This window comes from Microbacterium sp. Root53 (assembly GCF_001426925.1).
GTDB lineage: Bacteria > Actinomycetota > Actinomycetes > Actinomycetales > Microbacteriaceae > Microbacterium.
Genome location: NZ_LMFR01000002.1, coordinates 1 through 57,671, shown reverse-complemented (window position 1 = coordinate 57,671; position 57,671 = coordinate 1). Strand labels below are relative to the sequence as shown.

The window sequence follows — 57,671 nt, the reverse complement described above, 5'->3', positions numbered from 1 at the left end:
CGCCCACAGCGCGTCGTCGACCTTGCGTCCGGCGCGGCCGGCGGCCTTCCACTCGTCCAGCAGCGCCCGGTAGGCGGGGATGCCGTCCTCGCCCTTGGAGGCCAGCGCCTCGGCACGCTCGATGATGCGCGTCTTGCGGTCGCGGGCGGCCTTGTGGGTCTCGTCGAGCTCCGCGAAGAACGCGCGGCGGTGGCGCTCGACGGTCGAGCGCGCGTCCCGGAAGCGCTTCCACAGCGCCTGACCCGTCGACTTGGGCAGCCGGGGACCGGTCTGCTGGTGCTGCTGCCACTCCTCGAACGCCGCCGTGAGCTCGGCCGTGGCCTGCTTCCACTGGATCGACTTGGGGTCGCGCGCCGCGAGGGCCTCCACGCGCTCCACGATCGACGTGCGGTGCGCGATCGCCTCCTCGACAGCCGCGCGGTGCGCGGCCGCCTCCTCGGCGCTGGCCTCGGCCAGCGTGCCGGTCAGCGCGTCGAGCCGCTCGGCCAGCCCGGCGAGGTCGCCGACCGCCGCGGCGCCCACGACCTCCTCCTTGAGCTTCTTGGCCTGGCCGCGCAGGTCGGCCGCGGAGGCGCCGCCGGCGAGGCGGCGCTGCTCGAGCGTGCGCACGCGCAGCGCGAGGTCGTCGAACTTGCGGCGGTAGTAGGCCAGGGCCTCGTCGGGCGTGCCGTCGGGGTACTCGCCGACCACGCGCCAGTCGTCGCCCTCGCGCACCGACACCACGCCGGCCTCGTCCACGCGACCCCACTCGGTCGTGTCGGCGGCGGGCGCCGCGGTCGCCGCCGGCGGGCGAGGCACGGGACCCGGCGTCGCGGGCGCCGGGGCGGGCGCCTCCGCGGGCGCGTCGGCGTCGGCGGTCTCGGCTGCCTCCGCCTCGGGCTCGGCGGGCGCGGCCTCGGTCTCTGCTGCCTCGGCTTCGGGCTGAGCGGCGTCATCCGCCGGCACGGCATCGGCGTCGGCCGGGGCGTCGGCGGCAGCGGGCTCCTGGGCGTCGTCGGCGGCTGCCGGCTCCTGAGCGCCGTCGGGCGCGGTCTCGGCGACCTCCGGGGCGGCGTCGCCGGCCGGGGTCGTGTCGTCAGCGGGGGTGTGATCGGGGCTCGTCACGGGGAGGCTCCTTGCGCGGTGGCCGCGGGAGGGGACAGGACGCGCCCCAGCCTAGTACGCGCCCGGACGGCGGGCCGGGGTCAGCCCGCGGGCGTCTCGGTCGGCGCGGGGGTCTCGGCCGGAGCGGGCGTGCCGGTCGGCGCGGGAATGGCGGTGGGACCCGGCGTCGTGACCGGGGCCGTCGGCGACGGCGCGACGGCTCCCGGGCCCACGCCGTAGAACAGCGCCTGCCCGCCCACGGCGGCGCCGACGATCAGCGCGGCCGCGATCGTGGCGACCACGTTGTCGCGACGCCGCCGGCGGCGCTGCTGCTCGTGGAGCTGCACGCGCGCCTCGTAGCGCCGCGCCCGCTCGCGCGCCTCGCGCTCCGCACGCTCCTTCGCGGAGCCCCTGCCGCCTGCCGCCATGGCAACGAATCCTCTCGACGTCCGGCGCCGTCCGCGGACGGCGCCCCAAGCTGAGCGGGAACGAGCCTACGCATCCGGCGCGCCCGGGCCGAAATCGCTGCGGCGTTCCGCGGAATCCGTCCGCGTCCCGTGTCGTCGGCCGCGGATACGCTGGTCGGATGATCTCGTCAGGCGGCGCATCCACGCTCGGCGGGGCGGGTCGCGCCCAGACGCCGCTCGCCGTCCGCATGCGGCCCGTGTCGCTCGACGAGGTCGCGGGCCAGGCGCACCTGCTCCGTCCCGGCTCGCCGATCGTCGCGCTCGCGGACCCGGATGCGCAGGCTCCCGGCACGGTGTCGGTGATCCTCTGGGGCCCGCCCGGTACGGGCAAGACCACGCTCGCCCAGGCCATAGCCCGCTCGTCGGGGCGCCGCTTCGTCGAGCTCTCCGCGATCACGGCCGGCGTCAAGGACGTGCGCGAGGTGATGCAGGAGGCCCTTAACCAGCGCGACCTGTACGGCCAGTCCACCATCCTGTTCCTCGACGAGATCCACCGTTTCACGAAGGCGCAGCAGGACGCGCTCCTGCCGGGCGTCGAGAACGGCTGGGTCATCCTGATCGCCGCGACGACCGAGAACCCCTCGTTCTCGGTCATCTCGCCGCTCCTGTCGCGCTCCCTGCTCCTCACCCTGCAGCCCCTCACGGACGACGACCTCGGTCTGCTCATCGACCGCGCGGTCGAGGATCCCCGGGGGCTCGCGGGCGAGATCCTGCTCACGCCCGAGGCGCGCGCCGCCCTCATCCGGCTGGCGTCCGGCGACGCGCGGCGCGCGCTCACGGCGCTCGAGGCCAGCGCGGGCGTGGCGGTGTCGGAAGCGCCGGAGGAGAGCGACGGCGCACCGGCCGTCACGGCCGAGCACGTGGCGCAGGCGGTCGACCGCGCGCTCCTGCGCTACGACCGCCAGGGCGACGAGCACTACGACGTCATCAGCGCCTTCATCAAGTCGATCAGGGGGTCCGACGTCGACGCGGCCATGCACTACCTGGCGCGCATGGTGGAGGCGGGGGAGGATCCGCGCTTCATCGCGCGCCGACTCGTGATCTCCGCCGCCGAGGACATCGGGCTCGCCGACCCGCATGCGCTGCAGATCGCGGTCGCGGCGGCCGACGCCGTCGCCTTCATCGGGATGCCCGAGGGGCGCATCCCGCTCGCGGAGGCCACCGCCTACCTCGCCACCGCGGCGAAGTCGAACGCCGCCTACAACGCCATCAACGCGGCGGTCGCCGACGTCAAGGCGGGCCGGATGGGGCCCGTGCCCAAGCATCTGCGCGACGCGCACTATCCCGGTGCCAAGCGGCTCGGGCACGGCCGCGGCTACGTCTACCCTCATGACCACGACCTCGGCGTGGTGCCCCAGCAGTACCTGCCCGACGAGCTGCAGGGGCGGCGGTACTACGAGCCGAAGCAGCACGGGGCGGAGCGCGACATCGCCGCGCGCCTGGAGCGGCTGCGCCGCATCCTCGACGCCTGAGGCGACGGGCCCGGTCTGGTAAGCTTGATCGGCTCTGAAATCGGGGCACATCCCTCTTCGCACATCCCCCAGGCGGGTAGACGTACGCCTGTGACCGGATGAAGCGGGACTGTACGTCCGAGCGTCGCGACAGTCGCGGCCTCGTGAAAGGAAATCATGACCACCAAGTCGCAGGACCGCCGCAAGGTCCGCCTCTCCCGCGCCCTGGGCATCGCGCTGACGCCCAAGGCCGCCCGCTACCTCGAGAAGCGCCCGTACGGCCCCGGCCAGCACGGCCGCACCAAGCGCAAGGCCGACAGCGACTACGCCGTCCGTCTGCGCGAGAAGCAGCGTCTGCGCGAGCAGTACGGCATCCGCGAGAAGCAGCTCCGCATCGCGTTCAACGAGGCGCGCCGCACCGAGGGCCTGACCGGTGAGAACCTGGTCGAGCTCCTCGAGATGCGCCTCGACGCGCTCGTGCTGCGCTCGGGCTTCGCCCGCACCACCGCGCAGGCCCGTCAGTTCGTGGTGCACCGCCACATCCTCGTCGACGGCAAGATCGTGGACCGCCCGTCGTTCCGCGTGAAGCCGGGCCAGACCATCGAGGTCAAGGCCAAGAGCGAGGGCCTCGAGCCCTTCCAGGTCGCGGCCGCCGGCGGTCACGCCGAGGTCCTCCCGAACGTCCCGGGCTACCTCGAGGTCGAGCTCGACAAGCTCCAGGCGAAGCTCGTGCGTCGCCCGAAGCGCGCCGAGGTGCCCGTCACGTGTGACGTGCAGCTCGTCGTCGAGTACTACGCCGCCCGCTGATCCAGCGTGTCGTCCGAGAGGGCGTCGGGGCCTCGGCCCCGGCGCCCTCTCGCCGTCTCGGGCCCGCGATCCGTCTACGATGGAACGACGCCGCGTCCCGCGGCGACCGACCGGAGGATGGGTGACATGAAGAACGTGCTGTGGTTCCTGCTCGGCATCGTCGGCGGCTTCGTCGCGGCCCACTTCCTGAACAAGGACCCGCGCGGGGCCGAGGTGCTGGCCGACATCGACGCGCGCATCGACGAGTTCGTCGAGCGCATCGGCGAGGCGTACCGCACCGAGGAGGCGCGCCGGTCGTCGGCGGGCGACCTGCCGGCCGCCTGACCCCCGCTCCTCGCCGGCTGCCGTCCCGAGGCGGCCGCTCCCGCATGCACGGCCGCACGCCCGATCCCGGGCCCCGCGGCACCCCTCAGTCAAGGACGAAGCACCCCAGATGAAGACCGCGGAGATCGCGCAGCGCTACCTCGACTACTTCGAGAAGAACGACCACACCATCGTGCCGTCGGCCTCGCTCGTGAGCGACGACCCGTCGATCATGTTCACGATCGCCGGCATGGTGCCGTTCATCCCGTACCTCACGGGAGTGGTGCCCGCGCCGTACCCGCGCGCCGCCGACGTGCAGAAGTGCATCCGCACGAACGATATCGAGGAGGTCGGCAAGACCGCCCGCCACGGCACGTTCTTCCAGATGCTCGGCAACTGGTCGTTCGGCGACTACTTCAAGGAGGGCGCGATCGCGTACGCCTGGGAGCTGCTGACCTCCTCGGAGGCCGACGGCGGCCTGGGCTTCGCCGAGCGCGACCTCTGGGTCACGGTGTACGAGGACGACGACGAGGCCGCCGCGCTGTGGCAGAAGGTCGCGGGCCTGCCGGCCGACCGCATCCAGCGGATGGGCCGCGCGGACAACTTCTGGACGACCGGTCAGCCCGGCCCCGCCGGCCCCTGCTCGGAGATCTACTTCGACCGCGGTCCCGCCTACGGCGCCGAGGGCGGCCCGGCGGTCGACGACAGCCGCTTCCTCGAGATCTGGAACCTCGTGTTCATGCAGAACGCGATCGAGAACGTCCGTTCGAAGACCGAGTTCGACATCGTGGGCGAGCTGCCCGCGAAGAACATCGACACGGGCATGGGGCTCGAGCGCGTCGCGTTCCTGAAGCAGGGCGTCGAGAACATGTACGAGACGGACCAGGTCCGCCCGGTGCTGGACCGCGCCTCGGAGCTGTCGGGCCGCCGCTACGGCGCCGTGCACGAGGACGACGTGCGCTTCCGCATCATCGCCGACCACGTCCGCTCGTCGCTCATGCTGCTGTCGGACGGCGTGACGCCGTCGAACGAGGGCCGCGGCTACATCCTGCGCCGCCTGATGCGTCGCAGCGTGCGCGCCATGCGCCTGCTCGGCGTCGAGGAGGCGACGTTCCCCGCGCTGTTCGAGGCGTCGCGCGACGCCATGAAGGACGCCTACCCGGTCGTCGAGACCGACTGGCAGCGCATCTCGTCGTACGCGTTCGCCGAGGAGGAGACCTTCCTGCGGACGCTGTCGTCGGGGTCTACCATCCTCGACACCGCGGTCGCCAAGACCAAGGCCGAGGGCGGCGCCACGCTCGCGGGCGACCAGGCGTTCCTGCTGCACGACACGTACGGGTTCCCGATCGACCTGACCCTCGAGATCGCCGAGGAGGCCGGGCTCGGCGTCGACCGCGCGGGCTTCGACTCCCTCATGCAGGAGCAGAAGCAGCGCGCCAAGGCGGACGCCCGCTCGCGCAAGCGCGCGCTCGCGGACGTCAGCGTCTACCGCGAGTTCCGCGCGTTCGGCGAGACCGTCTTCACGGGCTACACCGACCTCGAGACCGAGACGCGCGTGCTCGGCGTGCTGGTCGACGGCGTGTCGGCCGGGCGCGCGACCGAGGGGCAGATCGCCGAGGTCATCCTCGCCGAGACCGCGCTCTACGCGGAGTCGGGCGGCCAGGTCGCGGACAAGGGCACGATCGTCGGCCCCGGCTACGAGCTCGAGGTGCTCGACGTGCAGCGCCCTGTGCCTGGCCTCGTCAGCCACACGGTCGAGGTCACGCGGGGCGAGGTGGGCGTCGACCAGCCCGCCACCACGATCGTGGACGCCGCCAACCGCCGCTCGGCGCAGCAGGCACACTCGGCCACGCACCTGGTGCACGCCGCGCTCCGCGACACGCTGGGCAAGGGCGCGACGCAGGCGGGCTCGCTCAACCGCGCCGGCTACCTGCGCTTCGACTTCACGTGGGGCCAGGCCCTGAGCCCCGAGACCCGCTCGGAGATCGAGGAGATCGCCAACAACGCGGTCCGCGACAACCTCGAGGTCACGACACGCGTGGTGTCGCTCGACGAGGCGAAGGCCGCGGGCGCCATGGCGCTGTTCGGCGAGAAGTACGGCGAGAAGGTCCGCATGGTCGACATCGGCGGCCCGTGGTCGCGCGAGCTCTGCGGTGGCACGCACGTGTCCGCGAGCGCCGAGATCGGGCTCATCAGCCTGATCGGCGAGTCGTCGGTCGGCGCCTCGAACCGCCGCGTGGAGGCCCTCGTGGGTCTCGACGCGTTCCGCGAGCTGACCGCCGAGCGCGCGCTCGTCGCGGAGCTCTCCGCGTCGCTCAAGGCGCCCAAGGACCAGCTCCCTGCCCGGATCGCGGAGCTCACCGCAAGCCTGAAGGCGGCGGAGAAGAAGATCGCGGCGTACGAGGCCCGTGCGCTCGCCGACCGCGTGCCCGCGCTCGCCCAGACCGCGCAGCGTGCGGGCGCTGTGAACCTGGTCGCGCAGTCGGTCGGCGCCGTCGGATCGGCCGACGATCTGCGCAGCCTCGCCACGTCGGTGCGCGAGCGCCTCGGCTCCGATGCCGGCGTGGTCGTCCTGACCGGCACGGCCGGCGACAAGGTGCTCGCGATCGTCGCGACCAACGAGGCCGCCCGCGCCGCCGGCGCCAAGGCCGGCGCGCTGGTCAAGGTCGCGCTCGAGAAGCTGGGCGGACGCGGCGGCGGGCGCGACGACATGGCGCAGGGCGCCGGCGCCGACGCCTCGGCCGAGCCCGCGGCGCTCGACGCGGTCCGCGCGGTCCTTCAGGCCGCATGACCGGATCCGCCCGGATCGCCGGGGCTCGCTCGTGAGCGGGTTCCGCCGCGGGGTGCGTCTCGGCGTGGACGTCGGCCGGGCCCGCATCGGCGTGGCGCGCAGCGATCCCGACGGCATGCTGGCCGTGCCGGTCGAGACCGTGCCGCGCGACGAGCGCTCGATCGCGCGCCTGGTGGAGCTGGCGTCCGAGTACGAGCCGCTCGAGATCGTCGTCGGCCTGCCGCTCAACATGCGCGGCGAGGACACCCCCTCGACCGCCGACGCCCGCGAGTTCGCCGCGCAGCTCGCGGCCGCGCAGCCGGCGCCGGTCCGGCTCGTCGACGAGCGGCTCAGCACCGTGAGCGCCCACACGGCGCTGCGTCAGTCCGGACGATCCCAGAAGGGGTCTCGTAGCATTGTCGATCAGGTCGCCGCGGTGGTGCTGCTCCAGCACGCCATCGACAGCGAGAAGCGCACCGGGGCGGCCGCCGGCAGCCCGGCCGGCCACCCGGAGGAGTAGACACCGCCCATGACCGATCCCTCGAGCGACCAGAGCACCCCGCTGACCCGCCGCCAGGCGCGGCTCGGCGGGAGCGCCCCCCAGGAGCCGGCGGCGCCGGGAGAGGGGACGCCCGCGGCGGTAGGTCCGTCGGCCGCGGATGCGGCGCCCGCCGACCCGGCGCCCGCGCCGTCGGAGCGGACGCGTCCCGCGACGCTCGCCGAGACGGCGGCGCGCGAGGAGAGCGAGCCGGCCCCGGACGCGCAGCTGCCGGCGTCTCTCGAGGACCTGTTCGTCCCCGAGAACATGGTCGACACCAAGCCGAAGAAGCGGGGGCGGGGCTGCCTCGTCGCGCTGATCGTCTTCGCGATCATCGCCGGCGGGCTCACCGCGGGCGGGTTCTGGGTGGCGAACACTTACGGCGGACGGATCGCGGCGTTCCTGGGCTGGGACGGCCCGTCCGACTACGAGCCCGGCGAGGCGACGGGCGAGGCCGTGGTCACGATCGAGGAGGGCGACGGCGGCGAGATCATCTCGCAGAAGCTGTACGACGCGGGGGTCACGCTCAAGCCGACGTCGTTCTACGACTACCTGGTCGAGAACGATCCCGCCCAGCCGTTCTACCCGGGCGCCTACCGGCTGCAGCAGAAGATGACCTCCGAGGCGGCGCTGGCCGCGATCGAGGACCCCGCAAACAAGCTCGAGAACGCCTTCGCGGTGCCGGAGGGGCTCACGGTCGACGCGACGCTGGAGGCGGCCGCCGCCGGCCTCGCGATGCCGCTCGATGAGCTGCAGGCCGCCGTCGAGGACCCCGCCGCCTACGACGTCGCCGCCGACAGCCTCGAGGGCTGGCTGTTCCCCGCGTACTACACGTTCGACCCGGGAGTCACGGCCGAGGACGTCGTGCGCACCATGGTCGAGCGCACGCGCGAGTCGCTCGCGTCGGCGGGCGTGCCCGCGGGGGAGGAGCAGCGCATCCTGACGGTCGCGTCGATCATCCAGCGCGAGGCGCGCTTCGAGGACGACTTCTACAAGGTCTCCCGCGTGATCTACAACCGCCTCGACGAGTCGATCTCGGACACCGACGGCCTGCTGCAGATGGACTCCACCGCGCAGTACGGCTACGGCGAGATGCACGACGGCACCGTGAGCAGCTCGGAGGAGGCGCTGCGGGACGACAACCCGTGGAACACCTATGTGCACCCCGGTCTGCCCGTCGGGCCGATCGCCAACCCCGGCGACCTCGCGATCGACGCCGCCATGAACCCGGTCGACGGTCCGTGGCAGTACTTCGTGACGGTCAACCTCGACACGGGCGAGACGGTGTTCAGCGAGACGCTGGGCGAGCACGAGCGGGCCATCGAGCAGTGGCACGCATGGTGCGAGGCGAACCCGGACTCGGGCTGCTGACGTGACCGGATCCACCCGCCTCGCGGTCTGGGGCGACCCGATCGCGCACAGCCGCTCGCCGCAGCTGCACGGCGCCGCCTACGCGCGGCTCGGCCTGGACTGGACGTTCGAGCGCGTCCGGGTGCCCGCCGACGCCTTCGACCACACGCTCGCCTCGCTCGACGACTCGTGGCGCGGGCTGGCCGTGACCATGCCGCTCAAGGAGCACGCGTGGGCGGCGAGCGGATGGCGCGACCGCCGCGCCGAGCTGACGGGCGCGGTCAACACGCTGCTGCTTCCGGGCGCGGACGTCGCCCGGCCGCACGGCGCGCCCTCGGATGCGCCCATCGGGTTCAACACCGACGTGGGCGGCATCGTCGCGGCCCTCGGGGACGCGTCGATCGCCGCGCTCGGCTCGGTGCGCATCGTCGGGGCCGGAGCGACGTCGGCATCGGCCCTGGTCGCCGCGGCCGAGCTCGGCGCCCGGACGGGCTCCATCGTCTCGCGCCGGCCCGAACGGGCCGCGTCGCTCGTCGCGCTGGGGGAGCGCATGGGGCTCGCGGTCACGGTCGAGCCGTTCGGCGGGCCGCATCCGGCCGTCGACCTCACGATCAGCGCGCTGCCGGGCGGCGCCGAGCTGCCCGAGGCGCACGCCGAAGCGATCGCCATGCCGGGCGGGCCGCTGTTCGACGTGGCCTACCACCCGTGGCCGTCGCACCTCGCGGCGCGGTGGACCGACGGCGCGGCGATCCCCGGGCACGGGATGCTGCTGCACCAGGCCGTGCTGCAGGTGCGGATCTTCGCGACCGGCTCTGTCGAGGCGCCCCTGCCGTCCGAGGACGAGGTGCGTGCCGAAATGCGCTCCGCGCTCATGGGAGACTAGGGGCATGCTCCGCGTGCTCACGGCCGGCGAATCGCACGGCCCCGAACTGATCGCCGTCATGGAGGGCCTCCCCGCGGGAGTGCCCCTGCTGGCCGCCGACATCCAGGCCGACCTCCAGCGCCGCAAGCTGGGCTATGGCCGCGGATCGCGCATGAAGTTCGAGCAGGACGAGCTCACCATCTCCGGCGGCGTGAGGCACGGGCTCACGCTCGGCAGCCCCATCGCGCTGCGCATCGGCAACACCGAGTGGCCGAAGTGGACCGAGGTCATGAGCGCCGAGCCGGTCGAGCTGACCGAGAAGTCGCGCGGCCGCGGCGCCGCGCTGACGCGCCCGCGCCCGGGCCACGCCGACCTCGTCGGCATGCAGAAGTATGGCTTCGACGAGGCCCGCCCCATCCTCGAGCGCGCGAGCGCCCGCGAGACCGCCGCGCGCGTCGCCCTCGGCGCTGTGGCGCGCGCGTTCCTGTCGGAGCTGGGCATCCGCCTCGTCAGCCACACGCTGTCGATCGGGCCCGTGCGCGTTCCGGACGGCGCCGCTCTGCCCACGCCCGATGACGTCGCGGCGCTCGACGCGGATCCGCTGCGCTGCTTCGACGCCGAGACGTCGGCCCGCATGGTCGAGGAGGTCGACGCCGCGCGCAAGGACGGCGACACCCTCGGCGGCATCGTCGAGGTGCTCGCGTACGGCCTGCCCCCGGGGCTCGGCTCGCACGTGCACTGGGACCGCCGCCTCGACGGCAAGCTGGCCCAGGCGCTCATGAGCATCCAGGCGATCAAGGGCGTCGAGGTCGGCGACGGCTTCGAGACCACGCGCCGCCGCGGCTCGCAGGCGCACGACGAGCTGTTCGCGACCGAGGCCGGCATCGCGCGCGGCACCGACCGCGCGGGCGGCACCGAGGGCGGCATGTCGACCGGCACCGTGCTGCGCGTGCGCGCCGGCATGAAGCCCATCGCGACGGTTCCCCACGCGCTGCGCACCGTGGACGTCGCGACCGGCGACACGGCGTCGGCCCACCACCAGCGCTCGGACGTGTGCGCCGTGCCCGCCGCGGGCGTCGTGGCGGAGGCGATGGTCGCGATCACGCTCGCCGACGTCGTGCTCGAGAAGTTCGGCGGCGACTCGGTCGCCGAGACCCGCCGCAACCTGACGTCGTACGTAGAGTCGATCGCCGAGAGCCTGCGGACGTCGTCGGAGCCCGTCGACCTCGCACATGACCTCGCCCTCTGATCCGGCTGCCGACGCGGCGGGCGGACCCGCTCCGGCCGTCGTGCTCGTCGGCCCCATGGGGGCCGGCAAATCGAGCATCGGACGACGGCTCGCGAAGGCCCTCGGCCGGCGCTTCCGCGACACCGACAGCCTGATCGCGAAGGCGCACGGTCCGATCCCCGAGATCTTCGCCGAGCACGGCGAGCCGCGCTTCCGCGAGATCGAGCACGAGACCGTGGTCGACGCCGTCCGGCGCGGCGGGGTCGTCGCGCTGGGCGGCGGGGCCGTGCTGCATCCCGGCACGCGGGAGGCGCTGCGAGCGCACCGGGTCGTGCTGCTCACGGTCGACGAGAAGGTCGTGGCCGGCCGCATCCAGAGCCAGAAGCGACCGCTCCTGGACGGCGAGGAGGACCCGGTCGCGACCTGGATCCGCATCCGCGACGCACGCGAGCCCATCTATCGCGAGGTGGCCGACGTGGCGTTCGACACGTCGCGCGGGCCGCTGCAGGACGTCGTGACGGCGATCGCGGACTGGGTCCGACAGCACGAGGAGCCGGCGCACGCGCCGCACGAGGAGGAGCACGCATGAGCGACACCGGCCGGCAGACCGCCGCGGGGGACGAGACCGTCATCCACGTCTCGGGGACGCCCGGCTACGACGTGACGGTCGGGCGCGGCGTCCTGGCGCGTCTGGGCGAGGCGCTGCCGCCCGCGGCGCGCAAGGTGCTGATCGTGCACCCGCCCACGCTCGCGGCCCAGGCCGCCGAGCTCCGCGAGAGCCTCCTCGGCTCGCGCGAGGTCCTGCTCGCCGAGATCCCCGACGCCGAGGCCGGAAAGCGCATCGAGGTCGCGGCGTTCTGCTGGCAGATCATGGGCCAGGCGGACTTCACCCGCACGGACGCGGTCGTGGGCTTCGGCGGCGGCGCGGTCACGGACCTCGCCGGCTTCGTCGCGGCGAGCTGGCTGCGCGGCGTCGACATCGTGCAGGTGCCCACCACGGTGCTCGGCATGGTCGACGCGTCGGTCGGCGGCAAGACCGGCGTCAACACGGCCGAGGGCAAGAACCTCGTGGGCGCCTTCTGGGCGCCGCGCGCGGTCCTCGCCGACCTCGACCTGCTGCGCACCCTGTCCGAGAACGAGGTGCTCGCCGGGTTCGCCGAGGTGATCAAGGCCGGCTTCATCCACTACCCCGAGATCCTGGACATCGTGGAGGCCGACCCGGCCCGCGCGGTGGACGTGACCACGCCGGAGTTCCGGCGCTGCATCGAGCTGGCGATCCGGATGAAGGCCGAGGTGGTCGGGGAGGACTTCCGCGAGGCCGGCCTGCGCGAGATCCTCAACTACGGCCACACGCTCGGGCACGCGATCGAGCACGCCGAGCGCTACCGCTGGCGCCACGGCGCGGCGATCTCGGTCGGCATGATGTTCGCCGCCGAGCTCTCGCGTCTCGCGGGGCGGCTCTCGGACGAGGTCGTCGATCGGCACCGCCGCGTGCTGGAGCTGCTGGGCCTTCCGACGACCTACCGCGCCGGCGCGTGGCAGACGCTGCTGGCGACCATGCAGCGCGACAAGAAGTCGCGCGGCGGGATGCTGCGCTTCATCGTGCTGGACGACATCGCCAAGCCGACCGTGCTGCAGGCGCCCGACGAGTCGCTCCTGTTCGCCGCGTACCAGGAGGTCGCGGCCGAGGACCAGGGGCGGATCATCAGCACGCGCCAGGGCTGACTCCTCCGGTCGGGCCGGGCGAGGCACGATAGACTCGACCTTCGGTCGCTTCCGGCCACGTACTTCCGCGTCCCCGATCCATCCGGGCGCGCGCCTCAATCGAACGAACGGAATCCCATGGCATCCACCGCAGACATCAAGAACGGCGTCGTGCTCTCGATCGACGGACAGCTCTGGAGCGTCGTGGAGTTCCAGCACGTCAAGCCCGGCAAGGGCGGCGCGTTCGTGCGCACCAAGCTCAAGAACGTCGTGACCGGCAAGGTCGTCGACAAGACGTTCAACGCGGGCGCCAAGGTCGACATCCAGAACGTCGACCGCCGCGACTTCACCTACCTGTACAACGACGGCGAGAACTTCGTGTTCATGGACGCGAAGGACTACGACCAGATCAACGTCCCCGCCGCCACGGTCGGCGACGCGGCCAAGTTCCTCCTGGAGAACCAGGAGGTCACGATCGCCACGCACGACGGCACGCCGCTGTACGTCGACCTGCCCGCGTCGGTCGTGCTCGAGATCACCTACACCGAGCCGGGCCTGCAGGGCGACCGCTCGTCGGCCGGCACCAAGCCCGCCACGGTCGAGACGGGCGCCGAGATCCAGGTGCCGCTGTTCCTCGAGACCGGCACGCGCGTCAAGGTCGACACCCGCACCGGCGAGTACCTCGGCCGCGAGAAGTGAGCGCACGGACCAAGGCACGCAAGCGCGCGCTCGACATCCTCTTCTCCGCGGACGTGCGCGGCGACGACCTGGCGGTCGCCCTCGCGGCCGAGGCCAAGCGCGCCGCGTCGGAGCCGGCGCGCCAGGCGTCGTGGCTCTACGCCCGCGAGATCGTGGATGGCGTGATCGACCACGCCGAGGAGATCGACGAGCAGATCACCACCCACAGCCGCGACTGGAAGCTCGAGCGCATGCCCACGGTGGACCGCGCCCTGCTCCGGATCGCCACGTGGGAGATCCTCTTCAACGATTCCGTCCCGACGGCGGTCGCGATCGACGAGGCCGTCGAGCTCGCCAAGGAGTTCTCGACGGACGACTCGGGCGCGTTCGTGCACGGCGTGCTGGCGCGCGTCGCCCGCTCGTCCTGACGCCCCGCGTCGAAAGGGGCCGGATCCTTCGGGATCCGGCCCCTTTCCCGTTGTGTGGCGATGAAGCCCGGCCTGTGGAGCCGCGTGCGAGCGAAGCGAGCTGTAAGATGAACTCACCTGCACCTTTAACACCGTCCCGTGAGGCGGAGAAGGGAGAGGCCGATGAGCACGCGCGCGACCGAACGCACTGTGCTGCATGACGCCGACATCGCGCGGGCCCTGACTCGGATCGCACACGAGATCCTCGAGTCCAACAAGGGCCCCGACGATCTGATCCTGCTGGGCATCCCGACCCGCGGCGTCACCCTGGCCCGCCGGCTCGCCGCGCTGATCGAGCGCTTCGCGGGCGTCGCGGTCCCGGTGGGCGCCCTGGACGTCACGATGTACCGCGACGACCTGGCGAAGCACCCGACGCGCACGCCGCACCCCACCGACATCCCTGCCCCGATCGACGGCAAGGTCGTGGTCCTGGTGGACGACGTGCTGTTCTCGGGCCGCAGCATCCGCGCGGCGCTCGACGCGCTGCAGGACATCGGACGCCCCGCCGCCGTGCGCCTCGCGATCCTCGTCGACCGCGGGCACCGCGAGCTGCCGATCCGCCCCGACTTCGTCGGCAAGAACCTGCCGTCCGCCCGCAGCGAGCGCGTCAACGTGCGCCTCTCCGAGGTCGACGGCGCCGAGGACGGCGTGTCGATCGAGACGCCCGCCGGCCGCACCGAGGAGGCCGGCGCATGAGGCACCTGCTCGACACCCGCACGCTCGCGCGGGAGGACGCGATCCGCATCCTCGACGCCGCCGAGGACATGGCCGACACGCAGTCCCGCGAGGTCAAGAAGCTGCCCACACTGCGCGGCAAGACGGTCGTCAACCTGTTCTTCGAGGACTCGACCCGCACGCGCATCTCGTTCGAGGCCGCGGCGAAGCGCCTCTCGGCCGACGTGATCAACTTCGCGGCCAAGGGCTCGAGCGTGTCCAAGGGCGAGAGCCTGCAGGACACCGCCCAGACGCTGCAGGCCATGGGCGCCGACGCCGTGGTCATCCGGCACGGCGCGTCGGGCGCCCCGCGCACGCTCGCGACGAGCGGATGGATCGACGCGGGTGTCGTGAACGCCGGCGACGGCACGCACGAGCACCCCACGCAGGCGCTGCTCGACGCGTTCACCATGCGCAAGCGCCGGTACGGGGCCGACAGCCGCGGCCGCGACCTCGAGGGCTTCCGGGTCGCGATCGTGGGGGACATCCTGCACTCCCGCGTCGCGCGCTCGAACGTCTGGCTCCTGCACACGCTCGGCGCGGAGGTGACGCTCGTCGCGCCTCCCACCCTGCTGCCGCAGGACATCTCGCTGTGGCCCGTCACCGTGCGGTACGACCTCGACGAGGCGATCGCCGCCGGCCCGGACGCCCTGATGATGCTCCGGATCCAGCTCGAGCGCATGTATGCCGCGTATTTCCCCTCTGAGCGGGAGTATTCGCGCCGCTGGGGGCTGGACCCGGTGCGGCTGGCGGCCCTGCCGGCCGGTAGCATTGTGATGCACCCCGGACCCATGAACCGGGGCCTGGAGATCTCCGCCGAGGCGGCCGATTCGCCCCGCTCGACCGTGCTCGAGCAGGTCAAGGCGGGCGTGTCCGTGCGGATGGCGGTGCTCTACCTGCTGCTGGCGGGGGAGCGGACGAACGCGGAGCGAACGACGGAGGAGGAGCGATGAGCGAGGTGCTCCTCATCACCGGAGCGGCGATCGAGGGCGGGGACCGTGCGGACCTGCTGATCCAGGACGGCCGGATCGCCGAGGTCGGCAGCGGCCTGTCCCGCGCCGGCGCGCGCGTGATCGACGCCGACGGGCTGATCGCGCTGCCAGGCCTGGTCGACCTGCACACCCACCTGCGCGAGCCGGGCTACGAGGCGAGCGAGACGATCCTGACCGGCACGCGCGCGGCGGCCGCGGGCGGCTACACGGCGGTGTTCGCGATGCCGAACACCTCGCCGGTCGCGGACGTCGCCGGCGTCGTCGAGCAGGAGCTCGCGCTCGGCGAGGCGGCCGGCTACGCCACGGTGCAGCCCATCGGGGCGGTCACGGTCGGGCAGAAGGGCGAGCGGCTCGCGGAGCTCGGCGCCATGGCGGACTCGCGCGCGAAGGTGCGCGTGTTCAGCGACGACGGCTTCTGCGTGTGGGACCCGCTGATCATGCGCCGCGCGCTCGAGTACGTGAAGGCCTTCGACGGCGTCGTCGCGCAGCACGCGCAGGACCCCCGCCTCACCGAGGGCGCCCAGATGAACGAGGGCGTCGTGTCGGCCGAGCTGGGTCTCGCCGGATGGCCCGCGGTCGCCGAGGAGTCGATCATCGCCCGCGACGTGCTCCTCGCCGAGCACGTCGGCTCCCGCCTGCACGTGTGCCACCTGTCGACGGCCGGATCGGTCGACATCATCCGCTGGGCCAAGAAGCGCGGCATCGACGTCACCGCCGAGGTCACGCCGCACCACCTGCTGCTGACCGACGAGCTCGTGCGCGACTACGACGCCCGCTACAAGGTCAACCCGCCGCTGCGGACCGCCGAGGACGTCGAGGCTGTGCGCGAGGGCCTCGCGGACGGCACGATCGACATCGTGGCGACCGACCACGCACCGCATCCGTCCGAGAGCAAGGCGTGCGAGTGGCAGGCCGCCGCGAACGGCATGGTCGGGCTCGAGAGCGCGCTGCGGGTCGTGCACCAGTCGATGGTCGAGACCGGCCTGCTCGACTGGGCGGGCGTCGCGCGCGTGATGTCCAAGACCCCCGCGCGCATCGGACGCCTCGACGGTCACGGCACCGACCTGGTCGCCGGCGCGCCCGCCGAGGTCGTGCTGTACGACCCGTCGCGCGGCGGCGAGTTCGGCCTCGAGGACCTGCGCGGCCGCAGCCGCAACTCGCCGTATCTCGGACGCGAGCTCCCCGGCAGCGTCCGGTGGACGATCCACCGCGGCTACGTCACGCTCGCCGACGGCGAGCTGGTCGAGCTCGGGGGCACCGCGTGAGCGGCGAGGTCACCGTCCTGGTGTTCGCCGGGATCGCGCTCGCGCTGATCGCGCTGATGCTGTGCGGCTGGCGCCGTCGCGCCCGCCGCGACGCGGGCATCGCGGCGCCGCTCGGGCCCGCCCGCGGCGAGAGCCGCGGGGTCTTCGGCGGCCTGTACGTGGCCACCACGCGCCACGATGCGCCGCTCGACCGGCTGGCCGTGCGCCACCTCGCGTACCGCTCGCGCGTGCAGGTCACCGTGACGGCCGCGGGCGTCGCCCTGGACATGCCGGGCCAACCCACGGTCTTCCTCGACGCGACGCGCATCGCGGGCGTCGGCCGGGCCACCTGGACCATCGACCGCGTCGTCGAGCCGGGCGGCCTCGTGCTGCTGGCCTGGACCGCCGACGACGGCACGATCTGCGACACCTACCTGCGTCTGCAGGACGGAGACCCCGACGCCCTCGTGGCCGAGGTCGACCGCCTGCGCACCGACTCCGCCTCCACCCCGACGGGAGCCCTGTGATGACATCCCTGCTCGACCGCACTTCGCTGCTGGACCGGGACCCTGCGGTCCTCGTCCTCGAAGACGGCACGCGCTACGCCGGCCACGCGTACGGCGCGCGCGGCACCACGCTCGGCGAGGTGGTCTTCACCACCGGCATGACCGGCTACCAGGAGACCCTGACGGATCCGTCCTACGCCGGCCAGATCGTGCTCCAGACCGCGCCCCACATCGGCAACACCGGCGTCAACACGGAGGACCCCGAGTCGCGCCGCGTCTGGGTCGCCGGCTACATCGTGCGCGACCCCTCGCGCGTCGTCTCGAACTGGCGCGCGGAGGAGTCGCTCGACGACGCCCTCGAGCGCGACGGCATCGTCGGCATCAGCGGCATCGACACGCGGGCGATCACGCGCCACATCCGCTCGGCCGGCAGCATGCGCGGCGGCATCTTCTCGGGCGAGGCCGCGGGCCTGGACGCCGACGAGCAGCTGCGTCTCGTGAACGAGGCCCCGCAGATGACCGGACAGAACCTCTCCGGCCAGGTGTCGGTCGAGGTCGCCGCCGTGACCCCCGCCGACGGCGAGAAGATCGGCAACCTCGCGGTGATCGACCTCGGCATCAAGCAGGCCACCGTGAACAACCTCGCGCGCCGCGGCTTCGAGGTGCACGTCCTGCCGCAGAGCGTCACCAAGGAGGAGCTGCTCGCGATCGACCCGGTCGCGGTGTTCTACTCCAACGGCCCGGGCGACCCCGCCGCGTCCGAGGGCCACGTGCAGCTGCTGCGCGGCGTCCTCGACGAGGGCCTGCCCTTCTTCGGCATCTGCTTCGGCAACCAGCTCCTCGGCCGCGCGCTCGGCCTGGGCACCTACAAGCTGCCCTTCGGTCACCGCGGCATCAACCAGCCGGTGCGCGACAAGCTCACGGGCCGCGTCGAGATCACGGCTCACAACCACGGCTTCGCGGTCGACGCGCCCCTCGAGGGCGAGTTCGACAGCCCCGCCGGCTACGGCCGCGTCGAGGTCAGCCACGTCGGCCTCAACGACAACGTCGTGGAGGGCCTGCGCGCCCTCGACATCCCGGCCTTCTCGGTGCAGTACCACCCCGAGGCCGCGGGCGGCCCGAACGACGCCAACTACCTCTTCGACCGATTCCGCGACATGGTCGTGGAGCACCTCAGCAAGAAGGACGCGAATGCCTAAGCGCGACGACATCTCCTCCGTCCTCGTCATCGGATCGGGCCCGATCGTCATCGGTCAGGCCTGCGAGTTCGACTACTCGGGCACCCAGGCGTGCCGCGTGCTGCGCGAGGAGGGCGTCCGCGTCATCCTCGTGAACTCGAACCCGGCCACGATCATGACCGACCCCGACTTCGCCGACGCGACGTACATCGAGCCGATCACCCCCGAGGTGATCGAGACGATCATCGCCAAGGAGAAGCCCGACGCGATCCTGCCGACGCTGGGCGGCCAGACCGCGCTCAACGCCGCCATGGCCCTGCACGAGCGCGGCATCCTCGAGAAGTACGACGTCGAGCTGATCGGCGCGAAGGTCGAGGCGATCCAGAAGGGCGAGGACCGCCAGATCTTCAAGCAGCTGGTGCTCGACGCCGGCGCCGACGTCGCGCGCAGCGTGATCGCCCACACCATGGACGAGGTGCTCGCCGGCGCCGCCGAGCTCGGCTACCCGCTGGTCGTCCGCCCCTCGTTCACGATGGGCGGCCTCGGCTCGGGCTTCGCGTTCGACGAGGAGGACCTGCGCCGCATCGCCGGCCAGGGCCTGCGCGAGTCGACCACCACCGAGGTGCTCCTGGAGGAGTCGATCCTCGGCTGGAAGGAGTACGAGCTCGAGCTCATGCGCGACACGGCCGACAACACGGTCGTGGTCTGCTCGATCGAGAACGTCGACCCGGTGGGCGTCCACACGGGCGACTCGATCACGGTCGCCCCGGCGCTCACGCTCACGGACCGCGAGTACCAGAAGCTGCGCGACATCGGCATCGACATCATCCGCGCGGTGGGCGTCGACACCGGCGGCTGCAACATCCAGTTCGCCGTCAACCCGGCCGACGGCCGCATCATCGTCATCGAGATGAACCCCCGCGTGTCTCGCTCGTCGGCGCTCGCGTCGAAGGCCACGGGCTTCCCGATCGCCAAGCTCGCCGCCAAGCTCGCGCTCGGCTACCGCCTCGACGAGGTTCCCAACGACATCACGGGAGTGACGCCCGCGTCGTTCGAGCCCACGCTCGACTACGTGGTCGTGAAGGTGCCGCGCTTCGCGTTCGAGAAGTTCCCGGCCGCCGACCCGACGCTCACCACGACCATGAAGTCGGTCGGCGAGGCCATGGCGATCGGCCGCAACTACGCGACCGCGCTGCAGAAGGCGCTGCGCTCGATCGAGAAGCGCGGCTCGAGCTTCCACTGGGGCGACGAGCCCCGCTCGGTCGACGAGCTGCTGCTCGAGGCGCGCACGCCCACGGACGGCCGCATCGTGCTCGTGCAGCAGGCGCTGCGCAAGGGCGCCACGGTCGAGCAGGCGTTCGAGGCCACCGCGATCGACCCGTGGTTCCTCGACCAGATCGTGCTGATCAACGAGGTCGCCGAGGCGGTCGCCGACGCCGACCGGCTCGACGAGCGCGTGCTGCGCCTCGCGAAGGAGCACGGCTTCTCGGACGCCCAGATCGCGCAGCTGCGCGGCCTGAGCGAGGTCGAGGTGCGCGGAATCCGCCACGGATTCGGCCTGCGCCCCGTCTACAAGACGGTCGACACGTGCGCCGGGGAGTTCCCCGCGCTCACGCCGTACCACTACTCGAGCTACGACTTCGAGACCGAGGTCACGCCCTCCGACCGCAAGAAGGTAGTGATCATCGGATCGGGCCCGAACCGCATCGGCCAGGGCGTCGAGTTCGACTACTCGTGCGTGCACGCGTCGTTCGCGCTCTCGGCCGCCGGCTACGAGACCGTCATGGTCAACTGCAACCCCGAGACCGTCTCGACCGACTACGACACCTCCGACCGCCTGTACTTCGAGCCGCTGACGCTCGAGGACGTGCTCGAGGTGCTGCACGCCGAGTCGCTGTCGGGCGAGATCCACGGCGTCGTGTGCCAGCTGGGCGGCCAGACGCCGCTGGGCCTGGCCAAGGGCATCGAGGCGGCGGGTTATCGCATCCTCGGCACCAGCCCCGCCGCGATCGACCTCGCCGAGGACCGCAAGCTGTTCGGCGAGATCCTGGAGCGCGGCGAGCTCGTCGCCCCGCGCAACGGCACCGCGACCGACGAGGCCGAGGCCGTGCGCATCGCCGAGGAGATCGGCTACCCGGTGCTGGTGCGCCCGAGCTTCGTGCTCGGCGGACGCGGCATGGAGATCGTGTACGACACCGCGAGCCTGCGCGACTACTTCGTACGCATCGCGGAGCACGCGATCATCGGCTCCGACGCCCCGCTGCTCGTGGACCGGTTCCTCGACGACGCCGTGGAGATCGACGTCGACGCGCTCTACGACGGCCACGAGCTCTACATCGGCGGCGTCATGGAGCACCTCGAGGAGGCCGGCATCCACTCGGGCGACTCCAGCTGCGCGCTGCCGCCCATGTCGCTCGGCCGCACCGAGATCGACCGCGTCCGCCAGGCGACGCTCGCGATCGCGCAGGGCGTGGGCGTGCGCGGCCTGCTGAACGTGCAGTTCGCGATCAGCGCCGGCGTGCTCTACGTGATCGAGGCGAACCCGCGCGCCAGCCGCACCGTCCCGTTCGTGTCCAAGGCCCTGGGCATCCCGCTCGCCAAGGCCGCCGCGCGCATCATGGCGGGCGAGACGATCGACGCGCTGCGGACCGAGGGGCTGCTGCCCGCGGTCGACGGCTCGCGCGTACCGATGGACTCGCCGGTGTCGGTCAAGGAGGCGGTGCTGCCGTTCAAGCGCTTCCGCACCCGCGACGGCCAGATCGTGGACTCCGTGCTGGGCCCGGAGATGCGCTCGACCGGCGAGGTCATGGGCATCGACCGCGACTTCCCGACCGCGTTCGCGAAGAGCCAGGCGGCCGCGTACGGCGGCATCCCGCTCGGGGGCACGGTGTTCATCTCGGTCGCCGACTCCGACAAGCGGGACGTGCTGCTCCCGGCGCACCGCCTGCAGCAGCTCGGCTTCACGATCCTCGCGACGGAGGGCACGGCCGAGATCCTGCTGCGCAACGGCATCCGCGCCGAGGTCGTGGGCAAGTACAGCGCGACGCAGGAGACCGGCGAGGAGAACATCGTCGACCTGATCAACGCGGGCCGCGTGGACATGATCGTGAACACGCCGAGCGGCATGTCGGCGCGCGCCGACGGCTACGAGATCCGCGCGGCCGCGGTCGGCGGCGACAAGGCGCTGTTCACCACGATCGCGACGCTCGGCGCCGCCGTGAGCGCCATGGAGACCATGGCCGACGGCTTCCGCGTCAAGAGCCTCCAGGAGTACGCCGCCGAGCGCGAGGGCCGGACGGCCGCCGCGCCGGAGGCGGTGGCGGCCCGATGATCCGGGGACGGCTGTGACGACGTTCGGGGAGCGCGCCCGCGCCGCGATCGGGCGGCACGGGCACCTCTGCGTCGGCATCGACCCCCACGAGCCTCTGCTGGCGGCGTGGGGGCTGGCCGCGGACGCCGCGGGCGTGCGCGAGTTCGGCCTGCGCGTCGTGGAGGCCGCCGCGACGCGCGCGGGCTTCGTGAAGCCGCAGGTGTCGTTCTTCGAGCGCCACGGATCGGCGGGGCTCGCGGCCCTCGAAGACGTCCTGGCGGCCGCGCGTGCGGCCGGGCTCGTGGTGATCGCGGACGCCAAGCGCGGCGACATCGGCTCGACCATGGACGCCTATGCCGCGGCGTGGCTGACGCCCGGCGCGCCGCTCGAGGCGGACGCGCTCACCGTGAGCCCTTACCTCGGGGTCGGCGCCCTGGCGGGCACCTTCGACCTCGCGCACGCCCACGGCAAGGGCGCTTTCGTGCTGGCCGCGACCAGCAACCCCGAGGCGACCGCGCTGCAGCGCGCCGTCACGGCCGGCGGCGCCACGGTGTCGTCCGAGATCGTCGCCGAGGTGTCGGACCGCAACGCGGCCGCGATCGCCGACGGCGCGTGGGGGAGCATCGGGTTCGTGATCGGCGCCACGGTCGACTGGGCCGAGGCGGGCCTCGCGCCGTTCGCGCCGCTCGCCCCGATCCTCGCGCCCGGCTTCGGCCACCAGGGCGCGCGCGCTGATCGGCTCGCCTCCATCTACGGGCCCATGGCGCCCGCCGTGATCGCGAGCGAGAGCCGCAGCATCCTGTCGGCCGGACCCGACGGGATCGCCGACGCGATCGCCGCGGCCGCCGCCTCCTACCCGCCCGCCGCCCCGTCACCCGCCCGAGGGGAGACCCCCGATGTCTGACGCCGCACCGAGCTCGCAGCGGCCGCCGGAGGTGGACCGCGCCGCCGCCTCGCGCAAGGCCGTCGCCGCCCGACGCGCCCGCGCGTCGCTCAAGCGCGACCTCGCGACCCGTGTCGTCACGCCGCAGGAGGTGCTGCGCCGCGCGGTCGCCGATCCGGCGTCGCCCGCCGGCACCCTGCGCGTGCCGGACTTCCTGACGGCCCTGCCGGCCATCGGCGAGGGCAAGCGCGACCGCATCCTGACCCAGCTGGGCATCTCGCCCGTCAAGCGCCTGGGCGGCCTCGGCACGCGGCAGCGCGCCGCGCTGCAGGAGTGGCTCGACCGCCGCATGCCCGAGCCGCGGCCGCGGCCCGGTCGCAGCCGGCTGCTCGTGCTCGCCGGTCCGACCGCGGTCGGCAAGGGCACGGTCTCGGCCCGCATCCGCGAGGAGCACCCCGAGATCCTGGTCTCGGTGTCGGCGACGACCCGCGCGCCGCGCCCGGGTGAGGTCGACGGCGTGCACTACTACTTCGTGGACGACGCCGAGTTTGACCGGATGATCGCGGAGGGCGAGCTTCTCGAGCACGCGGTGGTGCACAACAAGCACCGCTACGGCACGCCGCGCGGCCCGATCGACCGCGCGCTGGCGGAGGGGCGCACCGTCCTGCTCGAGATCGACCTGCAGGGCGCCCGCCAGGTGCGCGCCGCCGAGCCGAGCGCGTCGCTGGTGTTCCTGCTGCCCCCGAGCTGGGACGAGCTGGTCAACCGACTCGTCGGTCGCGGCACCGAGGACGAGGAGGAGCGCGCCCGCCGGCTGCGCACCGCCAAGGTGGAGCTCGCGGCGCAGGGGGAGTTCGACTTCCACATCGTGAACGAGGACGTCGCCACCGCCGCGCGCCAGGTCGTAGACTTGACGCAGGCGTCCGAGCGCTGATCGCCGCGTGCCCACGCGGCCGCGCCCGGCCCCGACCGTCTTCCCGCGACTGCCGTCGCCCGCACAGGAGGTTCCGCATGACCACGGAGAACAAGGGCATCATCGACCCGCCCATCGACGAGCTGCTCGACAAGGTCGACTCGAAGTACCAGCTCGTGATCTACGGCGCCAAGCGCGCCCGCCAGATCAACGACTACTACACCGACCTGCACGAGGGGAACCTGTTCGACAACGTCGGCCCGCTGGTCGACTCGTCGGTCGAGGACAAGCCGCTCACGATCGCGCTGCACGAGATCCACCAGGACAAGCTGCGCCTGCGTCACGCGGAGTAACAGCACACTCGCGCTCCGCGCCGAGGACCGCACGGTGTCGGCGGTCGCCGCCAGAATAGGCGGCGACCGCCTTTCATTTGAGGAGAGCACATGAGCCTTCGGCTTTTCACGTCAGAGTCCGTGACGGAGGGGCACCCGGACAAGATCTGCGATCAGATCTCCGACAGCATCCTCGACGGTCTGCTGGCGCAGGACGCCGAGAGCCGCGTGGCGGTCGAGACCCTCGTCACGACCGGCCTCGTGCACGTCGCGGGCGAGATCCGCACGGAGGCGTACGTCGAGATCCCGGCGATCGTCCGCGGCGTCATCAACCGCATCGGCTACACGTCGAGCGACATGGGCTTCGACGGCGACTCGTGCGGTGTGAGCGTCTCGGTCGGCGAGCAGTCGAGCGACATCGCCGCGGGAGTCGACAAGGCCCTCGAGATCCGCGAGGGCTCGTCCGACGCGTACGACGCGCTCGGCGCGGGGGACCAGGGCATCATGTTCGGCTTCGCGACGAACGAGACGCCGCAGCTCATGCCGATGGCCGCCTGGACCGCGCACCGCCTGGCGGAGCGGCTGACCGAGGTGCGGCGCAACGGCGAGATGCCGTTCCTGCGGCCCGACGGCAAGACCCAGGTCACGCTCGGCTACGAGGGCTTCACGCCCAAGACCGTCGACGGGGTCGTGATCTCGGCGCAGCACCACCCGAAGATGACCCAGGACGAGCTGCGTGGCGAGATCGAGGAGCTCGTCATCCGCCCGGTGCTCGAGCAGACCGGCCTCGACCACGAGGGCGTCAAGCTCTACATCAACCCGGCGGGCCCCTTCGTGACCGGCGGCCCCAAGGGCGACGCGGGCCTCACGGGCCGCAAGATCATCATCGACACCTACGGCGGCGCCGCGCGTCACGGCGGCGGCGCGTTCAGCGGCAAGGACCCCTCCAAGGTCGACCGCTCGGCGGCCTACGCGATGCGCTGGGTCGCCAAGAACGCGGTCGCCGCGGGCCTGGCCGATCGGCTCGAGGTGCAGGTCGCGTACGCGATCGGCAAGGCGAACCCCGTGGGCCTGTACGTCGAGACCTTCGGCACGGGCCGCGTCTCCGACGACGCGATCGTCGACGCGATCCGGTCGGTGTTCGACCTGCGCCCCGCCGCGATCCTCGAGGCGCTGGATCTGAAGCGCCCGATCTACGCGCAGACCGCGGCGTACGGGCACTTCGGACGCGAGCTGCCGGACTTCACGTGGGAGCAGACCACGCGGGTCGACGAGCTGCGCCGCGCCGCCGGGCTCTGACCGGAGACAGCCGGATGCCGCGGCGCGTCGCGCGCGTGCTGATCGACTCGCCCCTGCCGCAGCTCGATCGCCTCTTCGACTACGCGATCCCGGACGAGCTGCGGGAGCAGGCCGTGCCGGGCGTGCGGATCAAGGCGCCGCTGCGCACCGCGGGGCGCGTGGTCGACGGCTACGTCGTCGAGGTGGGCGACGAGTCCGACGGGGACCGCGCGCTCTCGGAGATCGACGCGGTCGTATCGGCGGCGGCGGTGCTGCCGGAGCGGCTCTACACGCTCGCGCGCCGGGTCGCGGATCGCGCGGCGGGCTCCGCCGTCGACATCCTGCGGCTGGCGATCCCGAAGCGCCAGGTGCGCGTCGAGAAGCAGTGGCTCGCGGGGGAGCGCGCGCCGGCCCCGGTCGTCGCGGCGGACTCCCTCGAGACGGCTCGCGCGGTGCTCGACGCCTACCCCGGCCTCGCCGAAAGGATCGCCGCGGGCGGGCGGATCGCGCTGGACGCGCCGCCGCGGCTCGAGGGCGCGCGGCCGGCATGGACCTCGGTCCTCGCAGCCGCGGCGGCCGCCACGCTCGCGGCGGGACGCTCGGCCGTGCTGGCGGTTCCCGATCACCGGGATCTCGACCTGCTGCACGCCGCGCTCTCGGCGCTGCTCCCGGACGACGCCGTGGTGCGTCACGACGCCGGACAGACCGGGCCCGAGCGGTACCGCGGATTCCTGCGCACGCTGGAGGACGCGCCGTGCGTCGTGGTCGGCAACCGGTCGGCCGTGTACGCGCCGGTCGCCCGGCCGGGCCTCCTCGCCCTCTGGGACGACGGCGATCCGCTGCTCGAGGAGCCGCTGGCGCCGTACGTGCACGCGCGCGACGCCGCGCTCGTCCGCCAGGAGCTCGCGGACCCGGAGACGGGGGAGAAGCCGGCGCTTCTTCTCGCGGGGCACACCAGGTCGACGGACGTCGAGCGGCTGGTCGCGGTGGGATGGGTCGAGGACGTCCCGCCCGCGCGCCGCTACGCGCCGCGCGTGGTCCTCAGCGCGGTGACGGAGAGCGAGCGGCCCGGTGCGCGCATCCCGTCCGCGGCGTTCCGCGCGGCCCGCGAGGGGCTCGCCGAGGGGCCGGTCCTCGTGCAGGTGGCCAGGCCCGGGTACTCGCCCACGCTCGTGTGCGCCGACTGCCGGGCGCCGGCGCGATGCCGGCACTGCGGCGGGCCGCTCCACGCGCCCGGGCGCGGCGCCACTCCCGTGTGCGGGTGGTGCGGCCGGTCGGCGACCGCCTGGACGTGCCCGGCCTGCTCGTCGCCGCGCGTGCGCCTGGCATCCTCGGGCAGCGAGCGCACGGCCGACGAGCTGGGTCGCGCCTTCCCGGGCGTGCGCGTGATCGTGGCCGACGGCGCGCACCCGGTGCGCGAGGTCGACGCCCGCCCCGCGCTGGTGGTCGCCACGCGCGGGGCGGAGCCGATCGCCGAGGGCGGGTACCGCGCCGTGCTGCTGCTCGACGGCGACCGCATGCTGCAGGCGCCCGAGCTGCGCATCGGCGAGTCCTGCCTGCGCTGGTGGTCCAATGCCGCCGCCCTGGCGGCGCCGGACGCCCCCGTGCACCTGGTGGGCGTCACCGGCGCGGTCGCCCGCGCCCTCGCGACCTGGACCCAGGCGTCCTACGCGCGCGCCGAGCTGCACGAGCGCGCGCCGCTGCGGATGCCGCCCACCGCGCGCGTGGCCCGCCTCGAGGGCGACGTCTCGGCGGTCGACCGGGCGCTCGCCACCCTGCGGGCCGACGTGCCCGAGCTCGCCGCCGACGCCGTGCTCGGGCCGGTGCCGATCGACCGGCAGGGCTGGCCCGGCGCGCGTGCGCTGGTGCGCTTCGACTACGCGCGAGGCGCCGCGGTCGCGACCAGCCTGCGCGCGTCGGTCGTCTCGGAGGCCGTGAGCGCGCGCTCGGCGCGCAAGGGCTCGGCGAGGTCCCGGGCGCCGCGGAATATGCTTACGGCGAGGCTCGACATCGTCGAGCCCGAACTGTGAATGCGCCCGCTCCGTGGCGCGCGAGGCGAGGGATGCGGATGACCACTGATCGACGAGCTCCGCGGCTGAGGATCGTGTTCGCCGGGACCCCGTCGGTGGCGGTGCCGTCGCTGCACGCCCTCCACGCCGCCGGCCACGACATCGCCGCGGTCGTGACCCGCCCCGATGCGCCCCTCGGACGCAAGCGCGTGCTCACCCCGTCACCCGTCGCGGCCGCCGCGGAGGAGCTCGGCCTGCCCGTGATCAAGGCGGCCCGGCTCGACGCCGAGGCGACGGAGCGGATCGCGGCGCTGGACCCGGAGCTCGCGGTCGTGGTCGCCTACGGCGGGCTGGTGCGCGAGCCGCTGCTCTCGCTGCCGCCGCACGGCTGGATCAACCTGCACTTCTCGCTGCTGCCGCGCTGGCGCGGGGCGGCGCCGGTGCAGCGGGCGCTCATGGCCGGCGACCGCGTGACGGGGGCCGCAGTGTTCCGGCTCGTCCCGGAGCTGGACGCCGGGGACGTGTTCGACGAGCTGCGCTACGACGTGCCCGCGGACGCCACGGCGGGCGATGTGCTCGAGGCGCTCGCGGATCTCGGAGCGGGGCTCCTCGCCGACGTCGTCGACGGCATCGCGGCGGGAACGGCGGTCGCGGTGCCACAGAAGGGCGAGGCGACGCACGCCGCCAAGCTGTCGATCGACGACGGCCTGCTCGACTGGCGCGAGCCCGCGGACCGCGTCCTCGACCGGTTCCGGGGCGTGACCCCCGAGCCGGGCGCGCACACGCTGCTCGACGGAGCGCGCTTCAAGATCCTCGCGGCGCGGCCGGCGGACGCGGACGCGGAGGAGCCGCTGCCGCCCGGCCGGGCGCGGGCGGTGAAGCGCGGCGTGCTGGTCGGCACGGGCACCGAGCCGATCCTGGTGGAGCGCGTGCAGCCCGCGGGCAAGGCCGCGATGGACGCCGCCGCCTGGGCGCGCGGCACGCGCGCCGACGTCGTCTTCGAGACGCCCGAGGCGACCCGATGATGGTCGAGCACCGCGACGGAGGCGCGCGCCCCCGCCGGTCCGCGCCCGGTTCCGCGCGGCCCCGCCGCGCACCCGGCGGACCGCGCACGCTCGTCCAGCCCGCGCGGCGCGCCGCCTACGCCGTGCTGCGCGCCGTGAACGAATCCGACGCGTACGCCAACCTGCTGCTGCCGCGCGAGCTGGAGCGCGCCGGCCTGTCGGGCGGCGACGCCGCGCTCGCGACGGAGCTGACGTACGGAACGCTGCGGCGCCTCGGCACCTACGACGCCGTGATCACCGCGGCGGCGGACCGCGACGCGGCGTCGATCGACCCGCCCGTGCTGGACGCGCTGCGCCTCGGCGTGCATCAGCTCATGGCCACGCGCGTCGCGTCGCACGCGGCCGTGAACGAGTCGGTGTCGCTCGCCCGCGAGGCCTCGGGCGCGGGCGCGGGGGGCTTCGCGAACGCGGTGCTCCGGCGCGTCGCCCGCGACAGACCGGGCGAGTGGATGGCGCGGGTCGCGGACACCGCGCGCTCCGACGACGAGCGCATCGGCCTCGAGGCCGCGCACCCGGTCTGGATCGTCCGCGCGCTGCGCCGCGCCCTCGCGGCCGAGGGACGCGCGGACGAGCTCGACGACCTGCTCGATGCCGACAACGTGTCGCCCCGCGTGACCATGGCGGCGCTGCCGGGGCTCGCCGAGCCTGACGGGCTCCGCACCGCGTACTCGCCCGTGGGCTTCCGGCTGCGCTCGGGCGACCCCGAGCCGCTGGTGCGGGAGTCGGGCGGCACCGTGCGCGTGCAGGACGAGGGCTCGCAGCTCGTCGCGCTCGCGCTCAGCCGGCACGCGCCGGTCGAGCCGGGGGAGCGGTGGCTGGATCTCTGCGCCGGCCCCGGCGGCAAGACGGCCCTGCTCGCGGCCGAGGCGCTCGCACACGGCGCGCGGCTCGAGGCCAACGAGCTCGTGCCGGCCCGCGCGGGCCTGGTGCGGCGCGCGCTGGAGGCGGTGCCGCTCGAGGTCGTCGTGCACGAGCGCGACGGACGCGAGCTGGCCGCCGAGAATCGCGGCGTCTACGACCGGATCCTCGTCGACGCGCCGTGCACGGGGCTCGGCGCGCTGCGCCGCCGCCCCGAGGCGCGCTGGCGCAAGCAGCCGTCGGACGTCGCGGAGCTCGCCGAGATCCAGACCGGCCTGCTGCGCGAGGCGATCGGCGCCCTGAAGCCGGGCGGCGTCGTCGCTTATGTCACGTGCTCGCCGCACCTCGCCGAGACGGCCGCGATCGTGGCCCAGGTGCGGGACGAGCTCGGCGACGCGGTCGAGGAGCTCGACGCGCGGGCGGTGCTGCGCCGGGTGTCGCGCGGCGCGCTCGACCTGCCGGTCCCCGAGAGCGGTGCCGGGCATGCGCAGCTGTGGCCGCACCGCCACGGCACCGACGCGATGTTCCTGGCGCTCCTGCGCCGCCGCCGATAATGGACCACATGCCGCATCCCTCGGACCTCCCCGCGCCGCGCATCAACCCGAGCATCCTGTCGGCGGACTTCGTCAACATGCAGGACGAGCTCGCCCGCATCTCGGCGGCGGACTTCGTGCACGTGGACGTCATGGACAACCACTTCGTGCCGAACCTGACCTTCGGTCCGCAGATGGTGGCGCGCATCCAGGACACCAGCCCGGTGCCGCTCGACGTGCACCTCATGATCGACGACCCCGACCGCTGGGCGCCGGGATACGCGGAGCTCGGTGCGGCGTCGGTGACGTTCCACCTCGAGGCGGCGGCCGAGCCCATCGCGCTGGCCCGGCGGCTGCGGCAGATCGGCTCCCGCGCCGGCGTCGCGGTGAAGCCCGCGACCGACGTCGAGCAGCTGTTCGAGCACCTGCACGAGTTCGACCAGATCCTCGTGATGACGGTCGAGCCGGGCTTCGGCGGCCAGTCGTTCCGCGCCGACACGATGCCCAAGCTCCGCCGCCTCGCCGACGAGACCCGCCGGCGCGGCGCCGACGTGTGGCTCCAGGTGGACGGCGGCATCTCGGCGTCGACCATCGAGCAGGCCGCCGAGGCCGGCGCGGACACGTTCGTCGCCGGATCCGCCGTGTACGGCGCCGACGACATCGACGTGGCGATCGATACGCTCCGCCACCTCGCCCGCCCGCATCTTCATTGATTTCTCACGCCCGCGTGAGGGCGCGCTTCGCGCGCGGGCCGCATCCGCGGCACGCTCGCTGCGCTCGCACGACGGTCGAGGTCCAACGCCCGGTCGTTGAGCGGAGGCGAGGAACGAGCCGGAGTCGAAACGTGGCTGCACCCGCCTTACGGCCGCATGCCGGGGGCGCGGTGCCGACACTGACCCGGTGCGAGCGGAGCGGGCTTCGGATCCCCGGTAGCCTTGAGGGGTGAAGACTTTCGACGCGCTGTTCGCCGAGCTGAGCGAGAAGGCGCAGACGCGGCCCGAGGGATCGGGGACCGTGGCGCAGCTGGACGCCGGCGTGCACGCCATCGGCAAGAAGATCGTCGAGGAGGCCGCCGAGGTCTGGATGGCCGCCGAGTACCAGTCGGACGACGAGGCCGCCGAGGAGATCTCGCAGCTGCTGTACCACGTGCAGGTCATGATGCTCGCGAAGGGCCTGACGCCGGCCGACGTCTACCGACATCTGTAGGCCGCTCCCCGCCTCGTCGACCCCTCACCCGAAAGCACCCATGCTCCGCATCGCCGTCCCGAACAAGGGATCCCTGTCCGAGACCGCCGCCGAGATGCTCGCCGAGGCCGGCTACGCCGGCCGCCGTGACTCGAAGCAGCTGCACCTGATCGACGCCGCGAACGACGTCGAGTTCTTCTTCCTGCGTCCGCGGGACATCGCCACCTACGTGGCGCTCGGCGCCCTCGACGTCGGCATCACCGGGCGCGACCTGCTCCTGGACGTCCGGATGCCCGCGCGCGAGATCGAGTCGCTGGGCTTCGGCGACTCCACGTTCCGCTTCGCGGCCCCTCCCGGCCGCTTCGAGACGCTCGAGCAGCTCGAGGGCGTGCGCGTCGCGACCGCCTACCCGGGTCTCGTGGACGCGTTCCTCGACGAGCGCGGCGTCGCCGTCGACATCGTGCCCCTGGACGGCGCGGTCGAGTCCGCCGTGAAGCTCGGCGTCGCCGACGCGGTCGCCGACGTCGTGTCGACCGGCACCACGCTGCGCCAGGCGGGCCTCGAGATCTTCGGCCCCGTGCTGCTCGAGTCCGAGGCCGTGCTCATCACGGGCCCCAAGGACGTCGAGGGCACCGAGACGCTGCTGCGCCGCCTGCGCGGCGTGATGGTCGCGCGCCAGTACGTCATGGTCGACTACGACCTCCCGGCGAAGCTCGTCGACCGCGCGGTGGAGATCGCCTCCGGCATCGAGTCGCCCACCATCTCGCCGCTGCGCGACCCCGAGTGGGTGGCCGTGCGCGTGATGGTGCCCCGCAAGGGCGTCAACCGCGTGATGGACGACCTGTACGAGCTGGGCGCGCGCGCGATCCTCGTGACGGCCATCCACAACGCGAGGCTGTAGCCGTGGGAGTCGCGACCCGGGTCATCCCGTGCCTCGACGTGGCCGACGGCCGCGTCGTCAAGGGCGTCAACTTCGAGAACCTGCGCGAGATGGGCGACCCCGTCGAGCTGGCCCGCGCATACTTCGAGCAGGGGGCCGACGAGCTCACGTTCCTCGACGTGACCGCGACGGTCGACGCGCGCGCCACCATGTACGACGTCGTGCAGCGCACGGCCGAGCAGGTCTTCATCCCGCTCACGGTGGGTGGCGGCGTCCGCTCGGTCGACGACGTCGCGCGCCTGCAGGGCGTCGGTGCCGACAAGGTGGGGGTGAACTCGGCGGCCATCGCGCGGCCGGCGCTCCTCGACGAGATCGCGGACCGCTTCGGCGCCCAGGCGCTCGTGCTGTCCCTCGACGTGAAGCGCTCGCCCCGCACACCGTCGGGCTTCGTCGTGACCACGCACGGGGGACGCACCGAGACCGACCTGGATGCGCTCGCGTGGGCGCGCGAGGCGATCGAGCGCGGCGCGGGGGAGCTCCTCGTGAACTCGATCGACGCCGACGGCACGCGTCAGGGCTTCGACCTGGAGCTCATCCGCCTGATGCGCGAGCTCTCCACCGTGCCGGTGATCGCCTCAGGCGGCGCGGGCGCGCCCGAGCACTTCCCGCCCGCGGTGCAGGCCGGCGCCGACGCGGTGCTGGCGGCCAGCGTCTTCCACTCCGGCCAGCTCACGATCGACGACGTCAAGCGCGCGCTGCGCGCGGAGGGGATCGAGACCCGATGAGCGAGGCGACCACGCCCGCGGACCCCGAGCTCGAGCAGCGGATCGCCCGGGTCGCGTTCAACGCCGACGGCCTGGTGCCCGCGATCGTCCAGCAGTGGGATACGCACGAGGTGCTGATGCTCGCCTGGCTCGACGCCGAGGCGCTGCGCCGCACGCTCACGACCGGCCGGGTCACCTACTGGTCGCGGTCGCGTCAGGAGTACTGGCGCAAGGGCGACACGTCGGGCAACATCCAGCGCATCGTCGAGGCGCGCATCGACTGCGACGGCGACACCGTGCTGCTCAAGGTCGACCAGACCGGGCCCGCCTGCCACACGGGAACGCGCGCGTGCTTCGACGACGGCGAGGGCTTCGACCGGGATCTGCGCGCGGTGTCGGGCATCGCCGACGAGGCGGCCGGATGAGCGTGCGCACCCGCGCACGGACCTTCACCGTCGTCGCGATCCTCGCGGCCGGCGCGCTCGGGCTGATCGGCTCGACCCAGACGTGGGCGCTGGCCGCCCTGGCAGACGGCGACGTCGACGTGCCCGGCGCCACCGCGGTGCCGGTCCTGCAGCCCCTGATGCTGACGGCGCTCGCGCTCGGGCTCGTCCTGACGCTCGTCGGCCGCGCGCTGCGGTATGTCCTCGGGGCACTGGCCGTCGCGGTGGCGGCAGCGGTCGCCGCGCTCACGGCGCCCCTGATCGGCCGTCCGCCTGCGTCGGCGGTCGCCCCCGCGGTCACCGAGCGCACCGGGCTCGCCGGCGAGGAGGCGATCGCCGAGGTCGTGCTCTCGACCGCGTCCACGGCCTGGCCGGCCGTGACGCTCGTCTGCGCGGTCGTGATCGGGTTCGCCGGCGTCGCCGTGCTCGTCACGGCGCACCGCTGGGCCAGGGGAGGACGCCGTTACGACGGCGCCGCGGCCGCCGCGACCCGCGCCTCCGACGCGGGCCCGCTGGACGCGATCGACTGCTGGGACGACCTGTCCCGGGGCGACGACCCCACACGCTGACCGCCGCCCGCTGAACGGCATCCCGCATCATCCGGGGTCCGAGCCGCCCGGGTGGGCCCGATAGACTTTCCCCGTCCCACGCATCGAAGGAGAACACACGAGATGAGCAACCAGATCGGCGACCCCGGCCACGGACACTCGCCCGCCGCGTGGACGGCCGTGATCATCATGCTGGTGGCGATCGCCCTCGGCACGGTCGCGCTGTTCCTCGACGCCATCTGGCTCGTGTGGGTCTCGGTCGGGCTTCTCGTCCTCGGTGCGGTCGTGGGCTGGATCCTGACGAAGGCCGGCTACGGCGCCAACGGACACAAGTACACCCCGAAAGCGCACTGATGCTGCTGGCCGACCTCACGGCCGGGTCGGTGGAGGACGCGGAGAACCGCCGGCTCATCCGTCCCCTCGCGGAGGTCGAGCGCATCGCCCTCTCGCAGCCGCCCGCCCGTGACGCCCTCGCGGCTCTCGCGCCCGCCGAGCGCGTGCGCATCATCGCCGAGGTCAAGCGCGCGAGCCCCTCGCGCGGCGACCTCGCGGCCATCCCGGATCCCGCGCATCAGGCGCGGCTGTACGAGCAGGGCGGCGCCTCCGCCATCAGCGTGCTCACGGAGCAGCGGCGGTTCAAGGGCAGCCTGGAGGACCTGACGGCGGTGCGGTCGGCCGTGTCGCTGCCCGTGCTGCGCAAGGACTTCATCGCCACGCCGTACCAGGTGATGGAGGCGCGCGCCGCGGGCGCGGACCTCGTGCTGCTGATCGTCGCCGCGCTCGAGCAGCCGGTGCTGGCGGAGCTCTACGGCCTGATCGTCGAGCTCGGCATGACGCCGCTCGTCGAGACCCACTCGGCCGACGAGGTGGCGCGCGCCGCCGACCTCGGCGCCAAGCTGATCGGCGTGAACGCGCGCGACCTTTCGACCTTCGAGCTCGACCGCGACCTGTTCGGCCGCCTGGCCGACAGCATCCCGGCGGATGCGATCAAGATCGCCGAGTCGGCCGTGCTGCAGCCCGCCGACGTCGCGCACTACCGCGCGGCCGGCGCCGACGTCGTCCTGATCGGCGAAGCCCTCGTGACGGGCGATCCCGTCGCGACCCTCAACGCGTTCCTGGAGGCCGGATCTTGACGAGCCTGCGTGACCAGCCCGGCCCCTTCTTCGGGGAGTTCGGCGGTCGATTCATGCCGGAGTCGCTGATCGCGGCGATCGACGAGCTCGCCCTCGCGCACGCGGAGGCGATGGCCGACCCGTCATTCACGGCCGAGCTGTCGGGCCTCCTGGCCGACTACGCCGGGCGTCCGTCGGCGCTGACCGAGGTGCCGCGGTTCGCGCAGCACGCCGGGGGCGCGCGCATCTTCCTGAAGCGCGAGGACCTCAACCACACGGGCTCGCACAAGATCAACAACGTGCTCGGCCAGGCCCTCCTCACGCGCCGCCTCGGCAAGACGCGCGTGATCGCCGAGACCGGCGCCGGCCAGCACGGCGTCGCGACCGCGACCGCCGCCGCCCTGTTCGGCCTCGAGTGCACGATCTACATGGGGGAGGTCGACACCGAGCGCCAGGCGCTCAACGTCGCTCGCATGCGCCTGCTCGGGGCCGAGGTCGTCGCGGTCAAGACGGGCTCGCGCACGCTGAAGGACGCGATCAACGAGGCGTACCGCGACTGGGTCGCGAGCGTCGAGACGACCAACTACATCTTCGGCACGGCGGCGGGCCCGCACCCGTTCCCCGCCATGGTGCGCGACTTCCAGAAGATCATCTCGGAGGAGGCGCGCGCGCAGCTGCTGGAGCGCGCGGGCCGCCTTCCCGACGCCGTGCTCGCGTGCGTGGGCGGCGGCTCGAACGCGATCGGCATGTTCGACGCGTTCCTGGATGACGAGGGTGTCCGCCTGTACGGCGTGGAGGCCGCCGGCGACGGGGTCGACACCCCGCGTCACGCGGCCTCGATCGAGCGCGGCCGCCCGGGCGTGCTGCACGGGGCGCGCACCTTCGTGCTGCAGGACGAGGACGGTCAGACGGTCGAGTCCCACTCGATCTCGGCCGGCCTGGACTACCCGGGCGTCGGCCCGGAGCACTCGTGGCTCGCGTCCATCGGCCGCGCCGAGTACATCCCCGCGACGGACGACGAGGCGATGCAGGCGCTGCGGCTGCTGAGCCGCACGGAGGGCATCATCCCCGCGATCGAGTCGGCGCACGCCCTGGCCGGGGCGCTGCGGATCGGGCGCGAGCTCGGCCCTGACGCGATCCTCGCGGTGTGCCTCTCGGGCCGCGGCGACAAGGACATGGACACGGCGGCGCGGTACTTCGACCTGTACGACGACGCCCAGACCGCCGACCAGCACGGCACGCAGGGAGCACAGGCATGATGCGTCGCGAAGCGACCAGATCGAGCGAGGGCACGAAGTGACCGAGTCGAAATCCGCGGTCGAGAACGCCATCGCGAAGGCCCACGCAGAGGGCCGCGGCGCCTTCGTCGGGTACCTGCCCGTCGGCTACCCCGACCTGCAGACCAGCATCGACGCGGCCGTGGCGCTCGCCGAGAACGGCGTCGACATCATCGAGCTCGGCCCGCCCTACAGCGACCCGGTGATGGACGGCCCGATCATCCAGGAGGCCACGCAGGCCGCGCTGGCCGCGGGCTTCCGCACGCGCGACCTGTTCACCGCGCTGCGCGAGATCACGGCGCGCACCGACGTGCCCGTGCTGGTGATGACGTACTGGAACCCCGTGGTGCAGTACGGCGTGGACCGCTACGCCGACGACCTGCTGGCCGCCGGCGGCGCGGGGCTCATCACGCCGGACATCACCCCCGAGGCGGCGCCCGAGTGGATCGCGGCGAGCGAGCGCACCGGCCTGGACCGAGTATTCCTGGCGGCGCCGACCTCGAGCGACGAGCGCCTCGACCTCGTGGTGCGCAACACCACGGGCTTCGTGTACACGGTCTCGACCATGGGCATCACGGGCGAGCGCGCCGAGCTGGACGCGGCCGCTCGCACGCTCGTCGAGCGCCTGCGTGAGCACGGCGCCGCGCGCGCGTGCGTGGGCATCGGCATCTCGACCGCCGACCAGATCGCGGGCGTGCTCGAGTACGCCGACGGCGCGATCGTCGGCACGGCGCTCGTTCGCGCCCTGCGCGACGGCGGCGTCGAGCAGCTCGCCGCCACGACGCGCGAGCTCGCCGCCGGCACGAAGCGCTGACCCCGTCCGGCATCCGCCTCGCGGAGAACTAGACTCGGGACCATGCTGTCTTCCGCCCTTGTGAGCGTCGTCACGAGCATCCCCAGCCCGCCGGTCAGCTACATCGACCTGGGCCCGGTGCGCATCCACTTCTACGCGCTGTGCATCATCGCGGGCATCGTGATCGCCACGCTGATGACGAACCGCCGCCTCACCAAGCGCGGCGCCGAGCCGTGGATCGTGATCGACATCGCGCTGCTGGCGGTGCCCCTCGCGATCGTGGGCGCGCGCATCTTCCACGTGGCGACGCACCCCGGGTTCTACTTCGGCGAGGGCTCCAACCCGTGGAACCCGACGCAGCCCGGCTCGGTCTGGGCGATCTGGGAGGGCGGCATCGCGATCTTCGGCGCGCTCCTGGGCGGCGCGGTCGGCGCCTGGCTCGGCTGCCGGTGGACCGGCATCCGGTTCTGGACGTTCGCGGACGCGCTCGCGCCCGGGCTCCTCCTGGCGCAGGCGATCGGCCGATTCGGCAACTGGTTCAACCAGGAGCTGTACGGCTGGCCCACCGACCTGCCCTGGGGCCTCGAGATCGACCCCGACAACGCGGCATTCCCGCCCGGGCTGGCCGAGGACACACTGTTCCACCCGACGTTCCTCTACGAGGTGATCTGGAACGTCCTGGGCGTGGTCTTCCTGCTCTGGATCGGCAACCGCCTGCGTCTGCAGTGGGGCCGCCTGTTCGCGCTCTACCTGATCTGGTACGGCGCCGGACGCGTCGTGTGGGAGTCCATCCGGATCGACCCGAGCGAGATCTACTTCGGCCTGCGCACGAACGTGTGGGCGGCGATCCTCGGCATCGTGGTCGGCATCGTCATCCTGCTGGTGCAGCGCCGCCACTTCGGCCTCGAGCCGTCGCCGTACCAGCCCGGGCGCGAGCGCGCCGGTTCCGAGGCGGTACAATCGGGGGACCCCACCGAATTCGTCGACGTCAGCGAACCGCCCGCGTCGGAATTCTCACCCCATCAGGCCGCCGCCACAAGCACCGCAGCCGCGAAGTAGAACCGCTGCTCTCGAGGGGCGCGGTCGGTCCTTCGCAGGCGGCGTGCGGCGAGCACAGCTGCTGTATCCCATCGGGCCGACGTCGTCCCAGCAGAGCAACAACCACCTAGGACGGTAGGCATGGCATCGAGCCCCCGTTACGGCGCCGGCGGCGCCTTCCCCGCGAAGCAGGGGATGTACAACCCTGCGTTCGAGAAGGACGCGTGCGGTCTCGCGATGGTCGCGACCCTGCGCGGCGAGGCGGGCCACGACATCGTGGACCTCGCCCTCACCGCCCTGCGCAACCTCGAGCACCGCGGCGCCATCGGCTCCGACGCGGGCACGGGCGACGGTGCCGGCATCCTCACGCAGATGCCCGACGCGTTCCTGCGCGCGGTGGTCGACTTCGACCTGCCGCCGGTGGGGGAGTACGCGGCCGGCATGATCTTCCTGCCCCGCGACGACGAGGCCCGCGCCGCCATGAAGGCGTCGATCGAGAGCGTCGCCGCGAGCGAGGGCCTCGAGGTGCTCGGGTGGCGCGAGGTGCCGACCGAGGACGAGCACCTCGGCAAGCTGGCCTTCGACGCGCGTCCGGCGTTCGAGCAGGTGTTCATCACGTGCCCGGCCCAGGACGGCGAGGAGCCGCTCTCGGGCATCGCGCTCGACCGCCGCGTGTACCGCCTGCGCAAGCGCGCCCAGCACGAGCTCGAGGCGTACTTCGTGACCCTCTCGAGCCGCACGCTCGGCTACAAGGGCATGGTCACGACTCTCCAGCTCGAGCCGTTCTACCCCGACCTGCAGGACGAGCGCTTCGTGACGGAGCTCGCCGTCGTGCACAGCCGCTACTCGACCAACACGTTCCCGTCGTGGCCGCTCGCGCAGCCGCTGCGCATGCTCGCCCACAACGGCGAGATCAACACGGTCGGCGGCAACCGCAACTGGATGCGCGCGCGCCAGTCGCAGCTCGAGTCCGAGCTGCTCGGCGACATCCGCCCGCTGCTGCCGATCTGCGCCGACGGCCAGAGCGACTCCGCCTCGTTCGACGAGGTGCTCGAGTTGCTGACGCTCACCGGCCGCAGCCTGCCGCACGCGATGCTGATGATGGTCCCCGAGGCCTACGAGAAGCAGGCGGACATCGATCCCGACGTGCGCGCCTTCTACGAGTACCACTCGCTCCAGATGGAGCCGTGGGACGGCCCCGCGTCGCTGATCTTCACCGACGGCACGATCGTCGGCGGCATGCTCGACCGCAACGGCCTGCGTCCGGGCCGCTGGACCGTCACGAAGGACGGCCTCGTGGTCATCGGCTCCGAGACGGGCGTGCTCGACTTCGAGCCCGAGCGCATCGAGCGCCGCGGGCGCCTGCTGCCCGGCCGCATGTTCGTGGTCGACACGGCCCAGGGCCGCATCATCGAGGACGACGAGATCAAGCGCGAGCTCGCCGCCATGCACCCGTGGCAGGAGTGGCTCGACAAGGGCACGGTGCGCCTCGCCGACCTGCCCGAGCGCGAGCACATCGTCCACCCGATCGCGTCGATCAACCGGCGCCTGCGAACCTTCGGCTACACCGAGGAGGAGGTGCGCATCCTGCTGGCCCCCATGGGCCGCACGGGCGCGGAGCCCCTCGGCGCCATGGGCTCGGACACCCCGATCGCGGTGCTCAGCGAGCGCCCGCGCCTGCTGTTCGACTACTTCACGCAGCAGTTCGCGCAGGTCACCAACCCGCCGCTCGACTCCATCCGCGAGGAGGTCGTGACCAGCCTCAAGCTCGGTCTCGGCCCCGAGGCGAACCTGCTCTCGTGGGGTCCGGAGCACGCCCGCACGGTCGGGCTGGACTTCCCGGTGATCGACAACGACGAGCTCGCGAAGATCCAGCACATCGACACCGCCCTGCCCGGGCGCTCGTCCGTGACCCTGCGCGGCCTCTACCGCGTCGCCGCCGGCCGCAAGGGGCTCGAGAAGCGCCTCGCGCAGCTCTGCCGCGAGGCCGACAAGGCGATCGAGGACGGCGCCGAGTTCATCGTGCTCAGCGACCGCGACTCCAACCAGGACCTCGCGCCCATCCCGTCGCTGCTCATGCTGTCGGCGATCCACCACCACCTCATCCGCAACGAGACGCGCATGAAGGTCGGCCTGGTGGTCGAGGCCGGCGACGTGCGCGAGGTGCACCACGTCGCGACGCTCATCGGCTACGGGGCGTCCGCCGTGAACCCGTACCTCGCAATGGAGACGGTCGAGAACCTCGTCCGCACCGGATCGATCCAGGGCGTCACGCCCGAGAAGGCCGTCAAGAACCTGATCTACGCGCTCGGCAAGGGCGTGCTGAAGATCATGTCGAAGATGGGCATCTCGACCGTGTCGTCGTACGCGGGTGCCCAGGTGTTCGAGGCCGTCGGTCTGTCCCAGGAGCTGATCGACGCGTACTTCACCGGCACCGAGAGCAAGCTCGGCGGCATCGGGCTCGACCAGATCGCGGCCGAGAACGCCGCGCGCCACGCGTTCGCCTACCCCGAGGACCGCGCGCCGCGCGCGCACGAGCGCCTGTGGACCGGCGGCGAGTACCAGTGGCGCCGCGACGGCGCCCCGCACCTGTTCAACCCGGACACGGTGTTCCGCCTGCAGCACTCGACGCGCACGCGCCGCTACGACATCTTCCGCGAGTACACCAAGCTCGTGGACGACCAGGCGGCCGAGCTCAAGACGCTGCGCGGTCTGTTCCAGCTGCGCACGGGCGTGCGCCCGGCCGTGCCGATCGACGAGGTCGAGCCGGTGTCGGAGATCGTGAAGCGCTTCTCGACGGGCGCGATGAGCTACGGCTCGATCTCGCGCGAGGCCCACGAGACGCTCGCGATCGCGATGAACCGCCTGGGCGGCAAGTCGAACACCGGTGAGGGCGGCGAGGACGTCGACCGCCTGCTCGACCCCGAGCGTCGCAGCTCGATCAAGCAGGTCGCGTCGGGCCGCTTCGGCGTCACCAGCCTGTACCTCACCGAGGCCGACGACATCCAGATCAAGCTCGCGCAGGGCGCCAAGCCCGGCGAGGGCGGTCAGCTGCCCCCGGGCAAGGTGTACCCGTGGGTCGCGCGGACGCGTCACGCGACCGCCGGCGTGGGCCTGATCTCGCCGCCGCCGCACCACGACATCTACTCGATCGAGGATCTCAAGCAGCTGATCTTCGACCTGAAGCGCGCGAACCCGAAGGCCCGCATCCACACCAAGCTGGTGAGCCAGTCGGGCATCGGCGCGGTCGCCGCGGGCGTGGCGAAGGCGCTGAGCGACGTCATCCTGGTCTCCGGCCACGACGGCGGCACGGGCGCGAGCCCGCTGAACTCGCTCAAGCACGCGGGCACGCCGTGGGAGCTCGGTCTCGCCGAGACGCAGCAGACGCTCATGCTGAACGGCATGCGCGACCGCGTCGTCGTGCAGGTCGACGGCCAGCTCAAGACCGGCCGCGACGTCATCATCGGCGCCCTGCTGGGCGCGGAGGAGTTCGGCTTCGCCACGGCTCCGCTCGTGGTCGAGGGCTGCATCATGATGCGCGTGTGCCACCTCGACACCTGCCCGGTGGGCGTGGCCACGCAGAACCCCGTGCTGCGCTCGCGCTTCACCGGCAAGGCCGAGCACGTCGTCAACTTCATGGAGTTCATCGCCCAGGAGGTGCGCGAGTACCTCGCCGAGCTCGGCTTCCGCTCGCTCGACGAGGCGATCGGCCACGCCGAGGTGCTCGACGTGAACCCCGCGGTGGAGCACTGGAAGGCCTCGGGTCTCGACCTGACGCCGATCCTCGAGGGCCCCCGCTTCGCGGAGGACGAGCCGCGCCGCCACCAGCGCGACCAGCTGCACGAGCTCGAGGAGCACTTCGACGTGCCGCTGATCGAGCGGGCGCAGGACGTGATCGCGAACGGCGGTCAGATCTCCATCCAGCTGCCCGTGCGCAACACCGCTCGCGCGGTCGGGACCATGCTCGGCCACCACGTCACGAAGGCGCGAGGCGAGCACGGCCTGCCGGCCGGGTCGATCGACATCACGCTGACGGGCTCGGCGGGGCAGTCGTTCGGGGCGTTCCTGCCCAACGGCATCACGCTGCGCCTCGAGGGCGACTCGAACGACTACGTCGGCAAGGGCCTCTCGGGCGGGCAGATCGTGATCCGCCCGCCGCGCGGCGCCACGTTCGACGCGTCGCAGAACGTCATCGCGGGCAACGTGATCGGCTACGGCGCGACCCAGGGCACGATGTTCCTGCGCGGCGTCGTGGGCGAGCGCTTCTTCGTCCGCAACTCGGGTGCGACCGCGGTCGTCGAGGGCGTGGGCGACCACGCGCTCGAGTACATGACCGGCGGCCTCGCGGTCATCCTGGGCCGCACTGGACGCAACCTGGGCGCCGGCATGTCGGGCGGCACGGCGTACGTGTACCGCCTCAACACGGATCTCGTGAACCGCGAGGCGCTCGCCTCGGGCGAGCTCACGCTCACCGAGCTGGGCTCGGGCGACGCCGAGATCCTGCGCGACCTGCTGGAGCAGCACGTCGCGCAGACCGAGTCGGAGCTGGCGCAGCGCCTGCTCGACGACTTCGAGAACGAGGTGGCGAACTTCGTGCGGGTCCTGCCGCGCGACTACGCCGCCGTCCTGCAGACCCGCCAGGAGGCGGTCGCCGAGGGTCTGGACCCCGACGGCGACGTCGTCTGGAACCGCATCCTGGAGGTGACCGGTGGCTGACCCCAAGGGCTTTCTGAAGGTGACCGAGCGGGAGCTCCCCGCTCGCCGTCCCGTGCCCGTGCGCATCCTCGACTGGAAGGAGGTGTACGAGCCGGGCGACTCGGCCATGCTCCGCCGCCAGGCGAGCCGCTGCATGGACTGCGGCATCCCGTTCTGTCATCAGGGCTGCCCCCTCGGCAACCTGATCCCCGAGTGGAACGACCTGATGTGGCGCGGCGAGGGCCGCTCCGCGATCGAGCGCCTGCACGCGACCAACAACTTCCCGGAGTTCACGGGCCGCCTGTGCCCCGCGCCGTGCGAGAGCGCGTGCGTGCTGGGCATCAACCAGCCCGCCGTCACGATCAAGCAGATCGAGGTCTCGACGATCGACGAGGCGTTCGCGAACGGATGGGTCGAGCCCAAGCCGCCGGCGCGCCTGACCGGCAAGACCGTCGCCGTGGTCGGCTCGGGCCCCGCCGGTCTCGCCGCCGCCCAGCAGCTCACGCGGGCCGGCCACACGGTCGCGGTGTACGAGCGCGACGACCGCATCGGCGGCCTGCTGCGCTACGGCATCCCGGACTTCAAGATGGAGAAGAAGCACCTCGAGTCGCGCCTGCGCCAGATGCAGGACGAGGGCACGCGGTTCCGTGCGGGCGTCGAGATCGGCAAGGACATCTCGTGGAGCGACCTGCGCGCGCGCTACGACGCCGTCGTGGTCGCCACCGGCTCCACGGTGCCGCGCGACCTGCCGATCCCGGGCCGGGAGCTCGCGGGCGTGCACTTCGCCATGGAGTACCTCGTCGAGGCGAACAAGGCGGTGGCGGGCGACCAGGTCCCGAACCAGATCACGGCCGAGGGCAAGCACGTCGTCGTGATCGGCGGCGGCGACACCGGCGCCGACTGCATCGGCACGGCGCACCGTCAGGGCGCGCTCAGCGTGACCAACCTCGCCATCGGCAAGCGCCCCGGCGACGACCGCCCGGAGCACCAGCCCTGGCCGATGATGCCCACCGTGTTCGAGGTCTCCTCGGCGCACGAGGAGGGCGGCGAGCGCCAGTACCTCGCGTCGACGGTCGAGTTCGTCGGAAACGACGCGGGCGAGGTGCGCGCCCTCGTGGTGGCCGAGACGGAGTTCGTCGACGGCCGCCGCGTGCCCAAGCCGGGCACGGAGCGCGAGATCCCGGCCGACCTGGTGCTGATCGCGATGGGCTTCACCGGCCCCGAGCGCGAGGCGCTCGAGCAGCAGCTGCAGGCGCAGTTCACGGCTCGAGGCAACGTCGAGCGCGACGGCGCCTTCCAGTCCACTGCTCCCGGTGTGTTCGTGGCCGGCGACGCCGGCCGCGGCCAGTCGCTCATCGTGTGGGCGATCGCCGAGGGCCGCTCTGTCGCGGCAGAGGTCGATTCGTACCTGATGGGGGAGACCTCTCTGCCCTCTCCGGTGCGTCCGACGGATGTCGCGATCGGTCTGCAGCCCGCGTAGGCTGAGCCCGAAAACCCCGAAGACGCCGACACGAGGATCGGAAGTTCCGTGCCGCCGTCTTATCACCCTGTGCGGAAGGTAATCAGTTGAGACGTGCCAAGATCGTCGCCACCCTCGGGCCCGCGACGTCGACACGCGAGAAGGTCCGTGAGCTCATCGAGGCCGGCGTCGACGTCGCCCGGCTCAACCTGAGCCACGGCGACTACTCGGTCCACGACGCCAACTACGAGAACGTGCGCGGCGCCGCCGAGGACGTGGGCAAGCCGGTCGCCATCCTGGTCGACCTGCAGGGCCCGAAGATCCGGCTCGGCAAGTTCAAGGACGGCCCCCACTATCTGGCCGAGGGCGACATCTTCAAGATCACGATCGATGAGATCGAGGGCACGAAGGAGATCGCCGGCACGACCTACAAGGGCCTGCCCCAGGACGTGAAGCCGGGCGACTACCTGCTCATCGACGACGGCAAGGTGCGCCTGCAGGTCATCGAGGCCGACGAGCGGACCGTCACGACCAAGACGATCGTCGCGGGCAACGTGTCCAACAACAAGGGCATCAACATCCCGAGCGCCGCCGTCAACGTCCCCGCGCTGAGCGAGAAGGACGAGCAGGACCTGCGCTGGGCGCTCCGCAAGGGCGCCGACCTCATCGCCCTCTCGTTCGTGCGGAACGCGAAGGACGTGCAGCGCGCCCACGTGATCATGGCGGAGGAGGGACGTCGCGTCCCGATCATCGCGAAGATCGAGAAGCCGCAGGCGGTCGACGCCCTCGAAGACATCGTCGATGCGTTCGACGGCATCATGGTGGCCCGCGGCGACCTCGGCGTCGAGCTCCCGCTCGAGGCCGTGCCGATCGTGCAGAAGAAGGCCGTCGAGCTGGCGCGCCGCATGGCCAAGCCGGTCATCGTCGCCACGCAGATGCTCGAGTCGATGATCAGCAACCCCGTCCCCACGCGCGCCGAGACCAGCGACGTGGCCAACGCGGTGCTGGACGGCGCGGACGCCGTGATGCTGTCGGGCGAGACCAGCGTCGGCGAGTACCCCGTCGTCACGGTCGCGACCATGGCGCGCATCATCGAGTCGACCGAGGAGCACGGCCTCGAGCGCATCCCGCCGCTCACGACCAAGCCCCGCACGCAGGGCGGCGCCATCACGCTCGCGGCCGTCGAGGTCGCCGACTTCGTCGACGCCAAGTTCCTGTGCGTGTTCACGCAGTCGGGCGACTCGGTCCGCCGTATGTCGCGCCTGCGCTCGCACCGCCCGATGATCGGGTTCACGCCGGAGGTCGGCATCCAGCGGCGAATGGCGCTGACCTGGGGCGTGCGCTCGACCCTCGTCGAGATGGTGGAGCACACCGACCTGATGTTCCACCAGGTTGACGAGTACCTCCTCGAGAACGGCCTCGCGCAGATCGGCGACAAGGTCGTGGTGATCTCGGGCTCGCCTCCCGGCATCGCGGGATCGACCAACGACCTGCGCGTCCACAAGGTCGGCGACGCCGTCCAGGGCGCCGCTCCGATCTACCAGGAGCGGTAAGCAGATCCGCCCGATACCGCCTCGCACGGGGTCACCCGCGCGAGGCGGTATCGTCGTTCCGGGCCGGTGTGGCGGAATGGCAGACGCGGCGCACTCAAAATGCGCTGTCCGTGAGGGCGTGTGGGTTCGAGTCCCACCACCGGCACCATGCGGCCACCACCGCACCAGCGGGGGAGCCGCGTGGCTTTCAGCCAGCCCAGACACGAAGACTTAGGATGGACACGTGACCGAAGAGCAGACCGGGCAGGCACCCGCGGCACCCCGCCGCGTCGTCGTGGCCGAGGACGAGTCCCTCATCCGACTCGACATCGTTGAGATCCTCCGTGACAACGGATACGACGTGGTCGGCGAGGCCGGCGACGGCGAGACCGCCGTCCAGCTCGCGACCGAGCTGCGTCCCGACCTGGTGATCATGGACGTCAAGATGCCGCAGCTCGACGGCATCAGCGCGGCCGAGCGCCTCAGCAAGAACCACATCGCGCCCGTCGTGCTGCTGACGGCGTTCAGCCAGAAGGAGCTGGTCGAGCGCGCGAGCGAGGCCGGCGCCCTGGCCTACGTCGTCAAGCCGTTCACCCCGAACGACCTGCTGCCGGCCATCGAGATCGCCCTCGCCCGCTACGAGCAGATCATCACGCTCGAGGCCGAGGTCGCGGACATGGTCGAGCGCTTCGAGACCCGCAAGCTCGTCGACCGCGCGAAGGGCCTGCTGAACGAGAAGATGGGCCTGTCGGAGCCGGAGGCGTTCCGCTGGATCCAGAAGGCGTCGATGGACCGCCGCCTGACGATGCAGGACGTCGCCAAGGCGATCATCGAGCAGCTCGCGCCCAAGAAGGCGTGACCGAGCTCCCGCTCACCGAGGACATCCGGCTCCGTCCCCTGCGTCTGGGGGACGGAGCCGCTCTGGCTTCGGCGTACATCCGCAACCGCGCCCACCTCGAGCCGTGGGAGCCGCTGCGCGATCCGGACTTCTACACCGTCGCGTCGCAGCAGGCGCAGACGCGCTACGCCGTCGCGGAGCACTCGCGCGGCGCGGCGCTGCGCTGGGTTCTCGAGGACGCCGACGAGAGGATCGTCGGCCGGCTCAACGTGACCGACATCGTGCGCGGCGCGTTCCAGAGCGCGAATGTCGGGTACTGGCTCGACGCCGAGCTCACGGGCCGCGGCCTGATGACCCGGGCCGTGCGCATCGCCGCGGAGCACGCGCGCGACCAGCTCGGGCTGCACCGCCTCCAGGCGGGAACGCTGCCGGAGAACACCGGATCCCAGGCCGTGCTCGAGCGCGCGGGATTCGAGCGCTTCGGCTTCGCGCCCCGCTACCTGCGGATCGCCGGACAGTGGCGCGACCACGTGCTGTTCCAGCGGATCCTGCACGACTGAGCGGCGGCCTGCCGCGCTCAGCCCTGCGTCGACAGGTCCTTGATCAGGTTCGTGATCCGCACCGTGGAGCAGCGGCGGCCGGCCTCGTCAACGATCACGATCTCGTGCACGGCGACCGAGCGGCCGAGGTGCAGGGCCGTGCAGGTCGCGGTGACGAGTCCGGAGCGGGCCGAGCCGGTGTGGGTGGCGTTGATGTCGAGGCCGACGGCGAGGCGCCCCGGGCCCGCGTGGTAGTTCGCGGCCATGGACCCCATCGACTCGCCCAGCACCACGTATGCCCCGCCGTGCATGAGTCCGACCGGCTGGGTGTTGCCCTCGACGGGCATCGTGGCGACGGAGTGCTCGGCGGTGAACTCGGTGAAGCGGACGCCCATGCGCTCGGCGAGCGCGCCGATGCCGCGGTGGCGGACCCACTCGAGTCCGGGGGAGAGGTCGGACATCGGTCTCCTGATTCGGTGTCCTGCGCAGCTCCGCACCGCGGCGGTGGCGTCGGCGGTGCTCGTTAGGCTGACAGGGTGACGGACTCCGCAAAGCCTACCCTCCTGGTCGTCGACGGCCATTCGCTCGCCTACCGCGCGTTCTACGCGCTGCCGGTCGACAACTTCTCGACCAAGGACGGGCAGCACACGAACGGCATCTACGGGTTCCTGTCGATGTTCGTCAACCTTCTGAAGGCCGAGAAGCCGACCCACCTCGCGGTCGCCTTCGACACTTCGCGGGAGTCCTTCCGGACGCGCGAGTACACCGATTACAAGGCCAACCGCTCCGAGACCCCGGCGGAGTTCAAGGGCCAGATCCCGCTCCTGCAGGAGTGCCTCGCCGCCATGGGCGTCACGGTCCTGCAGAAGGCGGACTACGAGGCCGACGACATCCTGGCGACCCTCGCGACGCGGGGCGCGGCCGAGGGGTTCAAGGTCCTGGTCTGCTCGGGCGACCGCGACACCATCCAGCTCGTGAACGACGACATCACCCTGCTGTACCCGTCCGTGCAGGGCGTGTCGCAGCTCAAGCGCTACGACCCCGCGGCGGTCGTCGAGAAGTACGGGCTCGCGCCCGAGTTCTACCCCGACATCGCGGCCCTGGTGGGCGAGACGAGCGACAACCTGCCGGGCGTGCCGAAGGTCGGCGAGAAGACCGCGGTGAAGTGGCTCACGCAGTTCGGCTCGCTCGACGCGCTGCTCGACGGGGCCGACACCATCAAGGGTGTCGTGGGTGGGAACCTGCGCGAGCACATCGAGGACGTCCGCCGCAATCGCCGCCTGAACCGCCTGCTGCGCGACGTCGAGCTCGAGTTCGGCCCCGCCGACCTCGCGGTCAAGCCGCTCGACGCCCAGGCCGTGCGCGACATCTTCGCGCGCCTGGAGTTCCGGACGCTGCTGCCGCGCGTGTTCGAGGCCGCGGGCGCCGTGATGGACGACGAGCCCGTCGCCGACGCCGAGCCGATGCCCGCGCCGCGCGAGCTCACGGCCGCCGAGCTGGCCGCCTGGGTCACCGCGGCACCGGGCGAGGTGGGCGTGACGATCACCACGGCGGCCGGGCTGCCCGACCGCATCGGGCTCTCCTCCGGATCCGATGCGGTGGAGACCGGCTGGTCCGAGGACGTCGCCGCCGCCCTGCGCGACTGGTTCGCGTCCGACGCGCCCAAGGTGCTCACGGACGCCAAGCCGCAGGTGAAGGCCCTCGGGCGCGCGGGCGTCGTCGTGGGCGGGCTCGCCTTCGACAATCTGCTGGCCGGCTGGCTGCTGCGCCCGAGCCTCCCGGACCGCTCCCTCGGCCACCTCGTCGAGCGCTACCTCGGAGAGAAGCTCCCCGAGGCCGACCTGTCGCAGCTCGTGCCCGAGACCGAGGGGGCCACGCCGGGCCAGCTGTCGTGGTTCACGCTGCGGGTCGCCGAGGGGCTGCGCGGCGAGCTGCCGGACGCCGTGCGCTCGGTGCTCACCGACATCGAGCTGCCGACGCTCGTCGCCCTGGCGGACATGGAGCTGGCCGGCGTCGCGGTGTCGCACGACAAGCTGTCCGGCTTCTCCTCGGAGCTGGGCGCCCGTGCCGAGGCGCTGGCGCAGGAGGCGTACGCGGCGATCGGCCACGAGGTCAACCTCGGATCGCCCAAGCAGCTGCAGGAGGTGCTCTTCGAGGAGCTGCAGCTGCCCAAGACCCGCAAGACGAAGACCGGCTACACGACGGACGCCGCGGCCCTCGCCGACCTTCAGGAGAAGGCGCACCACCCGTTCCTCGACGTGCTGCTGCAGCACCGCGAGGCCACCAAGCTCAAGCAGATCATCGACGGCCTCGACGCGGCGATCGGCGAGGACGGCCGCGTGCACACGACGTACGTGCAGACCGGCAGCCAGACCGGGCGCCTGTCGAGCACCGACCCGAACCTCCAGAACATCCCGGTGCGCACCGAGGAGTCGCGGCGCATCCGGGCGGCGTTCGAGGTGGGTGAGGGGTACGAGGCGCTGCTCACGGCCGACTACTCGCAGATCGAGATGCGGATCATGGCGCATCTCTCGGGCGATCCGGGCCTGATCGAGGCGTTCAACTCGGGCGAGGACCTGCACCGCTTCGTGGGCGCGCGCGTGTTCGGCGTCGCTCCCGAGGAGGTCACGCCCGCGATGCGCACGAAGGTCAAGGCCATGTCCTACGGCCTCGTGTACGGGCTGTCGGCGTTCGGCCTGTCGAAGCAGCTGCGCATCGAGCAGTCCGAGGCGAAGTCGCTCATGCTGGAGTACTTCGCGCGGTTCGGCGCGGTGCGCGATTACCTGCGCTCGTCGGTCGAGCAGGCCCGCGTGGACGGCTACACCGAGACGATCTTCGGGCGGCGGCGTCCGTTCCCGGACCTGACGAGCCCGAACCGCGTGCTCCGCGAGAACGCGGAGCGTGCGGCGCTCAACGCCCCCATCCAGGGCAGCGCCGCCGACATCATGAAGATCGCGCTGTTCCGCATCCACGACGACCTGCGGGGGATGGCCTCGCGCGTGCTGCTGCAGATCCACGACGAGCTCGTGGTCGAGGTGGCACCGGGGGAGTGGGACGCGGTCGAGCGCATCGTGCGCGACCGGATGGGCAGCGCCGCCGAGCTCTCGGTGCCGCTCGACGTGCAGGTCGGGCGCGGCGCGGACTGGAACGAGGCCGCGCACTGAGCGCGGCGGACGAGGAGCAGGGATGACCGAGCGCACGCCCACCGAGATCGACCGCATCGCCGAGGGATGGGTGGACCGGGTCGTCGAGCTGTCGCCGATAGCCGCCACGTACATCGGCCGCAGCGAGGCGAACGACCGCTTCGACGACTTCAGCCTCGCGGGCCACGAGCGTGCGCAGGAGGCCGCGCGCCGGACGCTGGCGGCGCTCGATGCCGCGACGCCCTCCGACGACGTGGACCGGGTCACGCAAGCCGATCTCGGCGCCGAGCTGCGTCTGTCCGCCGAGCTGCACGAGGCCCGCTGGCACCTGCGCGACCTCAACGTGATCGCCAGCGCGGCGCAGGACATCCGGCAGGTGTACGACCTGATGCCCACGGACTCGGCCGACGACTGGGACGTCATCGCCCGCCGCCTGCGCGCCGTCCCGGGCGCCATCGCCGGGTACATCGAGACGCTCTCCGAGGGCATCCGCCAGGGCGTCGTGCCCGCGGTGAGGCAGGTCCGCGAGGTGGCGGCGCAGATCCCGCGCTACACGGCTGAGGACGGCTTCTTCGCCTCGCTCGTCTCCGGCGCCGCGCCCGCGGACGGCGACCTCGCGACGTCGGTGCGCGCCGACCTGGAGCGCGGTGCGGAGGAGGCCCGTCGCGCGTACGACCGTCTCGCCGAGTTCCTCACCGACGCACTCGCACCGGCCGCCACCGAGGCCGACGGCGTCGGACGCGAGCTGTACGCGCTCCACTCGCGGCGCTTCCTCGGTGCGGTGATCGACCTCGACGAGACGTACGAGTGGGGCATCGAGGAGCTCGCGCGGATGACCTCCGAACAGGAGGCGATCGCGCGCGAGATCCTCCCCGGTGCGACCGTCGAGGAGGCCGTCGCCCACCTCGAGCGCGACCCGTCCCGCAAGCTGGTCGGCACGGACGCCCTGCGCACCTGGATGCAGGAGACGAGCGATCGCGCCGTGGCCGAGCTGGGGCGCACCCACTTCGACATCCCCGAGCCGATCCGCCGTCTGGAGTGCATGATCGCGCCCACGCAGGAGGGCGGGATCTATTACACCGGGCCGACCGACGACTTCTCGCGACCGGGCCGGATGTGGTGGTCGGTGCCGGAGGGTGTCACGGAGTTCGACACATGGCGCGAGCTCACCACCGTGTACCACGAGGGCGTGCCGGGCCACCACCTGCAGATCGGGCAGGCGGTCTACAACCGGGCTCAGCTGAACGCGTGGCGGCGCCTGCTCGCGGGCACGTCGGGGCACGCAGAGGGCTGGGCCCTGTACGCCGAGCGCCTCATGGAGCAGCTCGGCTATCTCGACGACCCCGCCGATCGCCTGGGCATGCTCGACGGCCAGCGGATGCGGGCGGCGCGCGTCGTGCTCGACATCGGCGTCCACCTCGGCAAGCCGCGCCCGGATGGCGACGGGGTCTGGGATGCCGACTATGCGCTCGAGTTCATGCGCCGGAACGTGAACATGCCCGACGAGTTCATCCGCTTCGAGGTCAACCGGTACCTCGGATGGCCCGGCCAGGCGCCGTCCTACAAGGTCGGCCAGCGCCTGTGGGAGCAGGTGCGGGACGAGTACCGGGCGGCGCGGGGCGCGGAGTTCTCGATGAAGGAGTTCCACAAGCGGGCGCTCGACCTCGGCGGGGTGGGCCTCGACACGCTGCGCACGGCGCTCGTCGGCTGACGGGAATACGCAGCACCCCCTCCGGTTACATGCGAGTGAATAGAGAGCGGGGAGCCTCATGGACATCGAACTCGGCCTGGACACCTTCGGCGACGTCACGCGCGGGACGGACGGCGAGCGCCTCAGCGACGCGGAGACGATCCGGAACATCGTCGCGCAGGCGAAGCTCGCCGACGAGGTGGGTCTGAAGTTCTTCGGCATCGGCGAGCACCACCGGCACGAGTTCGCCGTGTCGAGCCCGGAGATCGTGCTCGCGGCGATCGCCTCGGTCACGAAGGACATCCGCCTGGGTACAGCCGTGACGGTGCTCTCCAGCGACGACCCCGTGCGAGTCTATGAGCGGTTCGCGACGCTCGACGCGGTGTCGAATGGCCGCGCGGAGGTCATCCTGGGCCGCGGCTCGTTCATCGAGTCGTTCCCGCTCTTCGGCTACGACCTGCGCGACTACGAGGCGCTGTTCGAGGAGAAGCTCGATCTGTTCGTGCGCCTGATGACCGAGCAGCCGGTCACCTGGCAGGGCGCGATGCGGCCGCCCCTGCAGGAGGCGGACGTCTTCCCGAAGACGGCGAACGGCCTCACCGCGTGGGTCGGGGTCGGCGGCTCGCCCGAGTCGGTCGTCCGCACCGCACGTCACGGGCTCGGCCTCATGCTCGCCATCATCGGCGGCGCTCCCGCACGGTTCCGCCCGTACGTCGACCTGTTCCACCGCTCCCTCGCGTCGTACGAGAAGCCCGCCGCTCCGGTCGGGGTGCACTCGCCGGGCCACGTCGCCGACACGGACGAGGAGGCCTGGGACGAGCTGTACCCCGAGATGGCGGCCATGCGCGAGAAGATCGGGCGCGAGCGCGGCTGGGCCGGCGGTTACAACCGCCTCCAGTTCCAGAACGAGATCGGCACGGGCGGCGCCGTGTATGCGGGCTCGCCCGAGCGCGTCGCGCAGAAGATCGCCGAGACCGTGCGCATGCTCGGCCTGACGCGGTTCGACCTGAAGTTCGCGAACGGCGGTCTCGAGCACGACAAGCTCATGAAGAGCATCGAGCTGTACGGCACGAAGGTCGCGCCGCGCGTGCGGGAGCTGCTGGCGGAGGAGCCGGCCTCCCGCTGAATGGTCACTTCGACCATTAGGCTGGCGCCATGACGTCACCGTCCGCGCGCCTCGACTCGCTGCCGTTCACCCGCAAGCACCTGCGGCTGCTCACCGGATCCGGCATCGGGTGGGCCCTCGACGCCATGGACGTCGGACTGATCTCGTTCATCCTCGCGGCGCTCGTGGCGGAGTGGCAGCTGACGCCGGCCGAGACCTCCTGGATCGCGTCGGTCGGCTTCATCGGCATGGCGGTCGGCGCCAGCGTCGGCGGCCTCCTCGCCGACCGCCTCGGCCGCCGGCAGGTGTTCGCGCTGACGCTGCTCGTCTACGGGCTCGCGACCGGAGCGAGCGCCCTGGTCGGGGGAGTGGCCGCGCTGCTCGTGCTGCGCTTCTTCGTGGGTCTGGGCCTCGGCTCCGAGCTGCCGGTCGCATCCACCTATGTCGCCGAGTTCGCGCCCGCTCGCATCCGCGGCCGGCTCGTCGTGATCCTCGAGGCGTTCTGGGCCGTCGGATGGACGGCGGCCGCGCTGATCGGGTACTTCGTGGTGCCGCTCGAGAACGGCTGGCGCTGGGCATTCGCGCTCGGCGCGATCCCCGCTGTGTACGCGCTGGTGGTGCGCTGGGCTCTGCCCGAATCGCCGCGCTTCCTCGAGAGCCGCGGGCGCGTTTCGGAGGCCGATGCGATCGTGCGGGACTTCGAGGCCTCCGCCGGCCGCGCGGTCACGCGCAGCGAGTCGCCCGTGGCACCGCCGGCCGGCGCGGGCGAGGCGGCTCCACGCGGTCTCGCCGCTGTCGCCGCGCTGTGGTCGCCGGCGCTCCGGATGCGCACCGCCGCCATCTGGCTGGTCTGGTTCTGCGTGAACTTCTCGTACTACGGGGCGTTCATCTGGATCCCGACCATCCTCTTCAACCAGGGGTTCGACCTGGTGCGGTCGTTCGGCTTCACGCTGATCATCACGCTCGCGCAGCTGCCGGGCTATGCCGTCGCCGCCTGGCTGATCGAGGTGTGGGGCCGTCGCGCCACGCTCGCCACGTTCCTGGTCGGCTCCGCGGTCGCCGCCGTGCTGTTCGGGTCCTCGACGGAGCCCTGGCAGATCATCGCGAGCGGCATGGCGCTGTCGTTCTTCAACCTGGGTGCCTGGGGCGCCCTGTATGCCGTGACGCCGGAGCTGTACCCGACGACGCTGCGCGCGACCGGCGCCGGCTGGGCCGCCGCGGTCGGCCGCATCGCGTCGATCGTGGCGCCGCTGTTCGTGCCGTGGGCGATGGAGCTCGGCGGGGCCCCGCTGCTGTTCGTGGTGTTCTCGATCTTCTTCGCGATCGCCGCGGTCGGCGTGATCCCGCTCGCCGACCGCCGCGGCCAGGCCCTCGACGAGCGCCTCCCGGTCGGGTGAGGCATCGGCCGCGGCATGCGTGCGGCGGCATAGACTGGCGCCGTGACTGACGTGCGCTACGTCGCGATCGGCGACTCCTTCACCGAGGGGGTCGGCGACGAGCTCCCGGACGGCACGCCCCGAGGCTGGGCCGACCTGGCCGCCCAGGGCTGGGCCGACGCGACAGGCGCGCCGATCCGGTACGCCAACCTCGCCATCCGCGGGCGGCTGGCATGGCCCATCGTCGAGGAGCAGCTCGAGGCGGCGCTGGCGCTCAAGCCGACGCACCTGTCGTTCAACGGCGGGGGCAACGACATGCTGCGGCCGCGCACCACGATCGCGCACATCGCCGACGCCTTCAGCCAGGTGCTGCGGCGCTGCGACGAGGAGGGCGTGCGGCTCATCCTGCTGTCGGGTGCCGACCCGACCCGCGGTCTGCCGCTCGGCGGCCTGGTGCGCCGCCGAGGGGATCAGCTCTCGGCGGCCGTGATGGCGCGCGTCGCGGGACGGGACGACGTCATCCGCGCCCTCAACTGGTCCGACAAGGTGCTGGCGACCGGACCCTTCTGGTCGGAGGACCGCCTGCACATGAACGCCCGCGGTCACCACCGGGTGGCGGCGCGCGTCCTCACCGCCCTGGGGTTCGAACCCGATCCGACCTGGTGGGATCTCCCGGTGGAGGACTCCGGCGTGCGGCTCCGCGGCGCGCATTACTACCGGACGCATGTCGGTCCGTGGCTCAAGCGACGGCTCACGCGGACGTCGTCGGGCGACGGGCGGATCGCCAAGTTCACCGACTGGCAGACGATCCGTCCTTCATTCAGCGGAATGGAATCGGCCGGCGAGGGGTTGGCGTCATCGTGAAGAAGATCGGATTCCTCTCGTTCGGCCACTGGACGCCGCATCCGGAGTCGGGCACCCGCAGTGCGGGCGACATGCTGCTGCAGGCGATCGACCTGGCGCAGGCCGTCGAGGACATCGGCGCCGACGGCGCCTACTTCCGTGTGCACCACTTCGCGCGGCAGATGAGCTCGCCGTTCCCGCTGCTCGCGGCGATCGGCGCCCGCACCTCCCGCATCGAGCTCGGCACCGGCGTGATCGACATGCGGTACGAGAACCCGATGTACATGGTCGAGGACGCCGGCTCGGCGGACCTGATCTCGGGCGGGCGCCTGCAGCTCGGCGTCTCGCGCGGCTCACCCGAGCAGGTCATCGACGGCTGGAAGTACTTCGGGTACTCGGGCGCCGAGGACGACCCGGACGGCGCCGAGCTGGCCCGACGCAAGACGGAGATCTTCCTGCAGCTGCTGGAGGGTCAGGGCTTCGCCGAGCCGAACCCGCGCCCGATGTTCCCGAACCCGCCGGGACTGCTCCGGCTCGAGCCCCACTCCGACGGTCTCCGCGAGCGAATCTGGTGGGGCGCCGGCTCCAATGCGACCGCGCGCTGGGCCGCCGAGAAGGGCATGAACCTCATGAGCTCGACCCTGAAGTGGGATGAGACCGGCGCGCCCTTCCACGTGCAGCAGGCCGAGCAGATCCGCGAGTTCCGCGACGAGTGGACCAAGCACGACTGGGGCTTCGAGCCGCGCGTGTCCGTGTCGCGCTCGATCGTCGCGATCACGAGCGACATGGACCGCCGCTACTTCCTCGGGGGCGGCGACCGCGAGGACCAGGTCGGCTACATCGAGCCCGGCACGCGCGCGATCTTCGGCCGCTCCTACACCGCTGAGCCGGACGAGCTGATCGAGGAGCTCCGCCGCGACGAGGCGATCGCCGAGGCCGACACGCTGCTGATCACGATCCCGAGCCAGCTCGGCGTCGACTACAACACCCATCTGATCGAGTCGATCCTCACGCACGTGGCACCCGCGCTCGGCTGGCGCTGAGCGACGCGTCCGCTACCGGGGGCGGCCCCGCGCGGTGCGATACTGACGCGGATGAGATCACACGACGTCGTGATGCGCTGGTTCACCGACGAGCTGACCAGCGGGCGCCTGCACGTGGGCGACCAGCTGCCGGGGGAGCGCGCGCTGGCCGAGCAGCTCGGTCTGTCGCGCGGCACGCTGCGGGAGGCCCTGCGGGTGCTCGAGGTGCTCGGCGCGATCGAGTCCGGCACGGGTTCGGGCCCGCGGGCCGGGACGTTCGTGACGGCATCCCACGGGCCGGCGATCAGCACGGTGTTCCGGCTGCAGATGGCCACCCGGCAGGTGTCGCCCGAGGACGTGTTCCGGGTGCGGCTCGCGCTCGAGACGCAGGCCGCCTCCCAGTCGCGGCCCGAGCAGGGGGACTGGGGCGCGGCAGCCGCCCTGCTCGGACGGATGGACGATCCCGAGCTGCCCATGGCGGAGTTCCTTCGGCTCGACGCGGAGTTCCACGTGCTGTGCTCGCGCACCGCCGGGAACACGCTGCTCAGCGTGCTCATGGACGCGCTGCGGCTCGTGATCTCGGACCACACGCTCGAGCGCGCGGCCGCTCTGAGCGACTGGCGCGGCACCGTGGACCGGCTCCAGCGCGAGCATCGGGCGATCCTCGACGCCCTGCGCTCGGGCCGCGGAGACCTCGCGGCAGAGCACCTCGAGCGCCACATCACCGGGTACTACGGGCTGACCGCGGCAGCGGCGCGCTAGGGCGTGTCTGGCAAATAGATCGGCGGTGTGCTGAGAGCCTGTGATCGTGTCGCGGTTTCAGATGCTCTCGGATGCTCAGTGGTCGTTGATCGAGGAGATGCTGCCGCGCCCGACCGGCGCAAGGGGCGGCCGTTCGCGGACGCCAGGCTGATGGTCGAGGNCTAGGGCGTGTCTGGCAAATAGATCGGCGGTGTGCTGAGAGCCTGTGATCGTGTCGCGGTTTCAGATGCTCTCGGATGCTCAGTGGTCGTTGATCGAGGAGATGCTGCCGCGCCCGACCGGGCGCAAGGGGCGGCCGTTCGCGGACGCCAGGCTGATGGTCGAGGGCATCGTCTACCGGTATCGGTGCGGCATCGCGTGGCGGGATCTTCCCGACGTGTTCGGGCCGTGGCAGACGGTGTGGACGTGGCATCACCGCCTGGCAATTGAGGGAACGTGGGACAAGGTGCTCGCCAAGCTCACCGCCGCTGCCGACGCGGCCGGGCTGGTGGACTGGTCGCTGTCGGTGGACTCCACGATCGCTCGTGCGCATCAGCACGCGACGAACACGAAGCGCCTCACAGGGGGCTGGATCGAATTACACGAATCCGGCCGACGAGCCGCCTGATCACGCGGTCGGCCGCTCCCGCGGCGGGCTCTCGACGAAGATCCATCAGCTCGTCGACGGCCACGGCTTGCCGCTGGTCGCGCTGCTCACGGCGGGTCAGGCCGGCGACTCGCCCATGTTCCTGCCGCTGATGGCGCACCTGCGCGTCGCCCGTCCCCTCGGCCGGCCCCGCACTCGTCCGGACGCCGTCCGCGGCGACAAGGCGTACTCGTCCCGCGCGATCCGCGGACACTTGCGCTCGCGCGGCATCAAGGCCGTGATCCCCGAACCGTCCGACCAGCAAGGACACCGTAAGCGGCGCGGATCACGCGGCGGCCGCCCCGTCGGACTGGACGCCGCCGACTACCGCAACCGCAATGTCATCGAGCGCCGCTACTGCCACATCAAGCAATGGCGCGGCCTCGCCACCCGCTACGACAAGCTCGCCGTCGTCTACCGCGCCGCCGTGATCCTCAACGCCGTCATCGCCTGGACCCGACAATTGTCAGACACGCCCTA

General features: G+C 72.3%; 52 protein-coding genes and 1 tRNA gene (1 of these 53 running past the window's edge). 50 read left to right on the top strand and 3 right to left on the bottom strand.

What is annotated here, in order from left to right; all coding sequences use genetic code 11:
- Both ASD19_RS02070 and ASD19_RS02065 read right to left on the bottom strand, forming a co-directional pair.
- A protein-coding gene (locus ASD19_RS02070; protein ID WP_082542911.1) for a DUF349 domain-containing protein crosses the window boundary here: on the bottom strand, positions 1-1,104 show its 5' portion. The gene continues 468 nt to the left of window position 1, outside the view; the window shows 1,104 of its 1,572 coding nt (coding positions 1-1,104); the start codon lies at positions 1,102-1,104; its stop codon lies off the left edge, out of view.
- 80 nt (positions 1,105-1,184) lie between these two features.
- Positions 1,185-1,511: a hypothetical protein gene (locus ASD19_RS02065; RefSeq protein ID WP_055988341.1), complete on the bottom strand. Its 327-nt coding sequence runs from the start codon at positions 1,509-1,511 to the stop codon at positions 1,185-1,187.
- A gap of 158 nt (positions 1,512-1,669) precedes the next feature.
- Here ASD19_RS02065 and ASD19_RS02060 point away from each other — a divergent pair, with 158 nt between their 5' ends.
- The 42 genes from ASD19_RS02060 (at position 1,670) to ASD19_RS01855 (ending at position 46,646) form a co-directional block, all read left to right on the top strand.
- Positions 1,670-3,022: a replication-associated recombination protein A gene (locus ASD19_RS02060; RefSeq protein WP_082542910.1), complete on the top strand. Its 1,353-nt coding sequence runs from the start codon at positions 1,670-1,672 to the stop codon at positions 3,020-3,022.
- A gap of 156 nt (positions 3,023-3,178) precedes the next feature.
- Positions 3,179-3,808, top strand: coding sequence for a 30S ribosomal protein S4 (gene rpsD, locus ASD19_RS02055; protein WP_055988338.1), 630 nt, complete (start codon positions 3,179-3,181; stop codon positions 3,806-3,808).
- Positions 3,809-3,934: 126 nt separating this feature from the next.
- On the top strand, positions 3,935-4,132 hold the full coding sequence (locus ASD19_RS02050) for a hypothetical protein (RefSeq protein ID WP_055988336.1): 198 nt from the start codon (positions 3,935-3,937) through the stop codon (positions 4,130-4,132).
- Between the two features lie 109 nt (positions 4,133-4,241).
- The gene (gene alaS, locus ASD19_RS02045) at positions 4,242-6,902 is read left to right on the top strand and encodes an alanine--tRNA ligase (RefSeq protein ID WP_055988335.1); all 2,661 of its coding nucleotides are present in this window, start codon (positions 4,242-4,244) and stop codon (positions 6,900-6,902) included.
- Between the two features lie 31 nt (positions 6,903-6,933).
- Entirely contained in the window at positions 6,934-7,401 is a 468-nt protein-coding gene (ruvX, locus tag ASD19_RS02040) for a Holliday junction resolvase RuvX (RefSeq protein ID WP_055988333.1), read from the top strand.
- Positions 7,402-7,410: 9 nt separating this feature from the next.
- Positions 7,411-8,790, top strand: coding sequence for an endolytic transglycosylase MltG (mltG, locus tag ASD19_RS02035; RefSeq protein WP_055988330.1), 1,380 nt, complete (start codon positions 7,411-7,413; stop codon positions 8,788-8,790).
- A gap of 1 nt (position 8,791) precedes the next feature.
- On the top strand, positions 8,792-9,652 hold the full coding sequence (locus ASD19_RS02030) for a shikimate dehydrogenase (RefSeq protein WP_055988328.1): 861 nt from the start codon (positions 8,792-8,794) through the stop codon (positions 9,650-9,652).
- Positions 9,653-9,656: 4 nt separating this feature from the next.
- A complete protein-coding gene (gene aroC / locus ASD19_RS02025) occupies positions 9,657-10,880 on the top strand; it encodes a chorismate synthase (RefSeq protein ID WP_055988326.1) in 1,224 nt (407 codons plus the stop codon).
- Complete coding sequence (locus tag ASD19_RS02020) at positions 10,864-11,448, top strand: shikimate kinase (RefSeq protein WP_055988324.1); 585 nt, start codon at positions 10,864-10,866, stop codon at positions 11,446-11,448. Before aroC ends, ASD19_RS02020 begins: the two co-directional genes overlap by 17 nt.
- Positions 11,445-12,584, top strand: a complete 1,140-nt coding sequence (gene aroB, locus ASD19_RS02015) for a 3-dehydroquinate synthase (protein ID WP_055988322.1) — start codon at positions 11,445-11,447, stop codon at positions 12,582-12,584. The genes ASD19_RS02020 and aroB overlap by 4 nt, the downstream gene beginning before the upstream one ends.
- 117 nt (positions 12,585-12,701) lie before the next feature.
- Positions 12,702-13,262, top strand: a complete 561-nt coding sequence (gene efp, locus ASD19_RS02010) for an elongation factor P (protein ID WP_055988320.1) — start codon at positions 12,702-12,704, stop codon at positions 13,260-13,262.
- Positions 13,259-13,669, top strand: coding sequence for a transcription antitermination factor NusB (nusB, locus tag ASD19_RS02005; protein WP_055988318.1), 411 nt, complete (start codon positions 13,259-13,261; stop codon positions 13,667-13,669). The genes efp and nusB overlap by 4 nt, the downstream gene beginning before the upstream one ends.
- 162 nt (positions 13,670-13,831) lie before the next feature.
- Positions 13,832-14,404 carry a bifunctional pyr operon transcriptional regulator/uracil phosphoribosyltransferase PyrR gene (gene pyrR, locus ASD19_RS02000; RefSeq protein ID WP_055988316.1) on the top strand — a complete coding sequence of 191 codons (573 nt, stop codon included), beginning with the start codon at positions 13,832-13,834 and terminating at the stop codon, positions 14,402-14,404.
- Entirely contained in the window at positions 14,401-15,375 is a 975-nt protein-coding gene (locus ASD19_RS01995) for an aspartate carbamoyltransferase catalytic subunit (RefSeq protein ID WP_055988315.1), read from the top strand. Before pyrR ends, ASD19_RS01995 begins: the two co-directional genes overlap by 4 nt.
- Complete coding sequence (locus ASD19_RS01990; protein ID WP_055988313.1) at positions 15,372-16,679, top strand: dihydroorotase; 1,308 nt, start codon at positions 15,372-15,374, stop codon at positions 16,677-16,679. The genes ASD19_RS01995 and ASD19_RS01990 overlap by 4 nt, the downstream gene beginning before the upstream one ends.
- A complete protein-coding gene (locus tag ASD19_RS01985) occupies positions 16,676-17,185 on the top strand; it encodes a PH-like domain-containing protein (protein ID WP_055988310.1) in 510 nt (169 codons plus the stop codon). The genes ASD19_RS01990 and ASD19_RS01985 overlap by 4 nt, the downstream gene beginning before the upstream one ends.
- Positions 17,185-18,363: a glutamine-hydrolyzing carbamoyl-phosphate synthase small subunit gene (gene carA, locus ASD19_RS01980; RefSeq protein WP_055988307.1), complete on the top strand. Its 1,179-nt coding sequence runs from the start codon at positions 17,185-17,187 to the stop codon at positions 18,361-18,363. The genes ASD19_RS01985 and carA overlap by 1 nt, the downstream gene beginning before the upstream one ends.
- Complete coding sequence (carB, locus tag ASD19_RS01975) at positions 18,356-21,673, top strand: carbamoyl-phosphate synthase large subunit (protein WP_055988305.1); 3,318 nt, start codon at positions 18,356-18,358, stop codon at positions 21,671-21,673. Before carA ends, carB begins: the two co-directional genes overlap by 8 nt.
- A gap of 13 nt (positions 21,674-21,686) precedes the next feature.
- On the top strand, positions 21,687-22,556 hold the full coding sequence (gene pyrF / locus ASD19_RS01970) for an orotidine-5'-phosphate decarboxylase (RefSeq protein ID WP_055988302.1): 870 nt from the start codon (positions 21,687-21,689) through the stop codon (positions 22,554-22,556).
- Entirely contained in the window at positions 22,549-23,469 is a 921-nt protein-coding gene (gene gmk, locus ASD19_RS01965) for a guanylate kinase (RefSeq protein WP_055988301.1), read from the top strand. Before pyrF ends, gmk begins: the two co-directional genes overlap by 8 nt.
- 77 nt (positions 23,470-23,546) lie before the next feature.
- Positions 23,547-23,801: a DNA-directed RNA polymerase subunit omega gene (rpoZ, locus tag ASD19_RS01960; RefSeq protein ID WP_055988299.1), complete on the top strand. Its 255-nt coding sequence runs from the start codon at positions 23,547-23,549 to the stop codon at positions 23,799-23,801.
- Between the two features lie 90 nt (positions 23,802-23,891).
- Complete coding sequence (gene metK, locus ASD19_RS01955) at positions 23,892-25,079, top strand: methionine adenosyltransferase (protein ID WP_055988297.1); 1,188 nt, start codon at positions 23,892-23,894, stop codon at positions 25,077-25,079.
- Between the two features lie 14 nt (positions 25,080-25,093).
- Positions 25,094-27,088: a hypothetical protein gene (locus tag ASD19_RS01950; protein ID WP_055988295.1), complete on the top strand. Its 1,995-nt coding sequence runs from the start codon at positions 25,094-25,096 to the stop codon at positions 27,086-27,088.
- A 65-nt stretch (positions 27,089-27,153) separates the two neighbouring features.
- Positions 27,154-28,092, top strand: a complete 939-nt coding sequence (gene fmt, locus ASD19_RS01945; protein ID WP_055988439.1) for a methionyl-tRNA formyltransferase — start codon at positions 27,154-27,156, stop codon at positions 28,090-28,092.
- Positions 28,089-29,543 (top strand): RsmB/NOP family class I SAM-dependent RNA methyltransferase, encoded by a 1,455-nt coding sequence (locus ASD19_RS01940; protein ID WP_082542909.1) that lies wholly within the window; start codon positions 28,089-28,091, stop codon positions 29,541-29,543. Before fmt ends, ASD19_RS01940 begins: the two co-directional genes overlap by 4 nt.
- A gap of 8 nt (positions 29,544-29,551) precedes the next feature.
- On the top strand, positions 29,552-30,235 hold the full coding sequence (gene rpe, locus ASD19_RS01935; RefSeq protein ID WP_200941037.1) for a ribulose-phosphate 3-epimerase: 684 nt from the start codon (positions 29,552-29,554) through the stop codon (positions 30,233-30,235).
- A 229-nt stretch (positions 30,236-30,464) separates the two neighbouring features.
- Positions 30,465-30,728 carry a phosphoribosyl-ATP diphosphatase gene (locus ASD19_RS01930; protein WP_055988291.1) on the top strand — a complete coding sequence of 88 codons (264 nt, stop codon included), beginning with the start codon at positions 30,465-30,467 and terminating at the stop codon, positions 30,726-30,728.
- A gap of 40 nt (positions 30,729-30,768) precedes the next feature.
- Entirely contained in the window at positions 30,769-31,608 is an 840-nt protein-coding gene (gene hisG / locus ASD19_RS01925; RefSeq protein ID WP_055988289.1) for an ATP phosphoribosyltransferase, read from the top strand.
- 2 nt (positions 31,609-31,610) lie between these two features.
- Positions 31,611-32,372 (top strand): imidazole glycerol phosphate synthase subunit HisF, encoded by a 762-nt coding sequence (gene hisF / locus ASD19_RS01920; protein WP_055988287.1) that lies wholly within the window; start codon positions 31,611-31,613, stop codon positions 32,370-32,372.
- Positions 32,369-32,776 (top strand): phosphoribosyl-AMP cyclohydrolase, encoded by a 408-nt coding sequence (gene hisI / locus ASD19_RS01915; RefSeq protein WP_055988284.1) that lies wholly within the window; start codon positions 32,369-32,371, stop codon positions 32,774-32,776. The genes hisF and hisI overlap by 4 nt, the downstream gene beginning before the upstream one ends.
- Positions 32,773-33,363, top strand: coding sequence for a Trp biosynthesis-associated membrane protein (locus ASD19_RS01910; RefSeq protein ID WP_055988282.1), 591 nt, complete (start codon positions 32,773-32,775; stop codon positions 33,361-33,363). Before hisI ends, ASD19_RS01910 begins: the two co-directional genes overlap by 4 nt.
- Positions 33,364-33,465: 102 nt before the next feature.
- Positions 33,466-33,696, top strand: coding sequence for a DUF6704 family protein (locus ASD19_RS01905; protein WP_055988280.1), 231 nt, complete (start codon positions 33,466-33,468; stop codon positions 33,694-33,696).
- Positions 33,697-33,698: 2 nt separating this feature from the next.
- Positions 33,699-34,475 (top strand): indole-3-glycerol phosphate synthase TrpC, encoded by a 777-nt coding sequence (gene trpC / locus ASD19_RS01900; protein WP_055988435.1) that lies wholly within the window; start codon positions 33,699-33,701, stop codon positions 34,473-34,475.
- Complete coding sequence (gene trpB / locus ASD19_RS01895; RefSeq protein WP_442922492.1) at positions 34,472-35,713, top strand: tryptophan synthase subunit beta; 1,242 nt, start codon at positions 34,472-34,474, stop codon at positions 35,711-35,713. Before trpC ends, trpB begins: the two co-directional genes overlap by 4 nt.
- Positions 35,714-35,750: 37 nt before the next feature.
- On the top strand, positions 35,751-36,545 hold the full coding sequence (gene trpA / locus ASD19_RS01890) for a tryptophan synthase subunit alpha (protein ID WP_055988278.1): 795 nt from the start codon (positions 35,751-35,753) through the stop codon (positions 36,543-36,545).
- Between the two features lie 42 nt (positions 36,546-36,587).
- Positions 36,588-37,583 carry a prolipoprotein diacylglyceryl transferase gene (lgt, locus tag ASD19_RS01885; RefSeq protein ID WP_082542907.1) on the top strand — a complete coding sequence of 332 codons (996 nt, stop codon included), beginning with the start codon at positions 36,588-36,590 and terminating at the stop codon, positions 37,581-37,583.
- A 120-nt stretch (positions 37,584-37,703) separates the two neighbouring features.
- Complete coding sequence (gltB, locus tag ASD19_RS01880; protein ID WP_055988275.1) at positions 37,704-42,278, top strand: glutamate synthase large subunit; 4,575 nt, start codon at positions 37,704-37,706, stop codon at positions 42,276-42,278.
- Positions 42,271-43,737 (top strand): glutamate synthase subunit beta, encoded by a 1,467-nt coding sequence (locus ASD19_RS01875; RefSeq protein ID WP_055988273.1) that lies wholly within the window; start codon positions 42,271-42,273, stop codon positions 43,735-43,737. The genes gltB and ASD19_RS01875 overlap by 8 nt, the downstream gene beginning before the upstream one ends.
- An 86-nt stretch (positions 43,738-43,823) precedes the next feature.
- Positions 43,824-45,269: a pyruvate kinase gene (gene pyk / locus ASD19_RS01870; protein WP_055988271.1), complete on the top strand. Its 1,446-nt coding sequence runs from the start codon at positions 43,824-43,826 to the stop codon at positions 45,267-45,269.
- Positions 45,270-45,331: 62 nt separating this feature from the next.
- Positions 45,332-45,417, top strand: a tRNA-Leu gene (locus ASD19_RS01865).
- Between the two features lie 75 nt (positions 45,418-45,492).
- Positions 45,493-46,107 carry an ANTAR domain-containing response regulator gene (locus ASD19_RS01860; RefSeq protein ID WP_055988269.1) on the top strand — a complete coding sequence of 205 codons (615 nt, stop codon included), beginning with the start codon at positions 45,493-45,495 and terminating at the stop codon, positions 46,105-46,107.
- On the top strand, positions 46,104-46,646 hold the full coding sequence (locus tag ASD19_RS01855; RefSeq protein WP_055988267.1) for a GNAT family N-acetyltransferase: 543 nt from the start codon (positions 46,104-46,106) through the stop codon (positions 46,644-46,646). The genes ASD19_RS01860 and ASD19_RS01855 overlap by 4 nt, the downstream gene beginning before the upstream one ends.
- A gap of 17 nt (positions 46,647-46,663) precedes the next feature.
- Here ASD19_RS01855 and ASD19_RS01850 read toward each other — a convergent pair whose 3' ends face one another.
- A complete protein-coding gene (locus tag ASD19_RS01850; RefSeq protein ID WP_055988265.1) occupies positions 46,664-47,086 on the bottom strand; it encodes a PaaI family thioesterase in 423 nt (140 codons plus the stop codon).
- Positions 47,087-47,161: 75 nt separating this feature from the next.
- Here ASD19_RS01850 and polA point away from each other — a divergent pair, with 75 nt between their 5' ends.
- From polA to ASD19_RS13885, 8 genes are all read left to right on the top strand, one after another.
- Positions 47,162-49,789: a DNA polymerase I gene (gene polA, locus ASD19_RS01845; RefSeq protein WP_055988263.1), complete on the top strand. Its 2,628-nt coding sequence runs from the start codon at positions 47,162-47,164 to the stop codon at positions 49,787-49,789.
- Between the two features lie 22 nt (positions 49,790-49,811).
- Positions 49,812-51,479, top strand: a complete 1,668-nt coding sequence (locus tag ASD19_RS01840; RefSeq protein ID WP_055988262.1) for a DUF885 domain-containing protein — start codon at positions 49,812-49,814, stop codon at positions 51,477-51,479.
- Between the two features lie 58 nt (positions 51,480-51,537).
- On the top strand, positions 51,538-52,584 hold the full coding sequence (locus ASD19_RS01835) for an LLM class flavin-dependent oxidoreductase (protein WP_055988260.1): 1,047 nt from the start codon (positions 51,538-51,540) through the stop codon (positions 52,582-52,584).
- Between the two features lie 29 nt (positions 52,585-52,613).
- Positions 52,614-53,960 carry an MFS transporter gene (locus ASD19_RS01830; RefSeq protein ID WP_055988257.1) on the top strand — a complete coding sequence of 449 codons (1,347 nt, stop codon included), beginning with the start codon at positions 52,614-52,616 and terminating at the stop codon, positions 53,958-53,960.
- Between the two features lie 42 nt (positions 53,961-54,002).
- Positions 54,003-54,803, top strand: a complete 801-nt coding sequence (locus ASD19_RS01825; protein ID WP_200941036.1) for an SGNH/GDSL hydrolase family protein — start codon at positions 54,003-54,005, stop codon at positions 54,801-54,803.
- The gene (locus ASD19_RS01820) at positions 54,800-55,825 is read left to right on the top strand and encodes an LLM class flavin-dependent oxidoreductase (RefSeq protein WP_055988255.1); all 1,026 of its coding nucleotides are present in this window, start codon (positions 54,800-54,802) and stop codon (positions 55,823-55,825) included. The genes ASD19_RS01825 and ASD19_RS01820 overlap by 4 nt, the downstream gene beginning before the upstream one ends.
- 51 nt (positions 55,826-55,876) lie before the next feature.
- Complete coding sequence (locus ASD19_RS01815) at positions 55,877-56,566, top strand: FadR/GntR family transcriptional regulator (RefSeq protein WP_055988253.1); 690 nt, start codon at positions 55,877-55,879, stop codon at positions 56,564-56,566.
- Positions 56,567-56,777: 211 nt separating this feature from the next.
- Positions 56,778-57,671 (top strand): IS5 family transposase gene (locus tag ASD19_RS13885; protein WP_156377071.1). Its coding sequence is split into 2 segments (ribosomal slippage), with 893 coding nucleotides annotated over them: positions 56,778-57,128 and positions 57,130-57,671; the frame shifts between segments, so codons are not numbered across the junction. This gene is flagged as partial in the annotation.

Coding starts and splice junctions, on each gene's coding strand:
- ASD19_RS02065 (WP_055988341.1), bottom strand. CDS start 1,511: ATGGCGGCAGGCGGCAGGGGCTCCGCGAAGGAGCGTGCGGAGCGCGAG.
- ASD19_RS02060 (WP_082542910.1), top strand. CDS start 1,670: ATGATCTCGTCAGGCGGCGCATCCACGCTCGGCGGGGCGGGTCGCGCC.
- rpsD (WP_055988338.1), top strand. CDS start 3,179: ATGACCACCAAGTCGCAGGACCGCCGCAAGGTCCGCCTCTCCCGCGCC.
- ASD19_RS02050 (WP_055988336.1), top strand. CDS start 3,935: ATGAAGAACGTGCTGTGGTTCCTGCTCGGCATCGTCGGCGGCTTCGTC.
- alaS (WP_055988335.1), top strand. CDS start 4,242: ATGAAGACCGCGGAGATCGCGCAGCGCTACCTCGACTACTTCGAGAAG.
- mltG (WP_055988330.1), top strand. CDS start 7,411: ATGACCGATCCCTCGAGCGACCAGAGCACCCCGCTGACCCGCCGCCAG.
- aroC (WP_055988326.1), top strand. CDS start 9,657: ATGCTCCGCGTGCTCACGGCCGGCGAATCGCACGGCCCCGAACTGATC.
- ASD19_RS02020 (WP_055988324.1), top strand. CDS start 10,864: ATGACCTCGCCCTCTGATCCGGCTGCCGACGCGGCGGGCGGACCCGCT.
- aroB (WP_055988322.1), top strand. CDS start 11,445: ATGAGCGACACCGGCCGGCAGACCGCCGCGGGGGACGAGACCGTCATC.
- efp (WP_055988320.1), top strand. CDS start 12,702: ATGGCATCCACCGCAGACATCAAGAACGGCGTCGTGCTCTCGATCGAC.
- pyrR (WP_055988316.1), top strand. CDS start 13,832: ATGAGCACGCGCGCGACCGAACGCACTGTGCTGCATGACGCCGACATC.
- ASD19_RS01995 (WP_055988315.1), top strand. CDS start 14,401: ATGAGGCACCTGCTCGACACCCGCACGCTCGCGCGGGAGGACGCGATC.
- ASD19_RS01990 (WP_055988313.1), top strand. CDS start 15,372: ATGAGCGAGGTGCTCCTCATCACCGGAGCGGCGATCGAGGGCGGGGAC.
- carA (WP_055988307.1), top strand. CDS start 17,185: ATGACATCCCTGCTCGACCGCACTTCGCTGCTGGACCGGGACCCTGCG.
- carB (WP_055988305.1), top strand. CDS start 18,356: ATGCCTAAGCGCGACGACATCTCCTCCGTCCTCGTCATCGGATCGGGC.
- gmk (WP_055988301.1), top strand. CDS start 22,549: ATGTCTGACGCCGCACCGAGCTCGCAGCGGCCGCCGGAGGTGGACCGC.
- rpoZ (WP_055988299.1), top strand. CDS start 23,547: ATGACCACGGAGAACAAGGGCATCATCGACCCGCCCATCGACGAGCTG.
- metK (WP_055988297.1), top strand. CDS start 23,892: ATGAGCCTTCGGCTTTTCACGTCAGAGTCCGTGACGGAGGGGCACCCG.
- ASD19_RS01950 (WP_055988295.1), top strand. CDS start 25,094: ATGCCGCGGCGCGTCGCGCGCGTGCTGATCGACTCGCCCCTGCCGCAG.
- ASD19_RS01940 (WP_082542909.1), top strand. CDS start 28,089: ATGATGGTCGAGCACCGCGACGGAGGCGCGCGCCCCCGCCGGTCCGCG.
- rpe (WP_200941037.1), top strand. CDS start 29,552: ATGCCGCATCCCTCGGACCTCCCCGCGCCGCGCATCAACCCGAGCATC.
- hisG (WP_055988289.1), top strand. CDS start 30,769: ATGCTCCGCATCGCCGTCCCGAACAAGGGATCCCTGTCCGAGACCGCC.
- hisI (WP_055988284.1), top strand. CDS start 32,369: ATGAGCGAGGCGACCACGCCCGCGGACCCCGAGCTCGAGCAGCGGATC.
- ASD19_RS01910 (WP_055988282.1), top strand. CDS start 32,773: ATGAGCGTGCGCACCCGCGCACGGACCTTCACCGTCGTCGCGATCCTC.
- ASD19_RS01905 (WP_055988280.1), top strand. CDS start 33,466: ATGAGCAACCAGATCGGCGACCCCGGCCACGGACACTCGCCCGCCGCG.
- lgt (WP_082542907.1), top strand. CDS start 36,588: ATGCTGTCTTCCGCCCTTGTGAGCGTCGTCACGAGCATCCCCAGCCCG.
- gltB (WP_055988275.1), top strand. CDS start 37,704: ATGGCATCGAGCCCCCGTTACGGCGCCGGCGGCGCCTTCCCCGCGAAG.
- ASD19_RS01850 (WP_055988265.1), bottom strand. CDS start 47,086: ATGTCCGACCTCTCCCCCGGACTCGAGTGGGTCCGCCACCGCGGCATC.
- ASD19_RS01840 (WP_055988262.1), top strand. CDS start 49,812: ATGACCGAGCGCACGCCCACCGAGATCGACCGCATCGCCGAGGGATGG.
- ASD19_RS01835 (WP_055988260.1), top strand. CDS start 51,538: ATGGACATCGAACTCGGCCTGGACACCTTCGGCGACGTCACGCGCGGG.
- ASD19_RS01830 (WP_055988257.1), top strand. CDS start 52,614: ATGACGTCACCGTCCGCGCGCCTCGACTCGCTGCCGTTCACCCGCAAG.
- ASD19_RS01815 (WP_055988253.1), top strand. CDS start 55,877: ATGAGATCACACGACGTCGTGATGCGCTGGTTCACCGACGAGCTGACC.